Consider the following 56734-nt stretch of genomic DNA (forward strand, 5'->3'; position numbering starts at 1 on the left):
CCGAACGCAGCGTGGCCATGGAACGCAGCGCGCGCCAGTTCCTGGTGCTGGACGATCCAGCCTTCCGAGACCGCTACGCGGCAGCCTGGCGCGACGGCCAGGATGCGCTGTCGGCGCTGGCGGCCGGACTGCCCTCCGCGCCCAAAGCCAGTTTCGCCGCCTGGCGCGACCAGGGCGAGCAAGCCTGGCGCGCACTGGAGGCTCCCAACGCCAAGCGCGCCCAGCGCCAAAAGATGCTGAACACCGCGTTGGCGGGCCTGGCACCGGTCAACGAAGAACTGGCGGACGAAGTCAAACGCGAAGTCGACCAGCGCAACCAGCGCATCCTGCTTGGCCTGGAACATCGGCGCAGCGTGCTGGGCGGACAACTGCTGGCCTCCATCAGCCTGGCCGCCGCCCTGGCCCTTGGCTGCGGCATGTGGCTGTCACGCCCCCTGGCGCAAATCGAAAGCGCCATCGACCGCCTGGGCGGCAACCGCTACGACCAGCCAATCGAAGTCGAAGGACCCAACGACTTGCGCCGCCTTGGCCAGCAACTGAATTGGCTGCGCCAGCGCCTGGCCAGCCTGGAAGCTGATAAATCGCGCTTCCTGCGTCACATCTCTCACGAACTGAAAACCCCGCTGGCCGCGCTGGTGGAAGGCGTCGCCCTGCTGGAGGATGAAGTGGCCGGCACGCTGACGCCGAACCAGCGCGAAGTGGCCGGAATCCTGCGCCAGAACACAGCCTCGCTGCAAAACCAGATCGAAGACCTGCTGCGCTATAACACCGCCACCTTCGCCGCCCAGCATCTGCAGCGCCAGCCCACCGATATCGTGGCCCTGCTGCGCGACACCGTCGACGCCCAGCGCCTGCAGTGGCAGGCGCGCCGCCTCGATGTGACGGTGGACGGCAGCGCCCCGGCCATTTCGGTCGATCCCGGCAAGCTCGCCATTGCCAGCAGCAACCTGCTGACCAACGCGGTCCGCTATAGCCCCGAAGGCGGCACCGTGCGCTTCATCATCGGCGAGCAGGCCGGCACATTGGCCATCGACTGCATCGACCAGGGGCCTGGCGTGGCCCCGGAAGATGCTGCCCATATTTTCGAACCCTTTTACCAGGGGATGCGCCAGCCGCCAGGCGCACGGCGGGGCAATGGCGTCGGCCTCTCCATCGTGCTCGAATACATCAGCGCCCACGGCGGATCACTGCAATTGCTGCCGACCAGTAGCGGCGCACACTTCCGGATCGACCTGCCTTATGAACATTAAAACCCTGCCTTTGCTGCCGATCCTGCTGCTCGCCTCCTGCGCGCAGCGACAGCCAGTAGCGCCAACGCTGCCGCCCTTGCCGCCGCCTCCGGCGCCCGCGCCACTGACGCTGCTTGTCGCGCCGCAGGACGAAGTGGCGCCGCTGCTGGCCTACTACCAGTCGCTGCGCCGCATGACGCAAGGCGAGTTGCTGAAGGAACTGAGCGGCTTGTCGCTGCAGCAGAAAACACCAAAGGTGCTGCTGCAATCGGCCATGGTGCTGTCGCTCACGCGCGGCAGCGGCGACCTGGCAAAGGCGCAGGCGCAATTCGACGTCGTCGCCACCGCGCCGGAGCCGGAAGCGCAAGGCTTGCGGCAGCTGGCGCAACTCCTCTCTGCACAATGCGCCGACACGCGCCGGCTGGTCGACGAGAGCGACCGCCTGCGCATGCAGTTGAAGGACAACCAGCGCAAGAACGAACAATTGAACGAAACCCTGGAAGCGCTGAAAGAAATCGAGCGCGGCCTGCCTGCGAGAGCCAGTAAATGAATGCACTTGTTTCCCCACGCCTGCTGCTGGTCGACGATGACGCCGACCTGCTGCGCCTGCTGTCGATGCGGCTGAGCGCCAACGGCTACCAGGTCACCGCCGTCGGCAGTGCCGAAGCCGCGCTGGCCAACCTGTCGATTGCGCTGCCCTCGCTGGTGATCAGCGATGTGCGCCTGCCCGAGCGCGACGGCATGTCCCTGTTCCAGCAAATCCGCAACCAGCACCCGGCGCTGCCGGTGATCCTGCTCACCGCCCACGGCACCATTCCCGACGCGGTGGAAGCGACCTCGCTCGGGGCCTTCGCCTACCTGACCAAGCCCTTCGATGCGAAGGTGCTGCTTGACCGCATCGGCCAGGCCCTGAGCGTGGCCGCACCGGACGCCACACCGGAGGCCGGCAGCGGCGCCTGGCGCGCCGAGATCATCAGCCGCAGCCGCGCCATGGAAGAAGTGCTGCATGAAGCGCAGCTGGTTGCCGCCTCCGACGCCAGCGTACTGATACGCGGCGAAAGCGGCACCGGCAAGGAATTGCTGGCACGTGCCATTCACCGCGCCAGCCGCCGCGCCGCCGCGCCGTTCATCGCCGTGAATTGCGGCGCGATTCCCGAGCAATTGCTGGAGTCCGAGCTGTTCGGCCATGTAAAAGGCGCCTTTACCGGCGCCGTCGCCAGCCGCGAAGGCTTGCTGCAGGCAGCCGACGGCGGCACCCTGTTCCTCGACGAGATCGGCGATATGCCGCTGCTGCTGCAGGTAAAGCTGCTGCGCGTGCTGCAGGAGCGCGTGGTGCGCCAGGTCGGCTCCGACAACGGCCGCCCGGTCAACGTGCGTGTGCTCTCCGCCACCCACCGCGACCTGGAAGCGGCCATGCTGGAAGGACAGTTCCGCGAGGACCTCTACTATCGCCTGAACGTCATTACGCTCACCCTGCCCCCGCTGGCGGAACGTCGCGAAGATATCGGGCTGCTGGCCACGCGCTTCCTGCAAATGCTGGCCGCCAAATACGGCAAGACCGTCAACGGCTTTGCTCCGGAAGCGTTGGAAGCGCTGTCGCGCGCCTCCTGGCCCGGCAATGTGCGCCAGCTCTACAACGTGGTGGAACATGCCTGCGCCCTGGCTACGGCGCCGCTGGTGCCGCTATCGCTGGTGCAGCGCGCGTTGCGCGTGCCGTCGCTGGAAGTCCTCAGCTATACGGAAGCCAAGCTGCGCTTCGAGCGCAATTACCTGGTGCAGCTCCTCAAGCTCACCGACGGCAACGTGGCCGATGCCGCGCGCCTGGCAGAGCGCAACCGCACCGAGTTCTATCGCCTGCTGCAAAAGCATGAATTGAACGCCGCGCAGTTCCGCATTGAACCTGTCGCCGAGGGGCGACAGCCATAAAGCCCGCCAAATCAAGGCCTTGCGCATTGCAGCCCAGACCGTGTCGCCGTGTGGCGACAAATTCAATGTTGCCGCACAGCTAAGTCATTGATTTCTCTACATGGCACGCGCCTTGCAATACCAGGGACAACGCACAAGCGTTGACTGCCAACTTGAAAATGGAGAGATAGACCATGAAGGATTCCAAACTGATCGCAGGCCTGTTCGCCGCCGCAGCATTCGCCCTCGCCTCGCTGTCCGCACACGCACAGCAAGAAGGCGCCATGGCCGGTGCCGCCGTGGCCACCGCCGATTCCACGCTGCAGGCCAAAGTCAAGGCAGCCCTCTCGGACCAGAAAGAGATCATCGTGTCCGCCAACCAGGGCGTAGTGGTCCTGAGCGGCACGGTGTCAAGCTCCGATGCCGGCGCCAAAGCGATCCAGGCGGCATCTGCCGTGGCGGGAGTGAAGGAAGTGAAGAGTGAGCTGACTGTCGCCGGCAAATAATGCCTTCGCTGCAGTAGTACCTCCCTTATCGGGCGACCCTGGGTCGCCCGCTTTTTTTCTCACCGGGTGTCGGCAACGCAGGACTTGTACCTGGCCGTGCATTCGGCAAAGGCAGCCTTTCCGATCGCCGCCTGGCCAAGGAATCGCACGCGCGCTCCGGCCGGCTTGGCGTCTGTTGTTTCCGCCCCCAACGCGCACAGCAGCGCCGCAGAGGCGAGCCATCCCATCCTGTTCATCTTTGCAAATGCTTTGTATTGAAGTTCTTGGCTTGCGCCATCCGCAACAGCAGGCGATGCCCGATCCTGTCCGTCCAGTTGAAGTTATTTTGCAGCACGACCACGGCGGTACGCGTCTGTTCGTCAATGCCGATGTAAGCGGTGTAGCCCGCCACCAGGCCAATCTGGTGCGCGATCCTATGGCCATCGATTTCGTCGACAAACCAGGCGCTGGCCGCCGCCTCCCGATCACGCTCGAACTGCACCTTCAGGGTATCCCGCAGTCCCGCATCGAGCACGCCGCTGCCGGTCGAGGCCAAGTGGGCATTTGCGTAGGCAAGCAGATCGCTCGCGTTTGAGTACAGTGCCGCCGAACCACTCATGATGTCGGTGAACTGCCAATCGGGGACAAGCTCGCCGCGCCGGATGAATTTGGGCTGGTCACCCGCGTGGCCCAAGGCCCGCTCGCCGTAGCCAGGCAATTTCTCAGGCACATAGCCAGTGCTGTGCAGGCGCAGCGGATCAAGTACTTTCTCGTGCACCAGCGCATCGACCTTCTTGCCGGTTTTCAGTTCCAACACATAACCAAGCACGCCGTAGCCGATGTTTGAGTACTGAGGCACACCGCCATGATGCTTCTTGAATGTCGACAGGTACTCCAACAAATAAGCCCGGTCGAAGTGGCGATAGAAGCTCTTGCCGGTGAACAGATACTCCACAAAATAGAGCAATGTCCTCTCGGTCATCGGCTGACGTGGCAGGCCCGCGGTATGCGTGACAAGCTGGCGCAAGGTGATGCGTTTGGCATCCTCGCTAAGCGGCACACTCGCAGGCAACAGCGTCGCGAGGGTTTCGTCCCAACCCAGCACGCCCTCTTGCACCAGTACCGAAGTCGTCGCCGCCAGAAAGCCTTTGCTCAGCGACCCGACGGCAAACAGCGTTTGGCCATCGGGTTGGTGCCCGCCTTCCTGGTGCGTGGTCCCAAAGCCGAAGAACTGCCGCTTGCCATCGGGCGTCAGTACGCCAACCACCAGCCCCGTCGTTTCATTGGAATCGATCATCGGCTGCGCCAAGGCAGCAACCTCGGCCCCGATGTCGCCAGTTGCTGCCAGATGCTGTGCCGCGCGGGAGTCCGGATCCAGCTGCTTATCGGACAAGGTGCCGCATCCCGCCAGGACGGTCGAGATACAGGCCAGGCAAAAAATGCGAACCCAATTCTGCATAAAACTAAGATAACGACTGCTTTCGCCAGGCTTTATTCAAACTCGAAACGTACGTCTTTGACGATCTGGTGTTTGCCCCAATAGAAGTTGCAAACCCGGGCGGATTCGGCGCCATCCTTGCTCTCCGGGACACAACCACCCTTGATCGTGACTGTCTTCCCGCCTTGCAGCGACAAGGGGAACTCAAGCGCAGGGCCTTCAGGAACCTCGTGCTCCAGCCGGACGTTATCCGCGTAGTCATCCACCAGCGCGAAAATAAGAACTTTGTCGGCTTTCAGCGTGTAAATATCGTGCTGGAACGCCGCGCCCCTCACCAGGCACATTTCGATCAGGTATTTTTCGACAGTCTGTCGCTTGCACTCCGGCGCCTCTGCCGCCTGCACGCCAAAGGCCGCGCCCAAGGTGCAAACTAGTGTCGCGAAAGATTTCATGTTAAACAATTTTATATTCCAAAAGGAAACAATTATATCAAAACTTCATGCCATCGCAGCTTGGAACAAAATAAGAAAATGGCCCCAGCGGGGCCATTTGGATACCGGATGACGGGACGGTCAGGCGAGATTTTCCAGGCGGATCTTGGTGACGTTGCCGACAATGCTGGACAGCTTTTCGATCTTCTCGATGGCCGCCACCACGTTTTTCTCCTGCGTCTGGTGCGTCAGCAGGATGATGTCGGTGTGGGTCTCGCCTTCCGCCGGTTCCTTCTGCATCATCGCATCGATGGAGATGGTGGCGTCGGCCAGGATGCGGGTCAGCTCCGCCAGCACGCCCGGGCGGTCAGCCACCGTCATGCGCAGGTAGTAGCTGGTGGTGATCTCGGACATCGGCATGATCTTGATGTCGGTCATCGCATTCGGCTGGAAGGCCAGGTGCGGCACGCGGTGTTCAGGATCGGCCGTCGCCAGGCGGGTGATGTCGACCAGGTCCGCAATCACGGCGGAGGCAGTCGGCTCAGGACCGGCGCCTTTGCCGTAGTACATGGTGGCGCCAATCGCGTCGCCCTGCACCAGCACTGCATTCATCGCGCCTTCCACATTGGCGATCAGGCGCTTGGCAGGGATCAGGGTCGGGTGCACGCGCAACTCGATGCCCTCGCCGCCGTTCACTTGCGCACGGCGTGCGATGCCCAGCAGCTTGATGCGGTAGCCCAGTTGTTCGGCATACTTGATGTCGATCGCCTGCAGCTTGGTGATGCCTTCGATATGGGCCTTGTCGAACTGCACCGGGATGCCGAAGGCAATCGCGGACAGGATGGTCGCCTTGTGCGCCGCGTCGACGCCTTCGATGTCGAAGGTTGGATCGGCTTCCGCATAGCCCAGGCGCTGCGCCTCCTTCAGCACGGTGGCGAAGTCCAGGCCCTTGTCGCGCATCTCGGACAGGATAAAGTTGGTGGTGCCATTGATGATGCCGGCGATCCATTCGATGCGGTTGGCGGTCAGGCCTTCACGCAGCGCCTTGATGATCGGGATGCCGCCTGCAACGGCAGCCTCGAACGCCACCATCACGCCCTTGGCCTGGGCCGCGGCGAAGATTTCGGTGCCATGCATGGCCAGCAGCGCCTTGTTGGCGGTGACCACGTGCTTGCCGTTCGCGATGGCCTGCATCACCAGTTCCTTGGCGGTGTCATAGCCGCCAATCAGCTCCACGACGATATCGATTTCCGGATCGTTGACGATCGCGAACGGGTCTGCCACGACTTTGCACTGGCCTTCGGTGCGCTCTTTTGCGCGCTCCAGGTTGCGGGCCGATACGGCCACAATCTCAATGCCGCGGCCGGCGCGGCGGCGGATCTCTTCCTGGTTGCGTCGCAATACGCTGAACGTGCCGGCGCCCACATTACCTACGCCCAGCAAACCTACTTTAATCGATTTCATCTTCAAATTCCCTGGTGTTGTTAGCTGTGCCCGTGCCGCTTTCGGTAGCCTTCCATGAAGCGCGCGATGCGGCCGAATGCATCTTCCATATCGTCCGAATTCGACAGGAACACCACACGGAAGTGGTCCGGGCTATGCCAGTTGAAGCCCGTGCCCTGCACGATAAGGACCTTGGTTTCTTCCAGCAGTTCATACGCGAATTGCTGGTCATCCGCGATCGGGTAGATCTTCGGATCGAGGCGGGGGAACATATAGAGTGCAGCTTTTGGCTTGACCACGCTGACACCCGGAATGTCGGACAACAGCTTGTATGCCAGGTCGCGCTGCTTGAGCAGGCGCCCGCCAGGCGCCACCAGGTCGTTGATGCTCTGGTAGCCGCCGAGCGCAGTCTGGATCGCAAACTGCCCCGGCGCGTTGGCGCAAAGGCGCATCGAGGCCAGCATGTTCAGGCCCCAGATGTAATCCTTCGCATATTTCTTGTTTTCGCCCGAGAGCACCATCCAGCCGGCGCGGTAGCCGCAGGAACGGTAGCTCTTGGACAGGCCGTTAAAGGTCACGCAGAACACGTCGTCGCACAGCGCGGCGATCGAGGTGTGGGTGACGCCGTCATACAGCACCTTGTCGTAGATTTCGTCGGCGTAGATGATCAACTGGTGCTGGCGCGCCAGTTCAATAATCTGCAGCAGCACTTCGTCCGGGTACAGCGCGCCGGTCGGGTTGTTCGGGTTGATGACGACGATCGCCTTGGTGTTCGGCGTGATCTTCTTGCGCATGTCGTCGATGTCGGGGAACCAGTCCTGCTGCTCGTCGCAGACATAGTGCACCGGCTTGCCGCCGGACAGGCTGACCGCCGCGGTCCACAGCGGATAATCCGGCGCCGGCACCAGCACCTCGTCGCCGTTGTTCAGCAGCGCGTTCATCGACATCACGATCAGTTCGGACGCGCCGTTGCCCAGGTAGATGTCGTCCATGGTGACGTTGGCGACTTTCTTCTGCTGGGTATAGTGCATCACCGCCTTGCGCGGCGCGAACAGGCCCTTGGAATCGGTGTAACCGGCCGCATTGGGCAGGTTCATGATCATGTCGTGCACGATCTCGTCCGGCGGATCGAAGCCGAACGGCTGCATATTGCCGATGTTCAGCTTGATGATCTTGTGGCCCTCTTCTTCCATCAGGCGGGCCTTCTCCGGCACAGGGCCGCGGATCTCGTAACAAATCTCGTTAAGCTTGTTGGATTTCTGAACCGGACGCAAAATCAATCCCTTACGTATAAATGCTGCATTGCGAAAATACCCATTCTGCCGAATTAAATTGGTTTAATCAACCATCGATATGCGCAAAACGTTACAATAAGATCTCTATTGTATTTAAATATAGCGAAAAGTTATGAAGCTCCACTCCAGCACCACCGGCCAATACCAGACCGTTTCCGGCTATTTCGAAGGTGGAGTCGAGATCAACGGCAAGCCGTTCGACTACAGCCTGCTGGTGCTGCCGGAAAGCGCACCGCGCCCCTGGCCCGTGGCAAAGTTCGAGGAACTGACAGTCGAACATTTCGAACAACTGCTGGCCGAACAGCCCGACGTGGTCATCCTCGGCACCGGCGAGCGCCAGCGCTTCGTCCATCCGCGCCTGGCCGCGCCGCTGATCTCCAGGCAGATCGGCGTCGAATGCATGGACACCAATGCCGCCTGCCGCACCTACAACATCCTGATGGGCGAAGGCCGCAAAGCCCTGCTGGCATTGATCATTGAAAAATAACACTTTGCCCCCAACTAAACGCGCATGAGCCAAACCATCCCCGACTTCAGCGCCGCCATGACCGGCGGCCAAACCTTCCAGCTCTCCGGACGCCCCGCCAAAGCCACCGTACTGTTCTTCTACCCCAAGGACAACACCCCGGGCTGCACTACCGAGAACATGGCGTTCCGCGACCTGCACGACCAGTTCACCGCTGCCGGTGCTGAAATTTACGGCATCAGCCGCGACTCGCTGCGCTCGCACGAGAACTTCAAGACAAAACTGGGCTTGCCGTTCGAACTGATCTCCGATCCGGACGAAGCGGTGTGCCTGGCCTTCAATGTCATGAAGATGAAAAAAATGTACGGTAAAGATGTACGCGGCGTTGAGCGCAGCACGTTTGTGATTGACGCAAAAGGCCGATTGGTGAAAGAATGGAGAGGCGTGAAAGTACCAGGTCACGTCGATGAAGTGCTGGAATTCGTGGCAAACCTGGGCTGATGGCAAGGCCCTCGCCGCGAATGTGTTAGCTCAACGGGAGCTTTACATTTGAACGTGTCAGCCAGATTTTGAGTCGAGCAAGTCCTTCCACCCACTGTCCCCGGTGGCATGCCCACCGGCTTTCGGGCGACGCAGACGCCCGCCAGGCATCCTTTAGTTTTTCCGAACCACCCCATAGTTCATCCATGCCGGGCATTCGCCCTCGCGTGGATGCATCTTTTTTAGATTGAGATCCTGATGCCACTGCCAAAACTGCCTAGCAAGCCAGCCACCCTGCTGCTGGCTAAAGACTACCCGAAGGCGAGCGGAGCAAATCCGGTTCCCTTCCCTACTGAAGAAAAGGCAGCACCAGCGCCGAAGAAAGCGGCGCCCAAGACTGCTGCCAAAGCAGTAAAAGAACCGGTTGCGAAGAAAACCGAAGCGAAGAAGACGCCTGCACTGAAGGCCGTCAAGCTGCCGGACGACGTACCGGCGCCACCGCGCACCAAGGCTGCGCCGCAAGCGCGCTCCAAGGTCACGCCGATCAAGGCCGATGCGCCGCACCCGGCCAAACACAAGGAACACGAAGTGGTGCTCAAGTCCGCCTCCAGCCGCAAGGCCGACGTGGTGGGCAGCACCAAGCTGTTCGTGCTCGACACCAATGTGCTGATGCACGACCCGTCTTCGCTGTTCCGCTTTGAAGAACACGATGTCTTCCTGCCGATGATGACGCTGGAAGAATTGGACAACCACAAGAAAGGCATGTCCGAAGTCGCGCGTAATGCGCGCCAGGTATCGCGTACGCTGGATGCCCTGGTCAGCAACACCGACGACGACGACATGGAAACCGGCATCCCGCTGAACAAGCTGGGCAACAAGGATGCCAAGGGCCACCTGTACTTCCAGACCAGGGTGCAGGTAGCCGACTTGCCGGAAGGCCTGCCGCAAGGGAAGGCCGACAACCAGATCCTGGCCGTGGTGCGCTCGCTGGAAGCGGAGCAGCCCGGCCGCGCCGTGGTGCTGGTGTCGAAAGACATCAATATGCGCATCAAGGCGCGCGCCTTGGGCCTGCCGGCGGAAGACTACTTCAACGACCACGTGCTGGAAGACACCGACCTGCTGTATTCGGGCATTGTCCAGCTGCCGGACGACTTCTGGAACAAGCATGGCAAGGACATGGAGTCCTGGCAGGAGAACAAGCACGGCCAGTCGAGCACCTTTTACCGCGTGACCGGCCCGTTCATCCCATCCCTGCTGGTGAACCAGTTCGTGTACCTGGAACCAAACAACGGCGAGTCGCCGTTCTACGCGCAAGTGAAGCAGATCAACGGCAAGACCGCCGTCCTGCAAACCCTGCGCGACTACTCGCACAACAAGAACAGCGTATGGGGCGTCACTGCGCGCAACCGCGAGCAAAACTTCGCGCTGAACCTGTTGATGAATCCGGAGTGCGACTTCATCACCCTGCTGGGCCAGGCCGGCACCGGCAAGACCCTGCTCGCGCTGGCCGCCGGCCTGGCGCAGGTGCTGGAGACCAAGCTGTATAACGAGATCATCGTCACCCGCGTCACAGTGCCGGTGGGCGAGGATATCGGCTTCCTGCCGGGCACCGAGGAAGAGAAGATGGGCCCGTGGATGGGCGCCTTCGACGACAACCTGGAAGTGCTGAACAAGTCCGACGGCGAAGGCGGCGAATGGGGCCGTGCGGCGACGCAGGACCTGATCCGTTCGCGCATCAAGATCAAGTCGCTGAACTTCATGCGCGGCCGCACCTTCGTCAACAAGTTCCTGATCATCGACGAGGCGCAGAACCTGACGCCGAAGCAGATGAAGACCCTGGTGACGCGCGCCGGTCCTGGCACCAAGATCCTGTGCCTGGGTAATATCGCGCAGATCGACACGCCTTACCTGACCGAAGGCTCGTCCGGCCTGACCTACGTGGTCGACCGCTTCAAGGGCTGGGCACACAGCGGCCACGTCACGCTGGCCCGCGGCGAACGTTCCCGCCTGGCAGACCACGCGAGCGACGTGCTTTAAGCAACGCCGCCCGCAGTCCACAAGCCCCGCCAAGTGCGGGGCTTTTTTTCGCGCAGTCGGGGCACGGTGCCTGACCCTGCGGGTCAGGCACCGGTTTACCGGTTTACGCGCCGAGCAATATGATGGTCTGGATTCAATTGCAACAAGTCCCACAGGTTGCCGTACAAGTCCGCAAAGACCGCAACCATCCCGTAGTCCTGTTGCTTCGGCTCGCGCACAATGCGCACGCCCTTTGCCTTCAGCCGCTCAAAATCGCGCCAGAAATCGTCCGTGTTGAGGAACAGGAATACCCGGCCGCCGGCCTGGTTGCCGACAAATGCTTCCTGCTCCGGCTTCGACGCACGCGCCAGCAAGATGGTGGCGCCACTGCCGCCAGGCGGCGCCACGACGACCCAGCGCTTGTCCTGTTCCGGCTGGTGGGTATCATCGAGCAGCTCGAAGCCGAGCGTGTTGACGTAGAAATCGATCGCCTCGTCATAGTCGCGTACGACGAGGGCGATATGGACAATGGACTGCTTCATTAAGCCTTCTCCAGTACGAAATCGTGCACGGCATGGAAGATCTTCGCGACGTCTGCTGCATACATGCGCGACGCATTCCAGCAGTTGTATTCAACGATACGGATTCCTTCCGGTGTTTCGGCCAGGTCCATCGTGAATACCGAATGCGGCTGGTACACTTGTGCGAATTCGATCGCACTTCGCATCACGTTGGCAGGAATGTTTGCATTGAAATTCGCCTTGCCCACGAATCGGTAAAGTGATCCGGTGATGACCTGCCGGTCGACCACGAAGAAGCGGTATTCGGCGGTAATGGCCTTGCATGGCGCGATAACGGCCATTTCATCTTTCCAATTTCGCGCCTGCGGCTGGCCCGCGATAAACCCTTCGATCGTCTGCCCTGGCGCAAGAATTCCCGCATCGAATGCTTTCTCGTCCTTGCTCGGCTTGACAAACATCTCGCGATCAAAAGACTGCGCCAGGTTCGACGCAATCGGATACAGCGTGGCATCGCCGTTCAGCAACGGCAAGCCAAGGCCGGCGCAATAGGCCTGGTCGAACCTTTGCTCGTCGTAGAAAATCCCTTGCCTGAGCTGCTGCAGGTAGAGCGAACCATGTTCCACCTGCTCGGGAGTCAGCCGCTCACCCAGTTCGTCCAGGCTTTGGGCTGCATTCAATATGGCATGCAGGCGCGTCCCGCCGCGGACGATGTACTTCGACTCAGGATCCGACAGGATTTGCGCGAGATTCAAGACCTTCGTCCACGGCGGCGCAAGGCCAAAACTGTCGTGGTCGAATCCAAAACGCTCCAGTACTTCCATGGCTTCCATACGGTTTGCCATGGCGAAGCCTTCCTTTTGCACCAGCCATTTGACCTTGCCACTCATTTCCGCCGCATCCTCCGCCAGATCTTGCGCAGTACAAAGCCCGCAACAAACAGAATCAGCGACCAGGGCAGCAGGTAGGCCAGGCCAGTGATTGCGCTGGCGATGCCTTCTGACAGGTTGCTGCCAAAATCGCTGGAGGCGCGTCTGACTGGCGACCAGAAACCTCGCTGGGTGCGGGACTGGATGGAGACGTTCAGCAAGTCCATATTAACCCGCTCCATCAGGCGCGCTTCAACGCCGGTCGCCGATTCCAGTTCGCTTTGCACCGTCGCCAGTTCCTGCGACAGCTTGATCAAGGCTTCGGCGTTGTTGCCTACTTTGCTCTCCAGCGCCAGCAGCTTCTCGCGATATGAGCGCAGCATGTCGAGTCGCTTGGCGTTGTCGCGGATCGGACCTTCAAGGTCCTCCGCCGAGGTGTTACGTGAGGCAAGCTCGCCGCCTGTCGCCGCAAGTGCAATCAATTTCTCGATGCCGGGCCGCTTCACGCGAACACGGAAATGGGCGCTCGACTCCCTTCCGCCCTCCAATCCGGATGCCAACAACGTGCACTGGTTCGTCGCGTCGGCCTGGCAGGCCCCGACCAGTTTGTCGAGCAGTGGCTTGACGCCTCCTTCAGGCGAATCGACCGTGACCGAGTGTTCGTAGGCGAGATACTTGCCGCGTTGGACTCCGGCTGACGAACCATCCGTCGCCGGTCCCGCCATGCGTGCCTCCGCGACAGCGCCTGCCGCTCCTGGCGGCGGAGCATATTTCGCGGAACAGCCCTGCAGCAATAGCAGCGCAAACACGCTTGACTTTACAATGGTGGGAAGGATTAAAGTACGTTTACCCATATGACGAAAGGAACTCCAAATGTATGAACTGACTGTAGAAAACATGACATGCAGCCACTGCGTATCGGCCGTGACCGAAGCCGTGCATACAGTTGATCCGGCAGCCTTTGTCGAGGTCGACCTGAAGGGCAAGCACGTCAAGGTCAACTCGGCTTCGGCACTGGAGCCGATCAAGGCAGCCATTGTGGATGCCGGATATCCTGTTACCCGCGCGGTTTGACGCGGACGCCCTGCTCCAGTTCCGGGTAATGCCGGAATACGTCATCCTCGTTGTTGGCCAGGCGGCGTTTGGATGCCAGGTAGGCGGCGACGCGCGGACGGGCCGCCACGCGCCCGGCCAAGCGCTGCAGGCCGGGCCAACGCCCTTCATAGCCAGCCATCGCTTTCGGGAAGGCATAGCGCAAGCCGTCCAGCAACTGGAACAGCGACAAGTCGACATAACTCAGGCGGGAGCCGACAATCCAGCCGCCGCGCGACTGGTTGGCCCGCAGCACGGTCTCGAAATAGTCCAGGTACTTCGGGATGCGCTCAATCGCAAAATCCCGCGCCCGCGCCTTCGATTCCCGCGCCTGCTCCTCGTAGTACATATTGACCGAGATCGGGTGATGCGTATCGTGAGCCTCGCCAACAATGTCCGCAATGGTCAGCTGCAGCTGGTTGCACCACAGGCGCCCCGCTTCGGAGCGCGGCGCCAGCTTGTGCCGCGCCCCGAGGAACATCAGGATATTCGCCGTCTGACCGATCATGAGTTCACCGGCCTGCAGGATGGGCGGCGCGAAAGCGGCGCGCGGATCGCTGCCGCCGGCGATCAACTCCGTCATCGCCTTCATGCCGCCCTTGCCGCGCGCCACGTCAACGTAAGGAACGTCGGCCTCGACCAGCGCCAGCCGCACGAATTCTCCCCGGCCCTGGATCGTCGGCCAGTAGTAAAGCTTGTAAGGCTCCATCATTGCTCCTCCTGTGCCAGCAGCCATTCTGCGACGGCGCGCACCTCTTCGCGCGGAGCGTCGCCTTCAGGCCGCACAACATAAAAATCGAATCCGCCGAGCACCGGGCCAACCGGCGCTTCCAGCAGTCCCAACCTGATTTCCTCGCGCACCAAGGGCAAGGCAGTCAGCACAACACCTTGCCCTGCAATCGCCGCTTGCACCGCGTGCGACTCTTCCGAAAAACGCGCGCCTGTCGTGACATCCAGCTCTACGCCTGCCGCTTTCGACCATTTATCCCAGGTCAAGGCGCCCTTAAAGCCGCGCTGCCAGTCAAAGTGGATCAGCGGATGGCGTGCCACGTCGCCCGCCTTGCGCAGCTTCAGGCGCGGGCTGGCCACCGGCGCGAAGCCGGCATGCATCAGGCGTTGCGCTTGCAGCCCCGCGAAATGCCCGGCGCCACCGCGTACCGCAAGGTCGGCCGCGCCGCCGGCCAGGTCAACCGGCTTGTTGCTGGCCAGGACGTTGAGGGCAATGCCGGGATGGGCCGCGTTGAACGAAGCAAGCCGCGGCACCAGCCAGCGCGCCGCGAAGGATGGCGTGGTCGACAAGGTGACCGTGCGGCGCTGTTCTCGCCGCAGCCGTTCGACGCCGGCAGCGATGGCGTCGAACCCGCTGCCGGCTGCCTGCATCAGCGTGCGGCCCTCAGGTGTCAGCTCGACGGCCCGGGTCTTGCGCAGGAACAGCCTTACGTTCAGTGCCTCCTCCAGCGCACGCACCTGGTGGCTGATCGAAGTCGCGCTGACCGACAGCTCCTCGGCAGCGAGCTTGAAGCTTTGCAGCCGCGCCGCGGCCTCGAAGCTGCGCAGGGCGGACAGGGATGGAAGGCGGCGTTTCATGTGAAGGACTATACATGAATTCAGTTCATCCATCTGCTGCGAATTGATCGTTTGTCACCGTCTGCCGCGCAGCGCACAGTACACCCATAGCAACCAATTGGAGAGAACAATGACCACGATCCTGCATATCGATTCAAGCGCCCGGCCCGGGCGCTCCGGCGAACAGGCGCACGGTTCGCATACGCGGCGCCTGACTGCACGCTTCATCGCGCGCTACCGGCAGCTCGATAGCAGAACAGAAGTCATCTATCGCGATGTGGGAGCCGTGCCGCCATCCCCTGTGACCGGGGACTGGGTACATGCCGCGTTCACGCCGCCGGCGGCGCGCGAGCCATGGATGGTGGAAGCGCTGGCGCAAAGCGACGCGCTGGTCGACGAAGTGCTGGCCGCCGATATCATCGTGGCAGGAGTGCCGATGTATAACTTCGGGCCGCCGGCACAGTTCAAGGCCTGGTTGGATAACATCGTGCGTGTCGGCCGCACGTTCGGCTTCGACCGCTCACGTGCCGGTGAACCATATTTGCCACTGCTGGCAGATGCAGGCAAGCAGCTCGTCATCCTGTCCTCGCGCGGCGATTACGGCTACGGCCCAGGGCAACGGCTGGAGGGCATCAACCATGTCGAAGGATCGGTGCGCAGCGTGTTCCGCTACCTGGGCGTGACGCATGCATACGATGCAGCCGTCGAATACGACGAATTCGGCGACGAGCGCCTGCTGCGCTCCCTCGCCGACGCGGAAAGCGCTACCGACCGTATCGCACAAGTCATCGCCTCCGCCCGCACGCGACGCCACGCCGCATGATGAAAGTCGGGGTCAGGTCTGGCAATCCGCCATATTTTTCGCATTGCGAAAAATATGGCGGATTGCCAGACCTGACCCCGACTTTCAAATAGCTTGGCTATAATGGCCCGATGCCCGAACTCCACACCATCTTACTGCTCGCCGCAGCAGGACTTTTCGCCGGCACGCAGAATGCGTTGGCTGGCGGCGGCTCTTTCATCACCTTTCCCGCCCTGCTGTTGGCCGGGCTGAACCCGGTTGCGGCGAACATGACCTCCACGGTCGCCATGTTCCCGAGCCAGGCGACATCCGCCGTGGCTGGCCGCAAGTTCGCGGAAGGCGTGAGCGGCCTGACCTTCACGCAGCTTTTCACGATCAGTATTGTCGGCGGCATTTTCGGCGCGATCCTGCTGTGGATTACGCCCCCGACCTTCTTTGCCAGGCTGGTGCCCTGGCTGGTGCTGTTTGCCACCACCATGTTCGCCTGGGGTGCTTTCCGGCGCCAGCCGTTGCAGGCCGCTTCCAGCATGCCGAAGTGGATGCTGGCCGTTGTCCAGGCCTGCATTTCGATCTATGGCGGCTATTTTGGCGGCGGCATCGGTTTCCTGATGCTGGCCGCGCTGACCATCGCTGGCCAGCAGATCCGCGCTGCCACCGCCACCAAGAACATGCTGGCGATGGCGATGAACGCTTCCGCCACCCTGATCTTCGCCTTCTCCGGCATGATCAGCTGGGCTGCCGCCCTGGCCTTATGCGCGGGTGGTATTGCGGGCGGCCTTCTGGGTTCGTGGCTGATCTACCGCCTTCCCCCGCAACTGATGCGCATCTTTGTTGTGATCGTGGGCGCAGTGCTCACCGTGTACATGTTCCTGCGCTGATCCCAGCGTTTGCAGGATCGGGCAATCCGGCCGGTCGTCGCCGTGGCAGGTTTTAGCCAGGCTAGCCAGCGTGTCGCGCATTTCGGTCAATTCCACGATGCGCTGGTTCAGTTCATCGACGTGGCTCATCGCGATCGTCTTCACGTCCGCGCTGGCACGGCCTGTATCCTGCCATAGCGACAGCAGGTCGCCGATCTGCTCCAGCGAAAACCCGAGGTTGCGCGCGCGCTTGATGAAACGCAGAGTATGCAGGTCGTTTTCGCCGTAGATGCGGTATCCGCTGACGGTGCGCGCAGTTTCGCGCACCAGGCCAATGCTCTCGTAGTAGCGGATCATTTTGGCGCTGACGCCGGATGCGGCAGCGGCTTGTCCGATATTCATTTCCCTTACTCCTTCGAAGGCTGCCAGCGGCGCAGCAGCAAGGCATTGCTGATCACGCTGACCGAGCTGAATGCCATCGCGGCGCCGGCCAGCAGGGGATTCAGCATGCCGAGGGCCGCCAGCGGAATCCCTGCCACATTGTAGATGAAGGCCCAGAACAGGTTTTGGCGGATCTTGCTGAAGGTGCGGTGCGAGATGTCGATGGCGTCGGCCACCAGCAGCGGCTCGCCGCGCATCAGCGTGATGCCGGCAGCGTTCATGGCAACGTCGGTGCCGGTGGCCATCGCGATGCCGACGTGCGCCGCAGCCAGCGCCGGCGCGTCGTTGATGCCGTCGCCGACCATGGCAACGCGCCTTCCCTCGGCCTTGAGCCGCGCAATGGCCGTGGTTTTGTCGGCCGGCAGGAGGTTGGCTTCCACGCTGCCAATGCCGATCGCCTGCGCTACCGCTTGCGCGCTGCCCTGGTTGTCGCCGGTCAGCATCACCGTCGCGATGCCGCGTGCGTGCAGGCGCTCCACCGCGGCGCGCGCATGTTGCTTGGGCTGGTCGGCGAAGGCGAGCAGGCCAAGCAGCTTGCCCCTTCCCGCGCCGGCTTCGGCCAGCCAGGAAATCGTGTGCCCCTGCGCTTCCAGTTCGACGGCTTGCAGCTGCAGAGGCGCCAGTTCGACGCCGCGCTCCGCCATCAGGCGTCCGCTGCCAAGCAGAAGGTCGAGGCCATCGACCTGCGCAGCCAGGCCCCGCCCCGCCAAAGTCGTCACTGCGCTTGCCGTCAGCGGCGCCAGCACGTCCCCGCCCGGTGCGGCTTCCGCGTCGAGGACGGCGCGTGCCAGCGCATGTTCGCTGCCGCGCTGGATCGCCGCCGAAAGCTGCAGTGCACGGCCGGCAGGCACGCCATGCGGCAGCAATTGCGCCAGCACCGGTTTGCCTTGCGTGAGCGTGCCGGTCTTGTCGAACACCACGGTATCGACCTGGCGCGCCATTTCCAGTGCCTCCGCGTCCTTGATCAGGATGCCGTGCCGCGCCGCGACGCCGGTACCGGCCATGATGGCTGCCGGCGTGGCCAGGCCAAGCGCACAGGGGCAGGCAATCACCATCACCACCACCGCATTGAGCACGGCCTGCTCGACATCGCCCGTGGCCAGCCACCAGCCCGCAAGCGTCAACAGCGCCAGCACCAGCACCACAGGAACGAACACCGCGGCAACCTTATCGACCAGCTTCTGCACCGGCGCCTTGGCTGACTGCGCATCTTCCACCAGGCGGATGATCCGCGACAGCATGGTCTCGGCCCCTGTCGCGCTTGTGCGCACCAGCAGCAAGCCTTCGCCATTGATTGCGCCACCGGTCACGCGGTCGCCAACGTGCTTGGCAACTGGCAGGCTTTCGCCGGTAATCAGGGATTCGTCAACGTGGCTGGCGCCATCCATCACCTCGCCGTCCACCGCCACCCGCTCGCCGGCGCGGATCACCACGATATCGCCCACCCGCACCTGGTCGATCGGCAGGTCGGCGTCCGATCCGCCCTCGCGCCGCACGCGCGCCGTCACCGGCCGCAAGTCCTGCAGCGCGCGGATGGCGGAAGCGGTTTGCCTCTTGGCCCGCGCTTCCAGCCACTTGCCCAGCAAGACCAGTGTCAACACCACTGCCGACGCTTCGAAATAGAGATGCATGCCCTGCCCTCGCGCCAGCGCCAGGTACACACTCAGGCCATACGCCGCGGAAGTGCCGAGCGCCACCAGCAGGTCCATATTGCCCGCGCGCGCTTTCACAGCCTTCCAGCCGGCGCGATAGAAGCGCGCGCCGAACACGAATTGCACCGGCGTCGCCAGCAGCCATTGCAGCCACGCCGGCATCATCAGGTGCACGCCAAGCCATTCGGCGACCATCGGCACCACCAGCGGCAGCGACAGTGCGGCGGACAGGATCACGGCCACGCCTTCGGGTATGCGCGGCGCGGAATCGGCAGCCGGCGCCGCCAGCTCGCTGGCGGCATAGCCAGCCTTGCCGATGGCCTGCTGCAGGGCGGAAAAGGCCACCGGCGAATCGGAATCGACGCGCGCGGTCTCGGTGGCCAGGTTGACGGCGGCATGCGCCACGCCCGGCACGGTCGCCAGCGCCTTTTCGACGCGGCGCACGCAGGATGCGCAACTCATGCCCTCAATACGGACGGTTTGCTGGAACTGACTCATGGGATACTCCTCGCCTATGTTCTGGCGACCAGTATCAAGTATCCCACGATGGGAAGGTCAAGCGCTATTTTGCACGGACCATCGTCAGCGCACTTCGCAGTCGACGGCGCGTTGCGCCCGGTTATCGACAGCACGCGGGCCTGCCGTCTGGCTGCTAAAGACGGGCGGCGGGTTGAACTGCATGCCCGGATTTTGCGGTACTATCACGGGCGGCAGCGTCATGTTCGGCGTAAAGCCGAACTGGCCGGCATTGAAAACCTGGGTTCCCGCAGGGTTGTTCAGGTGGACCATGCCATCCAGCACCTGCACATACAGTCCCGGCGCCCGCACCGTTTCCGCCCCCGGCAACTTGCCCGCCACCGGCACGATTTCCGCCACGAACAGCGTACCGCGGATGCCGATGGTGGCCGCCGGCGTTTTCAGCTCAAATTTCTCCCTGCTGCGCTTGCCCAGCAGGCCCGATGCCGCCCGCAAGCCCCCTTTGACGAGGTTGAACTGCGCCCGGTCAGCATCCTGCTTGCCGCTGTCGAAGCTGAAATTCTCGATCGTCAGCGTGCTGCCTGGCCGCAGCGTAATTTCACTATTGTCAATAAAACGCAGCAAGGCATAGGTATTTTTCTCGGTCACCAGCGTATCGCCATTCTCGACCTCGGATTTGATGGCAAGCACCTTCACCGTGCCATCGGTCTTGCGGGCCATCAGCGGACCGCTCAACTGGACCACGGTCCCCGCTACCGGCGCCGCCAGCGCCAGCGCGGACAGCAGCCACAGTAACGCCAGCAGCAACCCCTTAGTTGCAGTACATTTTTGTAGCGGGTTCATTCTTTTTCGCTCCGGTGGTTTTGTCCTGGGCCAGCTTGTCGCCTTTATCGCCCTTCTTCGCCTGTTTGTCTTTGCCTTCGTCCGGCGAAACGGCTACCGACACCTCGCCCGGCGCTGCGGCGGTACTATTGATGACCTGGATGGTCTGGCTGATCGCTTGCTGCACGGGGTTGGTGGGTTGCGCTTCGGTGGGCGGCAGCACGAGCTGGCAGCCGGGCAGGCTGGGGTCCAACTGGCATTGATCGACCGAAGTCGGCGGCTGCACGGGCGGCGTCACGATGGTGCCATTGACGCCGATACTGCCGCCCGGCGCCTGCACCGTTCCAGCCACATAGTTGACGTCTGAACCGGCAGCCAGCTTGACATTGCCCGTGTTACTTTTCACCAGAGCGCCGCTGGCAATTGTCAGGTCGTCGGCATCGCTGCCTGTGCCCGCCGCTTCCAGCAGGATGTCACCGGAATTGGACAGCACGCTGCCGAAAATGCTGAGCGGGCTATGTGCCGTCAGCCGGATATTGCCGGTGTCGCTGCTCACGCCCCCGCCGGACGCCAAGGTCAGCGCGCCGTAGTTGTCGAGTACGATCTCGCCGCTGTTGCCGGAAGCGAGTTTCAGCTGCAACAGCGAAAGCGGGGCCGGTTTGCCGGCATTATTGCTGATGTAGATCGGCGCCGCGCCGCTGGTGGCAGTGCTTTCCGCATCCAGCTCCGCGACAAAGGTCTGCAGCGCTGCCGCCGCGGTCCCGATATTGGCGCCCGCTTTCGCCACCAGCTTGCTGGCCCGGATCGCCGCGCCGTCCGTGGCCAGGGCGCCATCGGAACGCAGCGTCGCCGTGCCGGCAACCTGGATGCCATTGATGTCGTAGCCGCTGCCCCCGGCACTATTGCCGCCCTGCAGGCGCACCACCGAGAGCGCCTGGTTGCTGCGGAAGTCAAGGTTGCCGCTGCTGACCACCGCGGCCAGGCGGGCCACCTGGTTGCCACTGTGGTCCAGCTGGACGCCGGCTCCGGCATCGATGCCAAGTTCCTGTACCTTCAGGGCCGCTGCCGCATTGGCGGTATCCTGCGTAATGCCGGCGGTGGTAATCAGGCCCAGGCGCATGGTCAGCGCATTCAGGTTGGCGGCGCCGCCGATTTGGATGGCGCCGGCGCCCCAACCCGGGTGCCCCCCTGTGCCGCTATCCGCGCCGGTGCCGCTGGTCGCGGTGCCAGGCTTGGTCCCGGGGATGGGCGCATCGCTGCCGTCGTCGCGATTGCCAATACCCAAGGTACCGGCGGCGATCCTGTTCAACTGGGTCAGCGACAAACAAGCCGTGCCGCAGGCGGCGCCGATGGTGATGCTGTAGCCGGGCGTGGCCGGCGTCAGCGAGGCCAGGCTGGCCGTCACATCGGCCGTGAAATCCATGGCATCGGCATTCAGGTGCACCACGTCCGCCTGCAACGGCGCTGCCACCTGGAGCGAGCCGGAACGCGCCTCCAGTTCCAGTTCCCTGCCGGGCAAGCTGACCGCCCCGCCAACTTTCATGCCGCTGGCAGCGGTGATGAACAGGCGCGGCGTCTTCAGCGACGCCAGGCCGGCGCCGCTCAGGTGCGTGTTGGGCGTGCCGCTTGGCCGGTCGCCGCCAAGTTCGACGGTGCCGGCACTGTCAATCCCGATCATCTCGGCTGCCATGCCAGTGCCGGCAGCCCCGCTCAGCACCACGGAGCCGCCGCGCAGCTTGATGCTCTGGGCGCTGACCATGGCAGTATTGCTCAAGGTACCGCCCGCCTCTGCCCCCAGGCCTGCGCCCGCCGGCAGCTTGACTGACCCGATCAGGTCGACATTGCCGCCGGTCTGCAGTACAAGCGACTTGAGCAGGCTGGAGCCGGACAGGTCCAATTGATTGGCCGTGATATGGCTGGCATTGGGGACCGGATTGCCGTTCGGATCGAGGAAGCCGCCGCCGACCAGCAGGTTGGGCGCCGACAACCGGCCCAGGTCGGCATTGCCCACCACCAGCCCGCCGCTATCCGATGTGGGCGTGCCTCCCACGGTGATGGTCCCGCCGCCCAGGCTGGAAACGCGGATGCTGTTGCTAGCGCTGGTCTGGCCCGCCAGGCTCATGGCGTTCGCCTCCAGGCCGACGTCGGTGGCATTCACCTGCGCACCAACTTCGCTGGCCAGGCTGCCGTTATTGGCGCGCAACAGCATCGGCCCACCGCTGACCATTGCGGTAGGCGCCAGCCGCAGCGAGCCGCCTTCCAGTTGCACCGGCTTGCCATTGCCATTCACCGCACCGCTGACTACCAGGGTGCCGAGGGCTGCCACGTGCAGGTTGCCAAAACCGCCAGTGCTGGCACTATCTGCCTGGCTCACCGCCTGGACCTCGAGCGAACCGCTGTCGAAGTAATTCAGGTTGCCAACGCCCTGGGCGCGCAGGATGTTGACCTGGTTGTTGCCGCCGGACAGGTTGACCTGCCCGCTCCCGTCCAGGGTCAGGCTGGCGGCACGCAAAGGCATGCCGTACTCTTGGTTCAGGCTGCTAGCCTTGAGGCTCAGGTTGCCGGACGTCTGCACCCCGGTCAGGCCATTCCCATACGTGAGGTTCAGGTTGCCCACGTTATTGAAGCTGATGTCGCCCGTCGCCATCGCGGCAAGCCCCATCACCTGGTTGGGGCCCGTCAGCGCCACCGACCCTGCGTTAACCAGCAGGACCGGCGCTGTGATGGAACCGTTGCCTGCAAGGGCGCCGCTGGTTTGCAGGGAAACGCCGGAGCGCGGCTTCAGCGCACCGTTGACCGCAATGGCGTTGCTGGCCAGGGTCAGCATCGCATTGCCGGCATTGCTGGCTGCCAGGTCCAGCAAGCCATCAATGCTGAGTGTGCCGTAATGCTGGCCGAAGCCGATATTCAGGTTTTGCGTATTGATGGCGGAAAGCTCCGCACCGTCCAGCGCCAGCACGCCAGGCGTACCGTCGCTCGCCTCGCCCACCTTGATGGCCGTGGTCAGGCTGTACGGATTTAACGACACGCTGTTGGCCGCTTGCACCTGGGCACCGCTGGCGATGCGCATGCTGTCGGCTTTCCAGCGCTGCTCCTGCCCCGCCACCAGGACACCCGGGCCGACGTCGATTTCAGCACCGCTCAATTCGATGGCGCCCATGCCGGTCTCAAGGCCCGCCGTCAGCTTGACGGCGCCGCTGCCGCTGGCCGTGCCCGATGCCGGGTCGTTTGCCTGCAAGCGCAGCATGCCGCCATTGGTCGCCAGCCGGCCCTTGACCATGATATGGTTGCCGGCCTGGGCCAGCAGGCCGACGCCCGGGGCGGCAATGGCAACCGGATCAACAAAGGTGATGTCATGTTTGGCCTGCAAGGTGACGTCGGCAGTCGCGCCATTCAGCAAGGCTGTGGCCAGTTCGGTGACGCCGCTGGGATTGCCCGCGTTGAAATTCGCCACGTCGGTCAGGGTGGCAGGCACGCCTGGCACCACCTTCACTTCGATATCATAGGGATCGAGCAGCCACTGGCCAAGCCGCCCCTGCACGGCGCCGGCGTCGACACGCAGGCCGCCCAGCTCCAGCTGGCGCGCCGATGTTTCCACCAGCCCGCCGTCGCCGCCTTGCCTGCCGCCGCGGGCGGAAATGCTGCCATGCACGCGCGCGGTCTCGTCGGCCCAGACCACCACCTTGCCGCCCCTTCCGCTGCTGCCGGCGTCGGCCGCCAGCACCGCATCCCTGCCCACGTAGACCTGGCGTGCATTCGGCACCTGCGGGTTGGCGCCACGGTAATCACCGCCGACCAGCACGCTGCCGCCGCCTTCCTCGCCGCTGGCATCGACCCGCGCATCGCCCGTCAGGCCGACTTGCTGCCCCAGTATGGCAATTTCGCCGCCGCGCGCCGTGGTGCGGCTGCCGCCTTCCAGCATCGTGCTGCCGCTGGCGCGCAGCAGCACCTGGCCCTGCGCGCCACGCACGGCGCTGTCGGCGCTGACGGTGCCGCGCTGCTTGACCAGCGCGCCGAAGATGCCGACACGGCCACCTTGCGCCACCAACTGGCCCAGGTTCAGCGCCTGGTCGGCAGGCGCCGATACCACCACCTGCAGCGCCGGGTTGGCGCTATCCACCAGTTGCACGCTATGGCCAGCGGCCAGCATGACCGCCCCTCCCGGCGACTGGATGATGCCGCTGTTCTCCACCTGCGGCGCCACCAGGTAGACCTGCCCACCATGCGGCGTGGCGATCTGGCCCTGGTTCTCCACCTTGCCGGCGCCCGCAGCACCCGTGAAACGCATGCGCCCGGCAAGGAAATCAGCATCGGACAAGGCCAGGCTCGACGCCACCAGCCCTTGCACGTCGATGCGCGCGCCCTGCCCGAACAACACGCCGTTCGGGTTGAGCAGGTAGACCTGGCCGTTCGACTGCAGACTGCCCAGGATGCGGCTGGGATCCTGTCCGCTGATCCGGTTCAGCACCTTGCTATCGGCGCCCTGCTGCAGGAAACGCGTCACCTCGTCGGCGCCGATCGAGAAGCTTTGCCAGTTGATGATGGTGTTCGGCGCATTGGCCACGGTGAAGACATTGCCCTGCTGGCTGAAGCTGGCTTGGCCCGCCACCACCCTGGGCGCCACTGGATTGGCTTGCGCGCTGCCGAAACAGGCGGCAATCGCCAGGCCCAGCAGCTTGCGCTGCAACGTGCTGTGCTTGCTGTGCTTCATGATGATGTCCTCAATAAGCAAGACCGATGCGCAGGTGCAGCCTGCTGCTGCCGTCGCGCCCGGTGGGGCCGCCTTGTACCACATGGCCATAATCGAGTTGCAGGTTGGCCTGGCTGCCCAGCAGCAGGCGCAGGCCGAGCCCCGTGCTGGCCACGCTGGCTGACGTCAGCTCGCCCGGCAACGCATCGTTGCGCCGCACGTGGGCACGGTCGTGGAAGGCCAGCAACCGGCATTGCCAGCGCTCGCCGCACAAGTTGGGTGTGTACAGTTCCAGGTTGACGCCTGCCCCCTTGTCGTTGGCAATTTCGCGCTCGGGCAGGCCGCGCACCGAAGCCGCGCCCCCGGCGCCGAATTGTTCGCCCGGCACCAGGGCGTCAGCGCTGTACTGGCCATTGAAGATGGCACGCCATTGCCAGTCCTGCGGCAGCAGGCGGCTGACGCTGGCGCCCAGCCGCACGATGGTGTAATCGTCGGGCGCCCCGGCGCGTGCCCGGTTGAAGTCGTCCTGGCCGCCGCGCTTGCCGCCTGGCACATTGCGCAGCAGGGTCAGCGACAGGCCGCTGTCGCCCTGCGCTGAACTCCAGTTGCCCAGGTAGCCAACGCTGAGCGGGCGCACAGTCACGTCGTTGCCCAGCTCCTGTCCCAGCAGCACCACGCTGTTGCGGAAGGCCTTCGACTCGGCACCGAACAATAGCCGCCCTTCGTAACCGGGCCTGCGCGCCAGGTAGCGGCTGTAGCGCAGGCCGAACACCGTGCCCTGCCCGCTTACCGCCACATTGAAGGCGCCCACGCCCACGGTGCCCGAGTCGACATTCGAATAGCTGGCGTACAGGTCCAGCGTATCGCCCAGCTGATACAGCGGAATGTGGTAGCCCAGGCCATAGACCTTGACCCGCCCCGGCTCTTCCGCCGAAGTGGTGTACTGCAGGCTGGCCACATGGTCGAGCCCGAATAGGTTGGCATGCTGCAGCCCCACGCCGATGCGCGCGCGGCCGGTCTGCTCCGTACCGCTATTGTCGGCATTCAGCAAAACCTTCCATGGCCGCTCGTCGGCGACTTCCAGCATGGCGTCCACTTCGTCATCGCGCCCCCCGCTTTGCAGCTTCATGGTGACCTGGCGCGCCGGATGCTCGTTGGCCAGCTTCAATGCCGCCGAGATCGCCTCCATATCCGGTACCTGGCCTTCGCGCAACGGCGGCAGCGCACGCCGCACATTGGCCTCGTCGACATAACGCTGGCCGTGCACCCGGACCTGGCCGATGCGCGTCTGAACCACGTCCAGCCGCACCACGCCGCGCGCCAGTTCCTGCTCGGGCAGCGTAACCGCGACCAGCGCGTAACCGGCAGCATGGTAGGCGGCAGTCAGGGCTTCCAGCGCCTGTTGCACATCGCCGAAATCGCGCCCGCGGCCGGTGAATGGCGCCAGCACGCGCGCCACCTGCTCCGGCGGCAGCAGTGTATTGCCGCGCACATCGTACCGCTCGATATCGAATCGAACGATGCCGGGGTCGGGGACAGGATCAGGCGCGGGAGCAGAAGAAGCCGCAGTGCAAAGGGTGACAGCAAACAGGAACGCGAGGCGTCGTTTCATATTTTCTGTTCAGGGTAAAGGTGGGCAGCAGCCATTGTCGCGCGTTGCGGCGCGAAAATCGCTGCTTGCAAATGGCGAGGAAGTCGGAACGCGGGGGACTGATGTTTTTTCGCAAATGGACAGGCTGGCGCCAGCTCACCATGCATAGCCGTAGCGCAGCGTCACGCGGCTGCGCGCATCGTCAGGCATGATGTCGGAACGCACCACCCGCCCCAGGTCCAGCTGCATGCTGGAATGCCTGTCCAGTTTCATGCGTACGCCGATGCCGGCGCTGCCCACGTTGCGGCTGCGCAGCTGGCCGTTCGACGCCCGGTTGTAGCGCAGCGCATTGCGGTCGTAATACAGCAGTGCGCGGCAATGGCGTCCGGCGCCCAGGCACAGGTCCGGGGAATACAGTTCGACATTGCTGCCCAGGCCGCCATCGCGGATGGTGTCCCGGTTTGCCATCAGGCGCAGCGCGGTCATCGGCGCCGGCGCCAGGCTGTCCAGCAGCGCGACGTCGCCGGGGCTGTACTGGGTGTTGACGCTGGCTCGCACCAGGAAGTCGCGCGGCAGCGCCTGGGTCAGCGAAGCAGCCAGGCGCATGGTCGGCATGCTGCCAGGCAGGCCGGGCAAATTCGACTGCGGATAGCTGGTGGCGGAGAAATCAAAGGCAGGCGCGTTGCGGTCGCGGTCGCGTTCGGTGCTGGGCGGTGCGGCCAGCGCACCGGTGCAGGCGGCCAGGGCCAGGATCGACACAAGGCAAGGCTTCATGATGGTTCTCCCGGCATGCAATTGCCTGGCAAACGAGCAACTCTTGTTACCTTCAGTTTAGGACATAAAGGCCTTAACCACAGCCTCATTGTACGCCTGGCGGTGCGCACGCACAGTTGAGTGTTGCTTATTTGCTGTCGAAATTTGTGACGCCATCCCAGCCTGGTCCGGGCGGCTGCAAGCGGTAGTGCGCGATGCGTTCAAGGTAGAGGGAATACAAGGTGGCATGCGGGGCTGCCGCAGCCAGCGGCGCCAGCGCGTCGTGGGCCGCCTGCCACTGCTGGGCGCGCACCAGGGCCAGCACTTCATGCCAACGTTCCAGTTCGGCGCGCACCGCGGCGCCCTGCCCGCCTTCCAGCCCGAGCGGCTCGAAGATGGCCACAGGCTCCAGCTTGCCCTTCACCCGCACCAGGTCCAGTTCGCGCCAGGCGAATCCGGGCGCCGCCGCACGCGTTGCGGCGCCGACGACAATTCCCGCCCCGTACACCTTGGTGATGCCCTCCAGCCGCGATGCCAGGTTGACCGCATCGCCCATCACCGTATAGGCGCGGCGGATGCGCGACCCCATGTCGCCCACGTGCATCGGCCCGGTATTGATGCCGATGCCGATGCGCAACGCCGGCCAGCCGCGCTGCTCGAATTCCACGCTCAGGCGCCGGGCGCTGGCCTGCATCTCGAGGGCCGTTGCCACCGCCCGCGCGGCGTGGTCGGCGCAAGCCAGCGGCGCCCCCCAGAACGCCATCACCGCATCGCCAATATATTTGTCGAGGGTGCCGCGGTGGCGGTCGCGGATCTCTTCCGACATGGCCGTCAGGTAGCGGTTGATGTATTCGCGCAGTTCCTGCGGCGACAGGCTCTCGGCAATAGTGGTGAAGCCGCGCACGTCGACGAACATCACGCTCAGTTCGCGGCTGGCCCCTTCCATGCTGTAGGCCGCCGGGTTTTCCGCCATTTCCGCCACCAGTTCCGGCGCGACATATTCGCCAAAGCGCGACACCAGGGCACGCCCGCGGCGCACCTCGAAGAAATAGCCCCAAGCCAGGTTCAGCACGAACAGCCCGATCCCCAGCAGCAGCAAGGTGGCCATATTGAGCACGGCGTCGTAGCGGCGGTACAGCAGGAAGTTCAGCGCCACCGTCCCGGCCAGCGCCGCCAGCGACAGCAGGATGCCCCAGGCCGGCGCCAGCACCGGCAAGGCCAGCGCCAGCAGCCCGCCCAGCACCAGGGCTTGCAGGACTTCGATCTGGGTGGCCACGTCGGGCCGCTGCTTGAAACTGTCATCCAGGATCGACTTGACCAGGTTGGCATGGATTTCCACCCCCGGGTACTCGGCATTCACCGGCGTTGCGCGCAAGTCGTTCAAGCCCGGTGCGCTGGTCCCGACCAGCACGATGGCCCCGGCCAGCAGGTCCGGCCTGGCGCGCCCGGCCAGCACGTCGGCTGCCGGCACATAGCGGAAGGCGCCGCCGGCCGGCCCGCCGCGCCCGCGGAATTGCACGGTGTTGGCCAGGGCCTCCCCGACCGGGATGCGCAATTGTCCTTCGCGGTGGAACAGGGCGATGGCATCCAGGCCGCCGGCCTGGCGCTCGGCGGCACTGAGCGTATCGACCGTGCCCTGCCACAGCGGCGCAATGGCGCGCCCGCCCAGTGCGGCCGACACCGTGGCCAGCGCCAAGGTCGGGTAATAGCCGTCGCCGATGCGCTGCAGCAGCGCCGAGGAGCGCACCAGGCCGTCGCTGTCGACCAGAGCGGTGAAGATGCCGGCGCCCTGCGCCGCCTCCTGCAGCCGCGCGATATTGGCTTCGTAGCCCTGGGCCGTGTAAGCATCCAGCGTACGCCCGTTCAGGCTCTCGACCGTGAAAGCCGGCGCCGGCAGCACGCCCTTGCGCTGGCTGCCCGACAGGCTGTAGCCCAGCACCACCGGCTGGCCGCGCATGGCTGCCGCCAGCCGGCCGTCGTAATCGAGCTGCGGCTGCAAGCCCGCCAGTGCGCGCGCCAGCCCCGGCACCGCGTGCAATTCACCTTGCGCCAGCTGCTCCAGCACGCCATAGCCGGAACTGGTATCGGGCTCAGGGAAGGAAATATCAAAGCCCACCGCTGCCGCCTGATAAGGACCGGTCAATTGTTCGACCAGGCGCGCGATCTTGTCGCGGCTCCAGGGAAAGCGCCCCACTTCGGCCAGGCTGCGCTCGTCGATATCGACGATCACGATGCGCGGGTCCAGTTCAGGCTTTTCCAGCCGCATGCGCAGCCCGGCAAAGAAGCTGTCCATGCGCGCCAGCGATTCCGACGGCAGCACCTGCACCAGTTGCAGCACCGCCAGCGCCGTGAGCAGTAGCCCCAGCAGCCAGCGCGCGCCGTAGCGCTGCAACAGCTTGCGCATCACGGGCGGTACCCTGGGATGCGCGTTTCATCGACCGCGTCAACCTGGCGCGGGTCCATGTATTGCCTTGCAAATTCCAGGTAAACCTTGCGGCGGATGAAGATGTCGAACAGGTCGGGATCGATATGCCCGTTCAGGCTGAACTTGCCGAGGATCTCCAGCGATTCGGACAGCATCTTGCCTTTCTTGTAGGGCCGGTCGCGCGCGGTCAGCGCCTCGAAAATATCGGCGATCGCCATCACCCGCGCCGGCACCGACATCTGCTCGCGCACCAGCCCGCGCGGATAGCCCTTGCCGTCCATCCGTTCGTGGTGGCCGCCCGCATATTCCGGCACCTGCTGCAGGTGGTGCGGCCAGGGCAGCGATTCCAGCATGCGCACCGTGACCACGATGTGGTTGTTGATCACCTTGCGCTCGGCTTCGGTCAGGGTGCCGAAGCGGATGGTCAGGTTTTCCACCTCGTCTTCGCTGAGCAGGGCATGCTCCTGTCCGTCCGGCCCCATCCAGCGCCGCTGCGCGATCTCACGCACGCGCTGCTGCTCCTGCGGCGCCATGCCCTCTCCGCCGATATTGGCAAGGCGCAGGAAGTCCCGTTCGGCGCGCAAGCCGGCCTGCTCCGCCGCCAGCGCCGCCTGCAACGCAGAGCGCTCGCCGCCGGCCAGCTCGGCGCGCAGCGCACGCAGTTCTGCGTCGCGCAGCAGCACCTCAAAGCGGGTGTCGAGCAGGCCGATGCGGTCGTAAATGGTTTGCAGCTTGGTGGCCTTGTCCACCACGTGCACCGGGGTCGTGATCTTGCCGCAATCGTGCAGCAGGCCGGCCAGCCAAAGCTGCTTGCGCTCGCCCTCGGACAGGCGGAAGCCGGCCAGCGGGCCGCTATCGGCGGCGTGCGCGGCGTCGGCCAGCATCATGGTCAATACCGGCACCAGCTGGCAATGGCGCCCGGTGTACGGCGACTTTTCGTCGATGCCGATGTTGATCAGGTTGACCAGTGCTTCCAGCAGTTGCTCCAGCTGGGCCACCAATTGTTGCTTGGTCAGCGCTACGGCCGCCTGCGCCGCCAGCGCCTCGATGAAGCGCTGGTCGGTGGCGCTGAACACGCCGTCGGCGTTGCGCGCGTTGACCAGTTGCAGCACGCCCAGCAACTGGCCTTCATGATTGCGCATCGGCACCGTCAGGATCGAGCGGGTGCGGTAGGCAAAGCGCTGGTCGAACTGGCGCATGCCGGAAAAATTGAATTCGCTGGCCTGGTAGACATCGTCGATATTCACCGCGCAACCCTGGTTGGCGGCGTAGGCCGCCACCGAATCGAGCTTGGGCGCTCCCTGCGCATCGACCAACGGCACTGGCGCGATATCGATGGCAGCGCCGCTGCTGCCGCCCAGGTGCAGGCCCAGCGTGTCGTTGACGGTGATATGGAAATGCAGCTTGCTGCGGCTGGCGTCGGGACGGTACAGGGTGCCGCCGTCGGCATGGGTCAGGTGCTTGGCCGCCAGCAGGATGCGCTCGAGCAGCACGCCGGTATCCTGCCCGTCGCCAAGGGCGACGCTCAGTTCGGTCAGCTGCTCCAGCCGAGCCGCTATCTGGGTCGGGGTCAAGTCTTCCATGAGGCAAGTGTATCCCTGCCGCGCCGGCGCACACAAGAAACTGCCGATGCCGGGCAAAAAAACGCTATCATCCCCTTGTCAATTCGACCATGGGACCCGTGATGAAATTCAAGTTCTGGGGCGTGCGCGGCTCCATCCCGGCGCCCGGGCCTCGTACGGTGCGCTACGGCGGCAACACCACTTGCATTGAAGTACGCAGCGACGACGGCACCCTGATCGTGCTGGACGCCGGCACCGGCCTGTTTCCGCTGGCGCAATCCCTGCTGGCCGATGCCAGGCGCCCGATCGAAGCCAACCTGTTCATCAGCCATAGCCACTGGGACCACATCCACGGACTGCCCTTCTTCTCTCCCTTGTTCCTGAAAGACAGCCGGGTGCGCCTGCACGGCGCCGGCGACCCGGCCAGCGGCAAGGGCATCGAGCACGTGATGGGGGTCCAGCTGCAGTACAGCTACTTCCCGGTCGGCGAAGCGCAGATGGGCGCAACCATCGAGTACCGCACGCTGGAGCCGGGCGATGCGGTCGAGGTAGGCGATGCCCGCGTGCGCCACGCGCTGATGAACCACCCGGTGACGGACCTTGGCTACCGCATCGAGTGCAACGGCAAGTCGCTGTTCTTCACCGGCGACCACGAGCCGCCCGGCAGCGCCGAACACGTAGCCGCCATCGATGCCATGGTGCAGGGCGTCGATGCGCTGATTGCCGACTGCTCCTACACGCGCGAGGAATATCCGTCCAAAGTAGGCTGGGGCCACGGCACTTTCGACAGCGCCCTGGCGCTGGCCCTGCGCTGCGGCGTGCGCCGCCTGTACTGCACCCACCACGAACCGACCCGCAGCGACGACGAGTTGGAAGCCGTTTTCGCCGACGCCATGGCGCGCCACGCCGGGCAACTGGACGGCCTGCAAGTGTTCCTCGCCTACGAGGGACTGGAAGTCAACCTTTGAGCCCGCAAGCATGAGCGAAACCGACCAACTGCCTGATACCAGTTCCAGCGCCGAAACCGAACGCCGCCTGGCCTTCTTCCGCAAGCTGCAAGCCGTCACCACCAAGATCCACGCCACCAGCAACCTGGACGAAATCATGCTCGACCTGGGCATGGAGTTCTGCGACCTGTTCGAATGCGACCGCTTCACCCTGTATGCGATGAACGACGAGAAGAACTATATCGTCTCCAAGGTGAAGACCGGCATGACCAGCTTCCGCGACCTCAAGCTGGCCATCAACGCTTCCAGCATTGCCGGCTACGTCGCCATGACGCGCCAGACGCTGAACATCCGCGACGTCTATGACGCCGACGAATTGCGCCGCATTTCGCCCGAATTGCACTTCCAGCAGGGCGTCGACCAGCGCACCGGCTACCGCACGCGCCAGATGCTGGTGGCGCCGCTGGTAGCGATGGCCCATGACCGCCTGCTGGGCGTGGTCCAGTTCATCAATACGCGCAACGGCCAGCCCTTCTCCTCCATCGCGCTGGAAGGCGTGCGCCAATTGGGCGACACCCTGGCCGTGGCCTTCAGCCAGCGCCTGAAACCGGCCCCGCTGCCGCGCACCCGCTACGATGCGCTGGTGGCCGACAGCGTGCTGTCGGCGCAGGAACTGGAGCAAGCCCTGCGCACCGCGCGCGAGAAGGAAGCCGATGTGGAAGCGGTGCTGGTGCAGGACTTCCACGTCAAGCCCGCAGTCCTCGGCGCGGCACTGTCCAAGTACTACACCATCCCGTACGAGCCGGCGCGGCCCGACCGCGTGCGGCCGGTCGACTTGCTGAAAAAGCTTCCGCTGCAATACCTCGAGGAGTCGGGCTGGCTGCCACTGGAGGAGAACCGCGACGGCCTGCTGGTGCTGACCATCGACCCAGACCGCGTGATGCAGTCGCACATCGTCAACCAGGTGTTCCCGCGCGTGCACGTCAACTACCGCGTCACCACGCGCGCCGAATTCGCCCAGACCCTGGGGCAGTTCTTCGGCACCGGCGATGCCACCAGCGTGGGCGAACTGCTGTCCGGCATGGGCGAGGATGGCGACAGCGACGTCGAGGCGCCGCAGGAGGTATCGGAAGCGGTCGAGAACGAGCTGGTCAAGCTGCTCAACAAGATCATCGTCGACGCGCACCGCCAGGGCGTGTCGGACATCCATATCGAACCGCTGCCGGGCAAGGGCAAGACCGGCATCCGCTTCCGCAAGGACGGGGTGCTGGTGCCCTACATCGAAATCCCAGCCTCCTACCGGGCCGCCATGGTGGCGCGCATCAAGATCATGTGCGACCTCGATATTTCCGAGCGCCGCAAGCCGCAGGATGGCAAGATCAAATTCAAGAAATACGGCCCGCTCGACATCGAATTGCGGGTGGCCACCATCCCTTCGGCCGGCGGCGTCGAAGACGTGGTGATGCGTATCTTGGCGGCGGGCGAGCCGATCCCGCTCGACAAGCTGGGCGTGCTGCCGGCCAACCTGGACCGCCTGCGCGCCACGGTGGAAAAGCCCTACGGCCTGTTCTTCGTATGCGGCCCGACCGGTTCCGGCAAGACCACCACCCTGCACTCGGTGCTGAACTACCTGAACACGCCCGAAACCAAGATCTGGACCGCGGAAGACCCGGTGGAGATCACGCAGAAAGGCTTGCGCCAGGTGCAGGTCAACCGCAAGGCCGGCCTGGAATTTTCCACCGTGATGCGCGCCTTCCTGCGCGCCGACCCGGACATCATTATGGTCGGCGAGATGCGCGACAAGGAAACCGTCAGCATGGGCATCGAAGCTTCGCTGACCGGCCACCTGGTGTTCTCCACCCTGCACACCAACAGCGCGCCGGAATCGGTGGTGCGCCTGCTCGACATGGGCATGGACCCGTTCAATTTCGCCGATGCGCTGCTCGGCATCCTGGCGCAGCGCCTGGCCAAGCGCTTGTGCGGCAATTGCAAGGAGGCTTACCAGCCGGGCGAAGCGGAACTCGACCTGCTGCTGTCTGAATACTGCGAAGAACTGCAGAACACTTCCGCGTTCCAGCGTGACGCGCTGGCCGCGCGCCAGCAGGTAGTGGCAGGCTGGCGCGAGCGCTATGCCGACGCCGAAGGCCGCTTCACGCTATACCGGCCGGTCGGCTGCGAACAGTGCAACAAGGGCTACCGCGGCCGCGTCGGCCTGCACGAATTGATGATCGGCACCGACCGCGTGAAAAAGCTGCTGCAGGAGCATGCGCGCGTCGCGCAGTTGCTGGCGGCCGCGCTGGAAGACGGCATGCTGACTTTGAAAATGGACGGGATCGAAAAGGTCCTGCTGGGTATTACCGATATCAAGGCCGTGCGCCAGGTGTGCATCAAATGATCTCCCACATCTTCCTGGGTGCCGCCGATTTCGAGGCAGCCTTCCGCTTCCATGGCGCCGTGATGGCGGCCTTGGGCCACAAGCTGCGCTTCCGCGACGATACGCGGCCCTGGGCCGGCTGGCAGCCGGCAGAAGGCGGCCGTCCGCTATTCCTGGTCGGCCGCCCGTTCGACGGCCAAGCGGCAGGCGCCGGCAACGGCCAGATGGTGGCCCTGGCGGCGCCATCGCGAGCGGTCGTCGACGCCGCCTACGCCGCGGCGCTGGCCCATGGCGGCAGCTGCGAAGGGCCGCCCGGCCTGCGACCGCACTACCATCCCGACTATTACGGCGCCTACTTCCGCGACCCGCACGGCAACAAGCTGTGCGTGGTCTGCCACGACCCGGCCTAAAGCGTGCGGCCGCGGTCGCCGGTGATCGCCTGCAGCGTGCCATCCAGTTTCGCTGTCAACACCAGCGCATCCGCCTCGCCCGGCAGCAGCTTGTACATGAAAGTCGTCGCGCCAAGGCGCCCGTCCGGCATGGTAGCGAATTGCGGGATCTCGCCGCAGCGCTCATAGCCAAGCTTCAGGTACATGCCTTCCGCCGGTTCACCGCTGCAGGTGTCGAGCACGATCAGCGTGCGGCCCAGGGCACGCGCTGTCGCCTCCGCGTGACGCACCAACGCCTGCGCCACGCCTTGGCGGCGGGCGCGCGGGTGCACCAGCATCTTGGACAGTTCTGCGCGGTGGCGGCTGTTCGGCATGGCGGCCAGCACCAGTTGCAGCGTACCGTCGATCCGCCCGTCCGCGCCGCGCACGATGAACAGCCGGCGCTCGCCGCGCCCCACGGCGTCATGCAGGCCAAGCCAGAACGCCCGCGCCTCCTCGCGCGGGCATGGCAGTTCGAATCCTACGCTGGCGCCGGCCAGCACGCAGGCACGCAGCACTTCCGCCAATTGATCGGCGTGCGCCAGCACTCCGGCGCCATCCAGTTGTTCTATGGTTCGCATATCGCAATCAGGTAATGGGCCTGGTCCGGCCCGGGACAGGAAAAACGCGTCGCACCATGCAGGTGGAAGCGCAGGCAATCGCCCGGCTGCAGCCGGTGCAGGCTGCCGTCGATGGTGTAGTCCAGCACCCCCGACAGCATCCACATATGCTGCTCCAGGCCATTCACCGGCGGCTGCGCGTATTCGATCACGGCGCCGGGCGGCAGCCGTCCTTCGATCATCTCCGCCCGGAAGCCGCGCGCCGGCGGCGACACCATGCGGCGCACGAATCCGGTGGCCGGATCGTGCCACTCGGCCTGCTCGGCGCGGCGGATCAACTGCACCGGCGCCTGCTCCACTTCCGCGATCAGGCGCGACATCGGCATGCCGTAAACAGCGCACAGCTTGCCCAGCATTTCCGCCGTCGGGCTGGTTTCGCCGCGCTCCAGGCGCGACAAGGTAGCGCGGCTGATGCCGCTCTGCGCAGCCAGTTCCTCCAGCGACAGCATGCGCTCTTCGCGCAAGCCGGCCAGGCGCCGCACCAGGCGGTCTTCGAATGAATTTCCCATAATTGAGAATATATCCCAATTTTGAGAATTTGTGAGCAAAATAAAAGGGCGCCGCAGCGCCCCTTCGGGAATTACATGATGTGCTTGCCGACCCACCATGCCACCGCCGCCACGAAGGCGGAAGCAGGAATGGTAAAGATCCAGGCCCACACGATATTTCCTGCCACGCCCCAGCGCACGGCCGACATCTTCTGCGCCGAACCCACGCCGACGATCGCGCCGGTGATGGTGTGGGTGGTGGAGACGGGAACGCCCCAGAAGGACGCCATCAGCAGGGTGATCGCACCGCCGGTTTCGGCGCAGAAGCCGCCCACCGGTTTCAGCTTGGTGATCTTCTGGCCCATGGTCTTGACGATACGCCAGCCGCCGAACAGCGTGCCGAACGAGATCGCGCCGTAGCAGGCCACGATGACCCACACCGGCGGCGCCGCGTCGCCGGCAGCCACATGGCCGGAAGCGATCAGCAGCATCCAGATGATGCCCATGGTCTTCTGCGCGTCGTTGCCGCCGTGGCCCAGCGAGTAGCCGGCCGCGGACAGCAGCTGCAGCCGGCGGAACCAGCCGTCAACTTTGCGCGGGGTCGATTTCACAAAGACCCACGACACGATCAGCATGATCAGCGAACCAAGCACGAAGCCCAGCAGCGGCGCCACGACGATGAACACCACGGTCTTGATCAAGCCGCCGGAGATCAGCGCGCCGGTACCGGACTTGGCCACCGCTGCGCCCACCAGGCCGCCGATCAGGGCGTGCGAGGACGAGGATGGAATGCCGTAGTACCAGGTGATCACGTTCCAGACGATCGCCCCTATCAGCGCGCCGAAGATGACGTAATGGTCGATCACCGAGGGTTCGATGGTTCCCTTGCCGATGGTGGTCGCCACTTTCAGGCCGACCACGAATATCGCGATGAAGTTGAAAAAGGCAGCCATCATCACGGCGGTCTGCGGTTTCAGCACGCCGGTGGACACCACCGTGGCGATCGCATTCGCGGCGTCGTGGAAGCCGTTCATGAAGTCGAACACCAGTGCGAGGAAGACCAGTGCCCCCAGCGCCCAGATGCTAATTTCGAGGTTGCTCATGAAATGATCTTTTTAATTATGCGTTTTCGACGATGATGCCTTCGATGATGTTGGCAACATCTTCGCAGCGGTCGGTGACGGTTTCCAGGATCTCGTAGATAGCCTTCATCTTGATCAGGTTGCGCACGTCCGGTTCGTCGCGGAACAGCTTGGACATGGCAGCGCGCATCACGTGGTCGGCGTCCGATTCCAGGCGGTCGATCTCTTCGCAGATGCCGACGATCCGGGACGCATTGTCCATGTTCGACAGCAGGGCCACGGCATCCTTCACCTTTTCGGTGCAGGCCAGGACCAGTTCGGCCAGGCGCTTGGCTTCCGGGGTGACGGAGTGCAGGTCGTACAGCGACACGGTCTGGGCGGCGTCTTCCATCAGGTCCAGGATGTCGTCCATCTTGGTGATCAGCTTGTGGATGTCGTCGCGGTCCAGCGGGGTGATGAAAGTTTTGTGCAGCAGGTCCACCGCCTGGTAGGTGATCTTGTCAGCCTGCTTTTCGATGCTTTCGATGGCGTGGACACGGTTTTCCAGGTCGTCGAAATTGGCCATCAGGCCCAGCATCTCTTTGGCGCCCTTCACGCAAAGTTCGGCATGCTGGTTAAACATGTCAAAGAATTTGCCCTCCGAGGGCATCAAGCGTCCAAACATTTTTGTTCTCCGTTGGTTGATTCGTAGATACTGCAGCATGGCCACCCAGCGTGGCCCGCCTGGTAATCAGTCGCCTTGGTAGATCGACAGGTTACCGGTGTAATTGCCAAACTTGGTGTACGCACCGATCCAGGTCAGGCGCACCGCACCGATTGGACCGTTACGCTGCTTGCCGATAATGATCTCGGCGGTACCTTTATCCGGCGAGTCCGGGTTATAGACTTCGTCGCGATACAGGAAAATGATCACGTCCGCGTCCTGCTCGATAGCGCCGGATTCGCGCAGGTCGGACATGACGGGACGTTTATTGGGACGTTGTTCCAGCGAGCGGTTCAGCTGGGATAGCGCAATGACGGGGCAATGCAGCTCTTTGGCCAGTCCCTTCAGGGAACGCGAGATCTCGGAGATCTCGGCCGAGCGGTTGTCGCCCGGCTGGCTGCCCTGCATCAGTTGCAGGTAGTCGACCACGATCAGGCCCAGCTTGCCGCATTGGCGGGCCAGGCGGCGCGCACGGGCGCGCATCTCGATCGGGTTCAGTGCCGGGGTCTCGTCGATGTAGACCTGGGCTTCATTCATTTTCTGGATGGCGTGCGTCAGGCGCGGCCAATCCTCGTCGATCAGTTTGCCGGTACGCAGGCGGTGCTGGTCCAGCAGGCCGACCGAGCCAAGCATACGCATGGCCAGCTGCACGCCGCCCATCTCCATCGAGAACACGGCGACCGGCAGGCCCGCCTCCACCGCCACGTTTTCGGCGATGTTCATGGAAAATGCGGTCTTGCCCATTGATGGCCTGCCAGCAACAACCACCATGTCGCCAGGCTGCAGGCCGGAAGTCATTTTATCCAGGTCGGTCCAGCCGGTCGGCACGCCGGTGATTTCGGAGCTGGAGTCGCGCGAATACAGTTCGTCGATACGCTCCACCACCTGGGTCAGCAGCGGCTGCACCGGCAGCCAACCGGCGGCGCCGCGCGAACCGGCTTCGGCGATGGCGAAAATCTTTGCTTCCGCCTCGTCCAGGATCTGCTTCACGTCCTTGCCCTGCGGGCTGAAGGCGTTGCCCGACACTTCGTCGGCCACGGTAATCAGCTTGCGCAGCACGCCGCGGTCACGCACGATTTCCGCATAGCGGCGGATATTGGCGGCCGAAGGGGTGTTCTGCGCCATGGCGTTCAGGTAGGCCATGCCGCCCACCTCTTCCGCCTTGCCCAGCATGCTGAGGGCCTCGAACACGGTCACCACGTCGGCCGGCTTGCCCGAGTTAATCAGGCGAATCATCTGCTCGAAGATGATGCGGTGGTCGTAGCGGTAGAAGTCTTCCGCATTCATGAAGTCCGCAATACGGTCCCACGCCGCGTTGTCACGCAACAAACCACCGATGACAGATTGCTCTGCCTCGATCGAGTGCGGCGGGATGCGGAGGGAATCGACTTGTGGGTCGGACTGGGGTGCGGCGTTCATGGCGCGCATTATACCTGCTTCGGCAACGCCGTAATAATCCCTGAAAATAAAAAAAGCCGGGCGAACCCGGCTTTCTTGCTGTATTTACGACGCTGATTAAGCAGCTTCGCCAACAACAGCCACGGTCACTTCTGCGACCACGTCGGTGTGCAGGGCAACAGCCACTGGGAACTCGCCGGTGGTTTTCAGAGGACCGGTTGGCAGGCGCACAGCGGACTTTTCCACTGCGAAGCCAGCTTTGGTCAGGGCTTCAGCGATGTCGAAGTTGGTCACGGAACCGAACAGGCGGCCGTCAACGCCGGCTTTCTGCGACACGGTCACGGTCATGCCGTTCAGCTTCTCGCCTTGGGCTTGGGCAGCAGCCAGCTTGGCGGCAGCAGCTTTTTCCAGTTCGGCGCGCTTGGCTTCGAATTCAGCAACAGCAGCAGCGGTAGCGCGGCGTGCCAGTTTCTGAGGGATCAGGAAGTTACGGGCGTAGCCGTCTTTCACTTTCACCACGTCGCCCAGGTTGCCGACGTTAACAACTTTTTCCAGCAGGATGATTTGCATATTAATTCTCCAGGATCTCTGATCTGATCGCTAATTAAGCGTGGTGCAGATCGGTGTATGGCAGCAGGGCCAGGTAGCGGGCGCGCTTGATCGCGGTGTCAACTTGGCGCTGGTAGTGCGCCTTGGTGCCGGTCAGGCGTGCTGGCATGATCTTGCCGTTTTCCTGGATGAAATCTTTCAGGGTGTCTACGTCTTTGTAGTCCACTTGCTCAACGCCAGCGGCGGTGAAGCGGCAGAACTTCTTGCGCTTGAACAGTGGGTTTTGTTGCTTGCGCTTTTCTTTCAGCTTGAGCTTGTTTTTGTCGAACTTTTTACCGAATGCCATTTTAGGCTCCTGTATTTAAAAATTGCGCTGTTTAGACAGCACGAAAATCAATGATGTGAAACACCAGGGTTCTGCTATTGCGGTTCTTCTTGGCCAGGAAACCGGTGAACTCGTACAAGCCTCCAAGGGGCGCCTGACTGAATCGTTTTGACAACTCACCTGCCGCAACGGCAGGGACTTCAAACTCGGTCAGTCGGGCAATGCCTGCCTCTGTCTGCTGCGAACTGTGCTGCAAGCTTGCATTCACAATCGGCAGGCCGGCCGGGGTGTATCGAATCTCATCCCGTTCGGCGATCAGGGCGGTAACCCGGAGCTGGTTGTACAGACCGTCTCCTGTCAGGAATTAGGCCGCTGCAGGAGCTGCTGGGGCTTCGGCGCGATGGCTCTTGGCCGCGTCTTCACGCTGGACCGACTTCATCATCGGGGAAGGAGCGGTTTCCGCTTTCTTCATCTTGACGGTCAGGTGACGCAGCACGGCATCATTGAATTTGAATGCGGTTTCCAGCTCAACCAGGGTCTCGTTGTCGCATTCGATGTTCAGGCAGATGTAGTGTGCCTTGGCCAGTTTCTGGATCGAGTACGCCATTTGACGGCGGCCCCAATCTTCAACACGGTGCACGTTACCGCCGCGCGAGGTCACGCTGGTCTTGTAACGTTCGATCATCGCGGGCACTTGCTCGCTTTGGTCCGGGTGGACGATAAATACGATTTCGTAGTGACGCATTAATAACTCCCTTAAGGACTGTGAATATAGCCCACCCCGGCGTCAAGACGGGTGTGGGAAGAGGTAAGCCCGCAAGCATAGCAGACTTTGCCGGCCGGCTCAAGGTTTACTGATGGCGCGCAAAGCCCCCTGCCCGCTGGGCTGGCATGCCGGGGCATGGACCAGTCGACGCCGCCTGGAAGCTGCGCCCTTGCATTGCTCCAGGTAAGAACCCTGGATGACGCGCTGCTTGCCTGCGGCTTAATCGCCTGAGGCTTCGCCCCTCGCCGCCATGGCAGGCTGCGTCGCCTCAGACGATTGCAAGATCCCGGCGAGGAACCCGAGCCCGGCCGCCAGCCAGACCAGGGAGGCGACCACATCAAACGTCCACACACGATCGGGGAATTTGTACAAGTAAGGCACCACCAGCAGCCCGCGCAGCAGGCAAATCGCAGCAATCGTGCCCTGCGCCATTTGCGCAAATGGCAACCAGCGCAAGCGCCCTGCGCCAGCCAGCGCATACAAGGAGCAGATCAACATCAAGGCCCCTATGACTACCGCGCCAGCCGGCGCGAACCACGTCCCGGCGCGGGCTGATGCAACGACCTTGGGCGGCGCCTGCAGGAAGGCATACCACTCCGGCCCCAGCCAAGGCGCCGCGAAATGAATCACGGCACCGAACAAGGAAATCCCCGCCGCCAGCAAGAAAGCAAACCGTCCCATCCTGCCCTCCAATGGTTGTCGAAACATTATTAAGCCGAATATTTTCTGTCATTGCAACAAATTTGCTTGCAATTCCTTTCATACTGTACAAAAATACAGACTGTCTATATCCACAGTTCACCATAGCGCCATGATCAAGCTCACAGCACGACAAGAACAGATCCTCAACCTGATCAAGGATGCGATCGACAGCACCGGCTTCCCGCCTACCCGCGCCGAAATCGCGGCGGAGCTTGGCTTCAAGTCCGCCAATGCTGCAGAAGAACACTTGAAAGCCCTGCAACGCAAGGGCGCCATCGAAATTACCGCCGGCACCTCGCGCGGCATTCGCCTGACCGGCAACTTCGGCGGCCCGGCGACCGGTGCAGCAGCGCCGCGCCCGGCCGCTCGTGCCAATGTCGAATTCGACGACATGCCAGCCGTCCCGGCCGGCATGCTGGTTTCCCTGCCGCTGATCGGCCGCGTCGCCGCCGGCTCGCCCATCCTGGCCCAGGAAAACCTGGAGACCACCTACAGCGTCGACCCCAAGCTGTTCTCGGCCAAGCCGGACTTCCTGCTGAAGGTGCGCGGTGAATCGATGCGCGACATCGGCATCATGGACGGCGACCTGCTGGCCGTGAAAAAGACCGACAGCGCCCGCAATGGCCAGGTCGTGGTGGCCCGCATCGGCAACGATGTCACCGTCAAGACCTACCGCAAAACCGGCAGCAAGATCGAACTGCTGCCGGAAAATCCGGACTTCAAGGTGATCACAGTGACCGAAGAAGACGACTTCGCCCTGGAAGGCCTGGCCGTTGGCCTGATGCGAACCTGGCACTAAGACCGTCCTGCGCTCGGGGTGCGACGTGCGCCCTGGGCCTTTCTCCCGCGCTGGCCCGGCTGGCGCAATCCCTGCCCCTCCGCTGGCCAGCATGCCGTTTTAAGCCAGCCTGCGCCCCCATTTCTGCATTCTGTCGCACTCGGGTTCCATGACAAGGGCCGCTCGAGTTATCCTTCTTGCATCGAAAAAAGGAGAGGAGATCACATGCACGTCCGCCGTATCAGCTCGATCCTGTGCGCCTTGGCGCTGTCCATTTCCACCGCATACGCCGCCGCCCCGCAACAGCAGTTCGCCAACATGGGCGACCTGCAGCTTGAAAACAAAGCCACCATCAACGATTGCTCGATCGGCTACCGTACTTTCGGCACCCTCAACGCTGACAAATCAAACGTCATCCTGTTCACGACCTGGCACACCGGCACCAGCCGCGATGCGGCAGGGATGCTGCAAAGCGGCGCCCTGTTCGATCCGGCGCCATGGTACGTGATCGTGGTCGATGCACTGGGCAATGGCGTATCCTGCTCCCCTTCAAACAGCAAGACCCAACCAGGCCCCTCCTTTCCGCAGTTCTCGGTACGCGACATGGTCGCCAGCCAGCACAAGCTCCTGACCGAAAAACTGGGCATCAAGCACCTTCACGCCGTCATGGGCTACTCGATGGGCGGCATGCAGGCCTTCCAATGGGCCGCCAGCTACCCGGGCTTCATGGACGTAGCCATTCCCATCGCCGGCACACCGCGACTGACATCGTCCGACATGCTGTTCCTGCGCATCGTTGAAAAGTCGGTACTTGACGAGCCAGCCTACGCAGGCGGCCGCTATGCCCAGAACCCGCCGCTGCCGATGTATAACCTGCTGTTCGCAATGAACTTCGACAGCCCGGCGCATCGCAGCGCACGCACCGCGCCGAAGGACTTTGAAAAATTCTTCCGCGAGAGCCAGGCCTCCGATCCTGACGGCACTGACGCCAACAATTCCCTCTGGCAGATCCGCGCTGTACTGGGCCACGATATCGCCCAGGGCGGCAAGCTGGAAGACGCGGCGCCGCGCATCAAGGCGCGACTGGTCCCGATCAATGCAGCCCAAGACCATTTGGTCAACCCTGGGCCGGCAATCGCCTTCTCCAAGCTGCGCAAGGAAGAAGCCACCGTGCTTGACACCGACTGTGGCCACGCAGCGCTGCGCTGCGCCATGCCTGCCATGAAGGCCATTGTGGAAAAAGCGCTACGCTAAACCTGCAGCCTGTCTAGCCAATCCTGCATTTCGTCGCAGCCACGCTCCCCGGGTGGCTGCGCTCACTTACAGTCACAAAAAGCACACCACAACCGGGGAGATTTGATGTTCAAGCCTTTCTGCATCGCAGCTGCGATGCTGGCGGCGCAATCCGCGTTCGCCTTCGACAACCAGGCCAACCACTACCGCCTCAGCATCGACAAGGATGCCAAACGCGCCCACGTCGAAGCCGACGTCTGGGTCGAGGGCCGCGACCTCGCGCTGTTCAACTGCATGCCGATACCGCAGCTCAAAAACGGCCAAGCCGACCTGATCGAAAAACTGCAAGTGCACGACATGGCCGGCAATGCCGTCGTCCTGAAAGACAAGGGCGAAGGCGAATACGACGTGGACGGCGACCGCCGCCTGCGCCTGTCTTACGACATCCGGCTGGAGCACGACAAATACCAATGGCCGGGCGGGAACGAAGAAGTGTCCTATCACACCGACGAAGGCTTGATGTCGGTCGGCTATCCATTGTTCATCGTCCCCGGCGAGAAAATGCTCGGGCAAACCGAAGTCACATTCGACCTGCCGATAGGATGGAAAGCCAATACGCCTTGGCGCAGCACCGGCAAGCCGGGCACCTTTTTGGTCGAGTCGCGGCGTGAACTGGTGAACAACGCCTTCTTCTTCGGCACGGCTCACGCGGAAACCTTCAAGGCGGGCGGTGTTGAAATGACGCTGGTGATGGGCAAGCAGTACTGGAAGCGTCGCGACGCCTTCATCTCCATGATCGACAAGCAGATGAACAGCTACCAGAAGCTGTATGGCCGCGGACCGGTCGCCGACCGCTTCCTGATCGTGATCAACCAGGGCGATAGCGGCGACGGCGGTGCGTTTGCCGGCTCCTTCAGCCAATACCTGAAAGACGACGGCAGCGAAGTCGCCCGTCCGATCTGGGGCAAGGTAATGGCGCACGAACTGGCCCATTTCTGGGATGGCCACTCGCTGGTGCCGAAGAACGAAAGCGAGGAATGGTTCAAGGAAGGGGTGAACGACTACGTCACCGTGATCACCATGGCGCGCAACAAGCTGATGGACCGCAGCATGCTGATCCAGCAGCTGGAAAATCTCGCACGCGGCCAGAACGTCGCGCGCAACGTGCAAGGCTTGACCGTCACCGTACGCGAAGCGGTGAAGGACAAGCACCGCAACTGGCTGCTGGTCTACGGCGGCGGCACGATCGCCGGCCTGGCGATGGACGTCGAACTGCGCAAGGCCAGCAAGGGCAAGGTCAGCCTCGACACGCTGCTGAACGAGATGTACAAGGAGTTCGGGCACAAGGGCAAGCAATACGACCAGGCCGATATTGTCCGCATCGGCAAGGCGATCAGCGGCGTCGACCTCGACCCGCTGCTGAACAACATCGTCGCCACCAGCAAGGCGCCGGATCTGAGCCCGCTATTCAAGGAGATCGGCCTGCGCCTTGAGCAATTCGGCATGCTGGAAACCTACCTGCTGCGCGACCCGGCCGCGACAGTGGAGCAGAAAGCCCGCTTCAGCGCCATCTTCGGCGTCCCGTACTAAATAAAAGTCGGGGTCAGGTCTGGCAATCCGCCACGTTTTTCGCATGGCGAAAAACGTGGCGGATTGCCAGACCTGACCCCGACTTTCGTCTCTTAATCCAATGCGTTCTTGAAGTCGGCGATCAGGTCGGCGGTATCTTCGATGCCGACGGAGACGCGAATCAGGCTCTCGGCGATACCCATCGAAGCGCGGCGTTCGGGGCCCATCTCGTAGAAGATGGTGTGCGAGACCGGGATCACCAGCGTACGCGTGTCGCCGAGGTTGGAAGTCGGGATCGCGAGCTTCAGCTTGTTGAGGTAGTCGAAGCAGTCGATGCCCTCCTTCAGCTCGAAGCTCAGCAACGAGCCGAAGTCCTTGAACAGCTCCGCTGCGATGCCATGCTGCGGGTGCGATTTGAGCCCCGGGTAGTACACGGCTGCCACGCGCTCGTCGGTTTCCAGCATTTCGGCCAGGGCGCGCGCGTTGGCCGATGTGCGGTCCATGCGCAGTGCCAGCGTTTCGGCGCCGACGGCGATATGGTGTGCAGCTTCCGGCGCCAGCGAGGCGCCGAAATCGCGCAGCGCCTTGGCGCGGATTTGCACCAGGCCCCACTGCACCGCTGGATTTTTCTTGTAGTTCTCGAAGATATTCGGGAACCTGGTCCAGTCGTAAGCGCCGGTGTCGGTCAGCGCGCCGCCCAGCGCGTTGCCATGGCCGCCGATGGATTTGGTCAGCGCATTCACCACCAGGCCCGCGCCCACGTCCTTCGGCCGGAACAGGTAGGGCGACGTCATCGTGTTGTCGACGATGTACAGGATACCGCGCGCGGCACACAGTTCACCGATGCGTTTGAGGTCGGCGATCTGGGTGCGCGGGTTGGCGATGGTCTCCACGAACACCATGCGGGTTTCTGGCTTCAGCGCCGCGGCTACGTTTGCCACGTCGGTGGCGTCGACAAAGTCCACGCCCACGCCCTGCCCCGCCACGGTCTGCCACAGCGAGTTGGTATTCCCGAACAGGAACGACGACGACACGACATGGTCGCCGGCACGCAGCAGCGCCTGGAACACGGCGCCGATGGCGCCCATGCCCGTGGCAAAGCAGATCGTGCCCACGCCCTGCTCCATCTTGCTGACCTTGTCCTCCAGCGCGGCAACCGTCGGGTTGCCCTGGCGGCCGTAGCGGAAGCCCGGCTCCTTGCCCTGGAACACCGACGCCAGCTGGCGCGCGTCGGCGTAGCCGAACGTCACCGAGGTATGGATCGGCTTATGCAGGGAGCCGTGTTCGATGCCTTTCTGGCGGTCGTTGTGCAGGATGGTCGTCGTGAAGCCGTAGTTCTTCATCAGGATTCCGTCGTAGCAGTGTTCAGGTTCAGTTGCGTGCGTGCCGCGTCTTCGGCAACCTTGGCCTTGGTCGGGTTGTGGCGCGCCTGTTCGATGCGGTCCAGGTACTCGGCCGACACGTCGCCGGTGATGTACTTGCCGTCGAAGCAGGAGGCCTCGAACTCGGTCAACGCCGGGTTCACGTCGGCGATCGATTTCTTCAGGTCTTCCAGGTCCTGATAGACCAGCGCGTCGGCGGTGATTTCCTTGCAGATTTCGTCCAGCGTGCGGCCGTGGGCGATCAGTTCGTCGCGGGTCGGCATGTCGATGCCGTACACGTTCGGGTACAGCACTGGCGGTGCGGCGGAGGCGAAGATCACTTTCTTGGCGCCGGCTTCGCGCGCCATTTGCACGATCTCGCGCGAGGTGGTGCCACGCACGATCGAATCGTCCACCAGCAGCACGACCTTGTCCTTGAATTCGTCGCCGATGGCGTTCAGCTTCTGGCGCACGGATTTCTTGCGCATTGCCTGGCCCGGCATGATGAAGGTGCGGCCGATGTAGCGGTTCTTGATGAAGCCTTCGCGGTAATCCACACCCAGGCGCATCGCCAGCTGGATCGCGGCAGGACGCGAAGAGTCAGGGATAGGCATCACGACGTCCACGCCTTCGGCCAGGCCTTCGCGCTTGATCTTGTCGGCCAGGTATTCGCCCATCTTCAGGCGGGTGTTGTAGACCGAGGCGCCGTCAATCACCGAGTCGGGACGCGCCAGGTAGACATATTCGAACACGCATGGATTCAGTTTTGGCGCAGCGGCGCAGATCTGCGCATGCAGCTGGTTGTCGTTGTCGATGAAGATCGCTTCACCCGGCAACACGTCGCGCACGAAGCGGAAGCCCATGCCTTCCAGCGCGACGGATTCGGATGCGATCATGTATTCGGTGCCGTCGGCGGTTTCGTTCGCCCCCAGGCACAGCGGGCGGATGCCGTTCGGGTCGCGGAAGGCCAGCATGCCGCTGCCTGCGATCTGCGCCACCGCGGCATAGCCGCCGCGCACGCGCTTGATCAGCACCGTCACCGCCTGGAAGATGTTGGCCGGGGTCAGGGTGACGTCCGTGGAGGCTTTCTGGATCTCGTGCGCCAGCACGTTCAACAGCACTTCCGAATCGGAATCGGTGTTGATGTGGCGGCGGTCGTTCTTGAACATCTCGTCCTTGAGCTGTTCCCAGTTGGTCAGGTTGCCGTTGTGCGCCAGCGTGATGCCGAACGGCGCGTTGACGTAGAACGGCTGCGCTTCTTCTTCGCTGGAGGAACCGGCGGTCGGGTAGCGGCAGTGGCCGATACCGGAATTGCCGTTCAGCGAACGCATATTACGGGTACGGAACACGTCGCGCACCAGGCCATTGGCCTTGTGCATCGAGAACGTGTTGCTTTGGTTGGTTGCGATGCCTGCCGCATCCTGGCCGCGGTGCTGCAACAGCAGCAGCGCGTCATACAGCATCTGGTTGACTGGTTGGTGGGATACGACGCCGACGATGCCACACATGGTGTGCTCCTAAACTTGGTGCTGCGGATTTAAAGAATTCTAAAAATGGACATGCTCCGCCATCGCGGCGGGCAGGAATGGTTTCACGGTACGCACGCCGGATTCCGCCACGGGACTCAACAGCGCGCCTTTCCAGAATTCCTGCTTGGGCATGGAGGTCATCCCACACAATATGACGCCGGCCAGCACAATCACAATGCCCCGGCCGAGCCCGAACAGGGCTCCCAGGCCGCGGTCGGCGAACGACAGGCCGCCGGCTTCGATCAGCGCATTGATTGCCATGGTCAACAAGGCCATGAGGATGAGCACTCCGATAAACAGCGCAATGAAGGCAACGATCAGGCGCACCACCTCGCCCGGCAGGGCTTCCGGCAGCATGGGCGCGAGCCATGGACCGTAAGCGTTGGCGATGACGAAGGCAACGATCCAGCCAGCCAGCGACAATACTTCCTTGACCAGGCCGCGCATGGTACTGATGACGATGGATGCGATCAGCACGAAAATAACCAGGTAATCGAAAATCGTCACGTCAGCGCAGCCTCAAATCATCAGTCAGGCCGGGGTCACGTTGCCGCTAAGGCCCAGTTTGCCCAGCTTGGCTTTGACCTTTTCGGCCTCTTCCTTGTTCGGGAATGGACCGACTCGCACGCTGGTCAATTCGCCGTTGGCGGTGTTGACTTTCTGCGCATAGGACTTGATGCCGGCTTCGCCAAGCTTGCGCTGCAGCTCGTCCACTTTGTCTTTGGTCGCGAAGGCGGCGACCTTGACCACGTATTTGGTCGAAGGCGCTGCTTCGGCTGGCTTGCCTTCCAGGATAGCCATGGCGCGCGCATCGTCAGTGTGGGCAGGCTTGGCTTCCTGTTTAGGTTCCGGTTTCTTTGGTTCAGGCTTCGGTTCGGGATGCTTCACCTCGGCCTTGGCGACTTTCTGCTCGGTCGCTTTCGGTTCGGCCGCTTTTGGCGGCTTCGGAGTTTCGGTCACGGCCGGCTTGGTCGGCACGTGGACAATCTCTTCGCCTTTATCCAGCGACGCGCCCGCTGCGGCAACAGGAGCCACGGTACGCGTCGATGGCGACGCGGAGACTGGCTTGTTGGCCGCCGGAGCTGGCGCCTGGGCAGGCTGCTCGAGCGCAGGCGCCACGGCAGGGCCGCCATTCAGCGGTTCGCCCGGCTTGTCCTTCGACGGCATGCTGATGGCGATATCGGACACCGATGATTTCGGCTCCGAGTCGAGCAGCATCGGCAGGCCGATGGCAACGGCCAGCGCCAGCGCGATCGCGCCTACCAGGCGACGGCGGGCGCGTTTCTTCTCCGGCAGGACCGGATCGGGGGAATTTTTGCTGGAATTGCGGCGCGGCGCCGCGTCGGCGCCAGCGCTGGATGCGCGCTTGGAACGGGCCTTTTCGTCCAGGGCCCTGTCGTCCTGCGCGCGGTAGTAGCCGCTGTCTTCACCAGCAGCATCTTGCTTGTTTTTGCCAAATTTCGATAACAAGCCCATGCGGAATGTTCTCAGTGGAGTGAGGATTTTTTCGCCGCCATGACGCCGGCGACAGTCAGGAATGATCCAAAGACCACAATTCTATCATTCTCGCCTGCCCTGCTCATCGCATTTGCGAATGCCTGGCCTGGATCATCGAAAATATTGACGGTTTTTTCGTCCATTTTCGGCTCAATTAGCTGCACCTTGGCAGCCAGCTCGGAAGCGGTGGCTGCGCGCGGCGATGGCAAATTGGTAAGGCACCAATGGTCCACGCATGGCGCCATGGCCTTGATGACGCCATCGATATCCTTGTCGTGCATGGAACCGAACACCGCGAAGGTAAATGGGCTGAAGCCCATATTGCCTACGTTCTGCGCCAGCGCCGCCGCCGCGTGCGGGTTGTGCGCCACGTCGTAGATCACCGTCGGACGGCCTGGCAGCACCTGGAAGCGGCCCGGCAGCTCTACCATCACCAGCCCGGTACGCACCTCCTGCGCGCCAACCGGCAGTTCCATCTTCAGCGCCTCCAGGGCCGCCAGCGCCGCGCAGGCGTTCAGCAACTGGTTGGCGCCGCGCAGGCCGGGATAGGCCAGCGAATTGCGGCGCTGCGACCGGCCGCCGTAGTTCCACTGCTGCTTGTCGCCCGCATAATTGAAATCGCGGCCCATCAGCCAGAGGTCAGCGCCGATTTCCATGGCGTGGTCGATCAGGGACTGCGGCGGCACCGGGTCGCTGCAGATCGCTGCCTTGCCGGTGCGGAAGATGCCGGCCTTTTCAAAGCCGATCTGTTCGCGCGTACCGCCCAGGTAATCGACGTGGTCGATATCGACGCTGGTCACGATCGACACGTCGGCATCGATCACATTGACCGCATCCAGGCGGCCGCCCAGGCCAACTTCCAGGATGACCACGTCCAGCGTCGCCTGCGACATCAGGTGCATGATGGCCAGTGTGGTGAACTCGAAATAGGTCAGCGAAATATCGCCGCGCGCCCGTTCCACGAAATTGAAGCTCTCCACCAGTTGCTCATCGCTGGCCATGTCGCCGTTCAGGCGCGCACGCTCATTGAAGTGCAGGAAGTGCGGCTTGATGTACAGGCCGACACGGTAGCCGCCTTGCAGCAGGATCGATTCCAGCATGGCGCAGGTCGAGCCCTTGCCGTTGGTGCCGGCCACCATGATGACCGGGCACTTGAAGGCAAGCGCCATGCGTTCCTTGACGGCGCGCACGCGGTCCAGGCCCATGTTGATGACGGTTTCGGCATGGCGCGACTCGATCAGCGCAAGCCATTCAGGGAGGGTATTCGGGAGATTGGACATTATCGCCAGGGAGGGATTTTTGGGCGCGCAGCGCAGGAGGCTGCGCGCGCCGGTGATACTTAAAACTCGACGTAAAGCTTAGGCCAGCACTTCCGCGGCCTGGTTCTGCATCAGCGCCAGCAGGCGTGCGATTTCTTCGCGCATCTGGCGGCGGTCCACGATCATGTCGATCGCGCCCTTGGTCAGCAGGAACTCGGAACGCTGGAAGCCTTCCGGCAGCTTTTCACGCACGGTATTCTCGATCACGCGCGGGCCGGCAAAGCCGATCAGCGCCTTCGGCTCGGCCATCACCACGTCGCCCATGAAGGCGAACGATGCCGACACGCCGCCCATGGTCGGGTCGGTCAGCACGGAGATGAACGGCAGCTTCTTCTCGGCCAGCTTGGTCAGCATGGCAGTGGTTTTTGCCATCTGCATCAGCGACAGCAGGCCTTCCTGCATACGTGCGCCGCCGGTGGCGGTCACGCAGATGAACGGCACCTTCTGCTCCAGCGCCACCTGGGCCGCGCGGGCAAAGCGTTCGCCCACCACGGAACCCATGGAGCCGCCCATGAATTCGAATTCGAAGCAAGCCACCACAACCGGCAGGCTCATGATCGAGCCGCCCATCGCGATCAGGGCGTCGGTTTCACCGGTGGCTTCCATCGCCTGCTTCAGGCGATCAGGGTATTTCTTGCTGTCCTTGAACTTCAGCGTATCGACCGGCAGGGTCTCCTGGCCGATTTCATAACGGCCGCCGGCGTCCAGCAGTGCATCCAGGCGCTCGCGGGCGCGGATACGCATGTGGTGGTCGCACTTGGGGCAGACGTGCAGGTTCGACTCGAGGTCGGTACGGTACAGCACTGCCTCGCAGGATGGGCATTTCACCCACAGGCCTTCAGGCATTGTCTTGCGAGCGGCAGCTTCCGAGCGCTGGATGCGCGGTGGCAGCAATTTTTCCAACCAGCTCATAAATTTCTCCTCTTGCACTAACTTAGGCCGGAAGTGTAGCCGGTTCTGCCTGTCCTGTCGAACAAAACAGGCAGAACATTGCTCTCAAATCAACGGTTTTCGTCGAGTGCCTGGCGAATGCCGGAAACGAACGATCGTACTGATTTTGCAGCATTTTCCGGGCCGGCCGCTTCGATTTCCTGGATGATGCGGCTGCCGATCACCACCGCATCGGCCACCGAAGCCACAGCCTTGGCCGTGGCGCCGTCGCGGATGCCGAAACCGACGCCCAACGGCAGCTGGACGTGCTTGCGGATCATGTCCAGCCGGCGCGCCACGTCTTCGGTATCGATATGGCCGGCGCCGGTGACGCCCTTCAGCGACACATAGTACGTGAAACCGCTGCCGACGCGCGCCACTTGCTGCACGCGCTGCTCGGTCGACGTCGGGGCCAGCAGGAAGATCAGGTCCTGCCCGGCCGCGCGCATCTTGGCGGCGAATTCCTCGCACTCTTCCGGGGGGTAGTCGACCACGATCGCGCCATCGGCACCGGCGGCGCGGCTGGCGTCGATGCAGGCGTCGGCGCCGAGGCGCTCGATCGGGTTGGCGTAGCCCATCAGGACGACTGGGGTGGTCGTGTTGGTTTTGCGGAATTCGCGCACGAAGTCGAAGCAGTCGCGGATGCCGACGCCGTTGGCCAGCGCACGCTCGCAGGCGCGCTGGATCACGGGACCTTCGGCCATCGGGTCGGAGAATGGGATGCCGAGTTCGAGAATGTCGGCGCCGCCCTCGACCAGGGCGTGCATCAGTTCCACGGTTTTGCCGGGCTGCGGGTCGCCTGCGGTGATGAAGGTGACCAGGGCTTTCTTGTTTTGCGCTTTCAGGGCGGCGAAGGTTTGTGCGATACGAGTCATGTTTTTTCCTTTCAAACCGGTAAGGCAGTGTCTGACCCACGGGGTCAGACACTGGTACGCGGCGGTCGCTGGCCAGGTGCCTGACCCTGCGGGTCAGGCACCGGTTTACCGGTTTTAGAACTGCAGGCCGGCGCGCTGGGCGACGGTGTGCATATCCTTGTCCCCCCGGCCCGACAGGTTGGCCAGGATGATCTTGTCCTTCGTCAGTGTCGCCGCCAGCTTGGCCGCATAGGCCAGCGCATGCGAAGACTCCAGCGCAGGAATGATCCCCTCGATATGGCAGCAATCATGGAAAGCCTGCAGCGCCTCATCATCGGTGATCGACACATACTGCGCACGTCCCGAATCCTTCAGGTAGGAGTGCTCAGGGCCCACGCCCGGATAATCCAGGCCCGCCGACACCGAGTGCGTCTCGATAATCTGCCCGCCCTCGTCCTGCAGCAGGTAAGTGCGGTTGCCGTGCAAAACGCCCGGATAGCCGGCCGTCAGCGAAGCAGCGTGCTTGCCGGTGTCCAGCCCCTCGCCTGCCGCCTCCACGCCCACCAGCGCCGTCGCAGCCTGGTCGATATAAGGATAGAAAATACCCATCGCATTCGAACCGCCGCCGATGCAGGCCACCACATAGTCCGGCTGGCGCCCGGTCATCTCGGGCATCTGCTGCAGGCATTCCTCGCCGATCACGGACTGGAAATCGCGCACCATCATCGGATACGGATGCGGACCCGCCACCGTGCCGATGATGTAGAAAGTGTTTTCAATATTGGTGACCCAGTCGCGCATCGCCTCGTTTAGCGCATCTTTCAGGGTCTTGGAGCCGGATTCCACCGGCACCACGGTCGCGCCCAGGAGCTTCATGCGATACACGTTCTGCGCCTGGCGTTTCACGTCCTCGCTGCCCATGTACACCACGCATTCCAGGCCGAAGCGCGCGCAGATGGTGGCAGTGGCAACGCCGTGCTGGCCGGCGCCGGTTTCGGCGATGATGCGCGGCTTGCCCATGCGCTTGGCCAACAAGGCCTGGCCGATCACGTTGTTGATCTTGTGCGCGCCGGTGTGGTTCAGGTCTTCGCGCTTGAAGAAGATTTGCGCGCCGCCCAGTTGCTCGGACCAGCGCTTGGCGTGATACACAGGCGATGGACGGCCGACGAAGTGCTTCAGCTCATAGCGGAACTCTTCAAGGAACAGTTCGTCCTTGCTGTAGCGGTCATAGGCTTCGCGCAGCTCGGCCAGCGCGTAGCTCAGGGTTTCGGCAACGAAGGAGCCGCCGTAAGGGCCGAAATGGCCGGTGGCATCAGGCAGGTGGTAAGACGAGGCGTGGAACAGGTGCGCAGGAGGCGCATCAACCGGGGTTTTCATGGTGCGGATCTTTCTCAATAGTGGCATCTGCTGCCCGCACGCCGCGGATGAAGTCCGCGATCAGGCGAGCATCTTTGATACCCTTGGCGCGCTCGACGCCACTTGAGACGTCAACCGCGTAAGGGCGAACGCTGGCCACTGCGCCAGTCACATTTTGCACGCTCAAGCCACCACTCAAAACGGCCCGATGCGCGAGATCTTTTGGGATTAGGGACCAATCGAAAACCTTTCCTGCGCCGCCATATGCATCCACGAAGGTGTCGAGCAGGAGGCCCGAGAACAAGCCACTGGATGCGCGGCAAAGTCGCTCATATTCTAGCAGCTCAGCGCCGCTTGTGTCGGGTTTGACGCGGAAGACACGCACAAATGCCCTGCCCGCCGCACGCGCCGCTTGCGCGCATTGCTCCGCGGTTTCGTCGCCATGGAATTGCAAAAGTGACACTGGCGCGACTGCCACCGTGTCGGCCACCTGCTGCGCCGTGTGATTGACGAACAGGCCGACCGGCGTCACGAAGGGCGGCAGCAGCGTAATCAACTCGGCCGCGCGGGCCGGCGCCACGTAGCGCGGGCTCTTCTCGTAAAACACAAAACCCACCGCATCGGCGCCTGCAGCGACGGCTGCCTGGACGTCTTCTTCGCGGGTCAGGCCGCAGATCTTGATGCGCGTGCGTGGCATGGATGAATTTCCTCAGAAAGCAGGCAGGATGCTGGGCTCCTCGTACGGCAAGCCCCATTTTGCGTCGTATTCGATCCGGGACAGGTACAGGCCGTCCGGCATGAAGGTCGGCGCCGCCTTGGTGCGGTCCTTCCCTTCCAGCAGTTCTCCCATCCAGTCGGTATTTTCCCGTCCCTGGCCAACGTAGACCAGCGAGCCGACCAGGTTGCGCACCATATGGTGCAGGAAGGCGTTGGCGCGCAGCGTGAACAGGATCATGTCGCCGTGGCGCTCGATCTCGATCATCTGCATTTCCTTGACCGGCGTTTTGGCCTGGCACATGGAGGCGCGGAAGGCCGTGAAGTCGTGGGTGCCGATCAGCGGCTTGACGGCTTCGCGCATGCGCTCCACGTCCAGCTTCCAGTGGGTGAAGCCGGCGCGGCCTGCCAGCAGCGGCGAACGCACCTGGTGGTTGTACAGCAGGTAATGATAAGTACGGGACCGGGCGCTGAAGCGCGAATGGAATTCCTGCTCCGGCGTCGGCGCTTCCGGCAGGTAGCGCGCCCAGCGCACGCCGATCGATTCGGGCAGGAAGGCATTGATGCCGCGCACCCAGGCGTGTTCGGCGCGATCGAGTTCGGTGTCGAAATGCACCACCTGGTTCAAGGCGTGCACGCCGGCGTCGGTGCGGCCGGCGCAGGTTGTGCCCAGCCTGACGCAGGCGAAACGCTCGATGGCTTCCTCCAGCTTGTTCTGCACGGTCTGGCCGTGCGGCTGGATCTGGTAGCCAAGCCAGTCGGCGCCGTTGTACTGAACCCCTAATGCAATGCGTTTCAAAATAAAAAATGCCCGGTCAGATTGATCTGTGACCGGGCATTATACGGCGAATCAGGGATTAGCCGAGCTGGGCGCGCATTGCCGAAGCACGGGAGACCTGGTCGTCGCTGCCGCCGCGGATCACTTCATCCAGCAGCTCGCGGGCGCCTTCCTTGTCGCCGATTTCCTGGTAAGCCACAGCCAGGTCCAGCTTGGTGTCCATTTCCATGTGGAGGGCGGACATTTCTTCCTCGTTCTTCGGTGCCTCGGCCACTTGGGCCGCGCCGCCGAGATCAAGGTCGATGCCGGACAGGTCGAAGTCCGCTGCTGCCGGCGCCGGTGCCGCGGCAGGTGCGGCTTCCATTGGCAGGTCCAGCGCAAAGTCGGCCACCGACAGCGGTGCTTCTTCCACCGGCGCTGCTGCTGGCGCGCTTGCCGCAGGCAGCGAAAAGTCCATGCTGCTCAGGTCTGCCAGCGGATCGGCTGCCGGTGCCGCCGGCTTGGACTCGCTTGGCAGGTCCAGGTTGAAGTCCATGCCGATATCGGCCATCGCATCAGGCACTGGGGCTGCTTCCACCGTTTCCACCTTGGCAGCCGGGGTATCCAGGCCCAGGTCGAAAGACAGGTCCTGTACTTCTTCCGCAGCCGGGACAGGCGCCGGCGCAGCTTCAGCCACGACTGGCGCCGCAGGTGCAGGCTCGTCGAAGCTCAGGCCACCGAGGTCGAAGTCCAGGGTGTTGCTGTCGGCAGCTTTCGGGCTTGGTTTGGATTCTTCAGCCAGGGACGGCAGCGCACCTGCGTCGCGGTCCAGGTCAAAGTCCATCACGCTGGCAGCAGCCGGTGCGGCGTCCTGGCTCAGGTCCAGGTCCAGGCCATCGGCAGCAGCTTTGGCTGGTGCAGCGGGCTCAGCAAACATCGCAGCGAAGTCGTTGAGCTCATTCGACTCGCTGGCTACGAAAGGGGCTGCACCGGCGGCAGCGGCGGCGCCGCCCATGCCGGCAGCGGCCTTGGCTTGCGCTGCACTGACGTACAGTGGATTGTCAGGATCGATGCTGACACCCAGCGCAGCAGCTTGCGCCCACTCATCGCCCACGCCCTTGGTCATCGAGTACAGCTCGCTGGCCTGGGT

At 63.2% G+C, this 56734-nt stretch carries 54 protein-coding genes and 1 pseudogene (2 of these 55 cut by a window edge); 16 read left to right on the forward strand and 39 right to left on the reverse strand.

Going from position 1 to position 56734, the window contains the following annotated elements:
• The 4 genes from ACN9MY_RS23720 to ACN9MY_RS23735 all read left to right on the forward strand — a co-directional run.
• Positions 1-1250 carry the 3' portion of a HAMP domain-containing sensor histidine kinase gene (locus ACN9MY_RS23720; protein WP_426163310.1) on the forward strand. The gene continues 172 nt to the left of window position 1, outside the view, so the window shows 1250 of its 1422 coding nt (coding positions 173-1422); its start codon lies beyond the left edge, outside the window; its stop codon occupies positions 1248-1250.
• On the forward strand, positions 1240-1779 hold the full coding sequence (locus tag ACN9MY_RS23725; RefSeq protein WP_426163312.1) for a hypothetical protein: 540 nt from the start codon (positions 1240-1242) through the stop codon (positions 1777-1779). Before ACN9MY_RS23720 ends, ACN9MY_RS23725 begins: the two co-directional genes overlap by 11 nt.
• Complete coding sequence (locus ACN9MY_RS23730; protein WP_426163314.1) at positions 1776-3155, forward strand: sigma 54-interacting transcriptional regulator; 1380 nt, start codon at positions 1776-1778, stop codon at positions 3153-3155. Before ACN9MY_RS23725 ends, ACN9MY_RS23730 begins: the two co-directional genes overlap by 4 nt.
• Positions 3156-3328: 173 nt before the next feature.
• Complete coding sequence (locus tag ACN9MY_RS23735; protein ID WP_426163316.1) at positions 3329-3640, forward strand: BON domain-containing protein; 312 nt, start codon at positions 3329-3331, stop codon at positions 3638-3640.
• 59 nt (positions 3641-3699) lie between these two features.
• Here ACN9MY_RS23735 and ACN9MY_RS23740 read toward each other — a convergent pair whose 3' ends face one another.
• The 5 genes from ACN9MY_RS23740 to ACN9MY_RS23760 form a co-directional block, all read right to left on the reverse strand.
• On the reverse strand, positions 3700-3867 hold the full coding sequence (locus ACN9MY_RS23740; RefSeq protein ID WP_426318801.1) for a hypothetical protein: 168 nt from the start codon (positions 3865-3867) through the stop codon (positions 3700-3702).
• 5 nt (positions 3868-3872) lie between these two features.
• A complete protein-coding gene (locus ACN9MY_RS23745) occupies positions 3873-5012 on the reverse strand; it encodes a serine hydrolase domain-containing protein (RefSeq protein ID WP_426336224.1) in 1140 nt (379 codons plus the stop codon).
• A gap of 98 nt (positions 5013-5110) precedes the next feature.
• Positions 5111-5509, reverse strand: coding sequence for a hypothetical protein (locus tag ACN9MY_RS23750; RefSeq protein WP_426337659.1), 399 nt, complete (start codon positions 5507-5509; stop codon positions 5111-5113).
• Positions 5510-5629: 120 nt separating this feature from the next.
• Positions 5630-6952, reverse strand: a complete 1323-nt coding sequence (locus tag ACN9MY_RS23755) for a homoserine dehydrogenase (RefSeq protein WP_426163322.1) — start codon at positions 6950-6952, stop codon at positions 5630-5632.
• A gap of 20 nt (positions 6953-6972) precedes the next feature.
• Positions 6973-8205: a pyridoxal phosphate-dependent aminotransferase gene (locus tag ACN9MY_RS23760; protein WP_426163325.1), complete on the reverse strand. Its 1233-nt coding sequence runs from the start codon at positions 8203-8205 to the stop codon at positions 6973-6975.
• Positions 8206-8338: 133 nt separating this feature from the next.
• On the opposite strand from ACN9MY_RS23760, the gene ACN9MY_RS23765 reads away from it, so the two are divergent.
• The 3 genes from ACN9MY_RS23765 (at position 8339) to ACN9MY_RS23775 (ending at position 11209) form a co-directional block, all read left to right on the forward strand.
• The gene (locus ACN9MY_RS23765) at positions 8339-8713 is read left to right on the forward strand and encodes an Mth938-like domain-containing protein (RefSeq protein WP_426163327.1); all 375 of its coding nucleotides are present in this window, start codon (positions 8339-8341) and stop codon (positions 8711-8713) included.
• Between the two features lie 24 nt (positions 8714-8737).
• Complete coding sequence (locus ACN9MY_RS23770) at positions 8738-9193, forward strand: peroxiredoxin (protein ID WP_426163329.1); 456 nt, start codon at positions 8738-8740, stop codon at positions 9191-9193.
• Positions 9194-9430: 237 nt separating this feature from the next.
• Positions 9431-11209 carry a PhoH family protein gene (locus ACN9MY_RS23775; protein WP_426318804.1) on the forward strand — a complete coding sequence of 593 codons (1779 nt, stop codon included), beginning with the start codon at positions 9431-9433 and terminating at the stop codon, positions 11207-11209.
• A 95-nt stretch (positions 11210-11304) separates the two neighbouring features.
• Here ACN9MY_RS23775 and ACN9MY_RS23780 read toward each other — a convergent pair whose 3' ends face one another.
• Genes ACN9MY_RS23780 through ACN9MY_RS23790 form a run of 3 tightly spaced genes read right to left on the reverse strand, consistent with a single transcriptional unit; the run spans position 11305 to position 13429 of the window.
• Positions 11305-11730 (reverse strand): VOC family protein, encoded by a 426-nt coding sequence (locus ACN9MY_RS23780; protein ID WP_426318805.1) that lies wholly within the window; start codon positions 11728-11730, stop codon positions 11305-11307.
• Complete coding sequence (locus ACN9MY_RS23785) at positions 11730-12596, reverse strand: ATP-grasp domain-containing protein (RefSeq protein ID WP_426336225.1); 867 nt, start codon at positions 12594-12596, stop codon at positions 11730-11732. The genes ACN9MY_RS23780 and ACN9MY_RS23785 overlap by 1 nt, the downstream gene beginning before the upstream one ends.
• Positions 12593-13429, reverse strand: coding sequence for a DUF4349 domain-containing protein (locus ACN9MY_RS23790; RefSeq protein WP_426318807.1), 837 nt, complete (start codon positions 13427-13429; stop codon positions 12593-12595). Before ACN9MY_RS23790 ends, ACN9MY_RS23785 begins: the two co-directional genes overlap by 4 nt.
• Before the next feature lie 19 nt (positions 13430-13448).
• Between ACN9MY_RS23790 and ACN9MY_RS23795 the strand changes: the two genes are divergently transcribed.
• Positions 13449-13649 carry a heavy-metal-associated domain-containing protein gene (locus ACN9MY_RS23795; protein WP_426318808.1) on the forward strand — a complete coding sequence of 67 codons (201 nt, stop codon included), beginning with the start codon at positions 13449-13451 and terminating at the stop codon, positions 13647-13649.
• Here the strand turns inward: ACN9MY_RS23795 and ACN9MY_RS23800 are convergent.
• Complete coding sequence (locus ACN9MY_RS23800; RefSeq protein WP_426163339.1) at positions 13633-14379, reverse strand: glutathione S-transferase; 747 nt, start codon at positions 14377-14379, stop codon at positions 13633-13635. The genes ACN9MY_RS23795 and ACN9MY_RS23800 overlap by 17 nt on opposite strands.
• The gene (locus tag ACN9MY_RS23805; RefSeq protein WP_426163341.1) at positions 14376-15254 is read right to left on the reverse strand and encodes a LysR substrate-binding domain-containing protein; all 879 of its coding nucleotides are present in this window, start codon (positions 15252-15254) and stop codon (positions 14376-14378) included. The genes ACN9MY_RS23800 and ACN9MY_RS23805 overlap by 4 nt, the downstream gene beginning before the upstream one ends.
• Before the next feature lie 109 nt (positions 15255-15363).
• Here ACN9MY_RS23805 and ACN9MY_RS23810 point away from each other — a divergent pair, with 109 nt between their 5' ends.
• Both ACN9MY_RS23810 and ACN9MY_RS23815 read left to right on the forward strand, forming a co-directional pair.
• Positions 15364-16056: an FMN-dependent NADH-azoreductase gene (locus ACN9MY_RS23810; RefSeq protein ID WP_426318809.1), complete on the forward strand. Its 693-nt coding sequence runs from the start codon at positions 15364-15366 to the stop codon at positions 16054-16056.
• 110 nt (positions 16057-16166) lie between these two features.
• Positions 16167-16913, forward strand: coding sequence for a sulfite exporter TauE/SafE family protein (locus tag ACN9MY_RS23815; RefSeq protein ID WP_426163346.1), 747 nt, complete (start codon positions 16167-16169; stop codon positions 16911-16913).
• 15 nt (positions 16914-16928) lie between these two features.
• On the opposite strand, the pseudogene cueR reads toward ACN9MY_RS23815, so the two are convergent.
• The 8 genes and pseudogenes from cueR to ACN9MY_RS23855 form a co-directional block, all read right to left on the reverse strand.
• Positions 16929-17294 (reverse strand): annotated as a pseudogene (cueR, locus tag ACN9MY_RS23820) (Cu(I)-responsive transcriptional regulator); the annotation flags it as partial.
• Positions 17295-17299: 5 nt separating this feature from the next.
• Positions 17300-19483: a heavy metal translocating P-type ATPase gene (locus tag ACN9MY_RS23825; RefSeq protein WP_426163348.1), complete on the reverse strand. Its 2184-nt coding sequence runs from the start codon at positions 19481-19483 to the stop codon at positions 17300-17302.
• Between the two features lie 84 nt (positions 19484-19567).
• Positions 19568-20269 (reverse strand): FecR family protein, encoded by a 702-nt coding sequence (locus tag ACN9MY_RS23830; RefSeq protein WP_426336226.1) that lies wholly within the window; start codon positions 20267-20269, stop codon positions 19568-19570.
• Positions 20270-20273: 4 nt separating this feature from the next.
• Positions 20274-24995, reverse strand: coding sequence for a filamentous hemagglutinin N-terminal domain-containing protein (locus ACN9MY_RS23835; RefSeq protein ID WP_426336227.1), 4722 nt, complete (start codon positions 24993-24995; stop codon positions 20274-20276).
• A 10-nt stretch (positions 24996-25005) separates the two neighbouring features.
• The gene (locus ACN9MY_RS23840) at positions 25006-26586 is read right to left on the reverse strand and encodes a ShlB/FhaC/HecB family hemolysin secretion/activation protein (protein WP_426318813.1); all 1581 of its coding nucleotides are present in this window, start codon (positions 26584-26586) and stop codon (positions 25006-25008) included.
• Positions 26587-26721: 135 nt separating this feature from the next.
• The gene (locus ACN9MY_RS23845) at positions 26722-27339 is read right to left on the reverse strand and encodes a hypothetical protein (RefSeq protein ID WP_426163356.1); all 618 of its coding nucleotides are present in this window, start codon (positions 27337-27339) and stop codon (positions 26722-26724) included.
• A gap of 127 nt (positions 27340-27466) precedes the next feature.
• Positions 27467-29722 carry a CHASE2 domain-containing protein gene (locus ACN9MY_RS23850; protein ID WP_426337660.1) on the reverse strand — a complete coding sequence of 752 codons (2256 nt, stop codon included), beginning with the start codon at positions 29720-29722 and terminating at the stop codon, positions 27467-27469.
• Positions 29722-31326, reverse strand: a complete 1605-nt coding sequence (locus ACN9MY_RS23855; RefSeq protein ID WP_426318814.1) for a GAF and HD-GYP domain-containing protein — start codon at positions 31324-31326, stop codon at positions 29722-29724. Before ACN9MY_RS23855 ends, ACN9MY_RS23850 begins: the two co-directional genes overlap by 1 nt.
• Positions 31327-31427: 101 nt before the next feature.
• On the opposite strand from ACN9MY_RS23855, the gene ACN9MY_RS23860 reads away from it, so the two are divergent.
• The 3 genes from ACN9MY_RS23860 to ACN9MY_RS23870 are packed head-to-tail and all read left to right on the forward strand — an operon-like array spanning position 31428 to position 35036.
• On the forward strand, positions 31428-32273 hold the full coding sequence (locus ACN9MY_RS23860) for an MBL fold metallo-hydrolase (protein WP_426163360.1): 846 nt from the start codon (positions 31428-31430) through the stop codon (positions 32271-32273).
• Between the two features lie 10 nt (positions 32274-32283).
• Positions 32284-34647, forward strand: a complete 2364-nt coding sequence (locus ACN9MY_RS23865) for a GspE/PulE family protein (protein ID WP_426318815.1) — start codon at positions 32284-32286, stop codon at positions 34645-34647.
• Entirely contained in the window at positions 34644-35036 is a 393-nt protein-coding gene (locus tag ACN9MY_RS23870; RefSeq protein ID WP_426318816.1) for a VOC family protein, read from the forward strand. The genes ACN9MY_RS23865 and ACN9MY_RS23870 overlap by 4 nt, the downstream gene beginning before the upstream one ends.
• Here ACN9MY_RS23870 and ACN9MY_RS23875 read toward each other — a convergent pair.
• From ACN9MY_RS23875 to ACN9MY_RS23920, 10 genes are all read right to left on the reverse strand, one after another.
• Entirely contained in the window at positions 35033-35635 is a 603-nt protein-coding gene (locus tag ACN9MY_RS23875) for a GNAT family N-acetyltransferase (RefSeq protein ID WP_426318817.1), read from the reverse strand. The two genes, ACN9MY_RS23870 and ACN9MY_RS23875, sit on opposite strands and share 4 nt — an antisense overlap.
• A complete protein-coding gene (locus ACN9MY_RS23880; protein ID WP_426163369.1) occupies positions 35623-36183 on the reverse strand; it encodes a helix-turn-helix domain-containing protein in 561 nt (186 codons plus the stop codon). The genes ACN9MY_RS23875 and ACN9MY_RS23880 overlap by 13 nt, the downstream gene beginning before the upstream one ends.
• 71 nt (positions 36184-36254) lie before the next feature.
• On the reverse strand, positions 36255-37265 hold the full coding sequence (locus ACN9MY_RS23885; protein ID WP_426163371.1) for an anion permease: 1011 nt from the start codon (positions 37263-37265) through the stop codon (positions 36255-36257).
• 16 nt (positions 37266-37281) lie between these two features.
• A complete protein-coding gene (locus tag ACN9MY_RS23890) occupies positions 37282-37908 on the reverse strand; it encodes a DUF47 domain-containing protein (RefSeq protein ID WP_426163373.1) in 627 nt (208 codons plus the stop codon).
• Between the two features lie 66 nt (positions 37909-37974).
• Positions 37975-39366, reverse strand: coding sequence for a replicative DNA helicase (locus ACN9MY_RS23895; RefSeq protein ID WP_130312785.1), 1392 nt, complete (start codon positions 39364-39366; stop codon positions 37975-37977).
• Between the two features lie 96 nt (positions 39367-39462).
• A complete protein-coding gene (rplI, locus tag ACN9MY_RS23900; protein WP_055931250.1) occupies positions 39463-39915 on the reverse strand; it encodes a 50S ribosomal protein L9 in 453 nt (150 codons plus the stop codon).
• A 34-nt stretch (positions 39916-39949) separates the two neighbouring features.
• A complete protein-coding gene (rpsR, locus tag ACN9MY_RS23905; protein WP_057259638.1) occupies positions 39950-40240 on the reverse strand; it encodes a 30S ribosomal protein S18 in 291 nt (96 codons plus the stop codon).
• Between the two features lie 31 nt (positions 40241-40271).
• Positions 40272-40565 carry a primosomal replication protein N gene (priB, locus tag ACN9MY_RS23910; protein ID WP_028104934.1) on the reverse strand — a complete coding sequence of 98 codons (294 nt, stop codon included), beginning with the start codon at positions 40563-40565 and terminating at the stop codon, positions 40272-40274.
• A gap of 18 nt (positions 40566-40583) precedes the next feature.
• Positions 40584-40964 carry a 30S ribosomal protein S6 gene (gene rpsF, locus ACN9MY_RS23915; protein WP_090438998.1) on the reverse strand — a complete coding sequence of 127 codons (381 nt, stop codon included), beginning with the start codon at positions 40962-40964 and terminating at the stop codon, positions 40584-40586.
• A 240-nt stretch (positions 40965-41204) separates the two neighbouring features.
• The gene (locus ACN9MY_RS23920; protein WP_426163379.1) at positions 41205-41666 is read right to left on the reverse strand and encodes a hypothetical protein; all 462 of its coding nucleotides are present in this window, start codon (positions 41664-41666) and stop codon (positions 41205-41207) included.
• Positions 41667-41796: 130 nt separating this feature from the next.
• Here ACN9MY_RS23920 and lexA point away from each other — a divergent pair, with 130 nt between their 5' ends.
• From lexA to ACN9MY_RS23935, 3 genes are all read left to right on the forward strand, one after another.
• Positions 41797-42486, forward strand: coding sequence for a transcriptional repressor LexA (gene lexA / locus ACN9MY_RS23925; RefSeq protein ID WP_426163381.1), 690 nt, complete (start codon positions 41797-41799; stop codon positions 42484-42486).
• A gap of 204 nt (positions 42487-42690) precedes the next feature.
• Positions 42691-43719: an alpha/beta fold hydrolase gene (locus ACN9MY_RS23930; protein WP_426336228.1), complete on the forward strand. Its 1029-nt coding sequence runs from the start codon at positions 42691-42693 to the stop codon at positions 43717-43719.
• A gap of 105 nt (positions 43720-43824) precedes the next feature.
• Positions 43825-45288 (forward strand): hypothetical protein, encoded by a 1464-nt coding sequence (locus ACN9MY_RS23935; protein ID WP_426318819.1) that lies wholly within the window; start codon positions 43825-43827, stop codon positions 45286-45288.
• Between the two features lie 92 nt (positions 45289-45380).
• Here ACN9MY_RS23935 and ACN9MY_RS23940 read toward each other — a convergent pair whose 3' ends face one another.
• The 11 genes from ACN9MY_RS23940 to ACN9MY_RS23990 form a co-directional block, all read right to left on the reverse strand.
• The gene (locus tag ACN9MY_RS23940; RefSeq protein WP_426336229.1) at positions 45381-46610 is read right to left on the reverse strand and encodes a cystathionine gamma-synthase family protein; all 1230 of its coding nucleotides are present in this window, start codon (positions 46608-46610) and stop codon (positions 45381-45383) included.
• A complete protein-coding gene (purF, locus tag ACN9MY_RS23945) occupies positions 46610-48136 on the reverse strand; it encodes an amidophosphoribosyltransferase (RefSeq protein ID WP_426163389.1) in 1527 nt (508 codons plus the stop codon). Before purF ends, ACN9MY_RS23940 begins: the two co-directional genes overlap by 1 nt.
• Positions 48137-48175: 39 nt before the next feature.
• Complete coding sequence (locus ACN9MY_RS23950) at positions 48176-48664, reverse strand: CvpA family protein (protein ID WP_426336230.1); 489 nt, start codon at positions 48662-48664, stop codon at positions 48176-48178.
• Between the two features lie 24 nt (positions 48665-48688).
• Positions 48689-49633 (reverse strand): SPOR domain-containing protein, encoded by a 945-nt coding sequence (locus ACN9MY_RS23955; protein WP_426318822.1) that lies wholly within the window; start codon positions 49631-49633, stop codon positions 48689-48691.
• Between the two features lie 11 nt (positions 49634-49644).
• The gene (folC, locus tag ACN9MY_RS23960; RefSeq protein ID WP_426336231.1) at positions 49645-50934 is read right to left on the reverse strand and encodes a bifunctional tetrahydrofolate synthase/dihydrofolate synthase; all 1290 of its coding nucleotides are present in this window, start codon (positions 50932-50934) and stop codon (positions 49645-49647) included.
• A 78-nt stretch (positions 50935-51012) separates the two neighbouring features.
• Positions 51013-51885 carry an acetyl-CoA carboxylase, carboxyltransferase subunit beta gene (accD, locus tag ACN9MY_RS23965; protein WP_090439030.1) on the reverse strand — a complete coding sequence of 291 codons (873 nt, stop codon included), beginning with the start codon at positions 51883-51885 and terminating at the stop codon, positions 51013-51015.
• A gap of 89 nt (positions 51886-51974) precedes the next feature.
• Complete coding sequence (gene trpA / locus ACN9MY_RS23970) at positions 51975-52778, reverse strand: tryptophan synthase subunit alpha (RefSeq protein WP_426336232.1); 804 nt, start codon at positions 52776-52778, stop codon at positions 51975-51977.
• Between the two features lie 114 nt (positions 52779-52892).
• Positions 52893-54134 carry a tryptophan synthase subunit beta gene (gene trpB, locus ACN9MY_RS23975; protein WP_426163401.1) on the reverse strand — a complete coding sequence of 414 codons (1242 nt, stop codon included), beginning with the start codon at positions 54132-54134 and terminating at the stop codon, positions 52893-52895.
• A complete protein-coding gene (locus ACN9MY_RS23980; protein ID WP_426318824.1) occupies positions 54118-54810 on the reverse strand; it encodes a phosphoribosylanthranilate isomerase in 693 nt (230 codons plus the stop codon). The genes trpB and ACN9MY_RS23980 overlap by 17 nt, the downstream gene beginning before the upstream one ends.
• Before the next feature lie 12 nt (positions 54811-54822).
• On the reverse strand, positions 54823-55626 hold the full coding sequence (gene truA / locus ACN9MY_RS23985) for a tRNA pseudouridine(38-40) synthase TruA (protein WP_426163405.1): 804 nt from the start codon (positions 55624-55626) through the stop codon (positions 54823-54825).
• Between the two features lie 58 nt (positions 55627-55684).
• On the reverse strand, positions 55685-56734 hold the 3' portion of the coding sequence (locus tag ACN9MY_RS23990) for a FimV/HubP family polar landmark protein (protein ID WP_426336233.1). Its footprint extends 1878 nt past the window's final position; the window shows 1050 of its 2928 coding nt (coding positions 1879-2928); the start codon falls outside the window, past its right edge; it ends in the stop codon at positions 55685-55687.

The organism is Pseudoduganella sp. R-31, from assembly GCF_049913235.1.
Taxonomy (GTDB): Bacteria; Pseudomonadota; Gammaproteobacteria; order Burkholderiales; family Burkholderiaceae_D; genus Rugamonas.

Coding starts and splice junctions, on each gene's coding strand:
- ACN9MY_RS23725 (WP_426163312.1), top strand. CDS start 1,240: ATGAACATTAAAACCCTGCCTTTGCTGCCGATCCTGCTGCTCGCCTCC.
- ACN9MY_RS23730 (WP_426163314.1), top strand. CDS start 1,776: ATGAATGCACTTGTTTCCCCACGCCTGCTGCTGGTCGACGATGACGCC.
- ACN9MY_RS23735 (WP_426163316.1), top strand. CDS start 3,329: ATGAAGGATTCCAAACTGATCGCAGGCCTGTTCGCCGCCGCAGCATTC.
- ACN9MY_RS23740 (WP_426318801.1), bottom strand. CDS start 3,867: ATGGGATGGCTCGCCTCTGCGGCGCTGCTGTGCGCGTTGGGGGCGGAA.
- ACN9MY_RS23750 (WP_426337659.1), bottom strand. CDS start 5,509: ATGAAATCTTTCGCGACACTAGTTTGCACCTTGGGCGCGGCCTTTGGC.
- ACN9MY_RS23755 (WP_426163322.1), bottom strand. CDS start 6,952: ATGAAATCGATTAAAGTAGGTTTGCTGGGCGTAGGTAATGTGGGCGCC.
- ACN9MY_RS23765 (WP_426163327.1), top strand. CDS start 8,339: ATGAAGCTCCACTCCAGCACCACCGGCCAATACCAGACCGTTTCCGGC.
- ACN9MY_RS23770 (WP_426163329.1), top strand. CDS start 8,738: ATGAGCCAAACCATCCCCGACTTCAGCGCCGCCATGACCGGCGGCCAA.
- ACN9MY_RS23775 (WP_426318804.1), top strand. CDS start 9,431: ATGCCACTGCCAAAACTGCCTAGCAAGCCAGCCACCCTGCTGCTGGCT.
- ACN9MY_RS23780 (WP_426318805.1), bottom strand. CDS start 11,730: ATGAAGCAGTCCATTGTCCATATCGCCCTCGTCGTACGCGACTATGAC.
- ACN9MY_RS23785 (WP_426336225.1), bottom strand. CDS start 12,596: ATGAGTGGCAAGGTCAAATGGCTGGTGCAAAAGGAAGGCTTCGCCATG.
- ACN9MY_RS23790 (WP_426318807.1), bottom strand. CDS start 13,429: ATGGGTAAACGTACTTTAATCCTTCCCACCATTGTAAAGTCAAGCGTG.
- ACN9MY_RS23795 (WP_426318808.1), top strand. CDS start 13,449: ATGTATGAACTGACTGTAGAAAACATGACATGCAGCCACTGCGTATCG.
- ACN9MY_RS23800 (WP_426163339.1), bottom strand. CDS start 14,379: ATGATGGAGCCTTACAAGCTTTACTACTGGCCGACGATCCAGGGCCGG.
- ACN9MY_RS23805 (WP_426163341.1), bottom strand. CDS start 15,254: ATGAAACGCCGCCTTCCATCCCTGTCCGCCCTGCGCAGCTTCGAGGCC.
- ACN9MY_RS23810 (WP_426318809.1), top strand. CDS start 15,364: ATGACCACGATCCTGCATATCGATTCAAGCGCCCGGCCCGGGCGCTCC.
- ACN9MY_RS23815 (WP_426163346.1), top strand. CDS start 16,167: ATGCCCGAACTCCACACCATCTTACTGCTCGCCGCAGCAGGACTTTTC.
- ACN9MY_RS23825 (WP_426163348.1), bottom strand. CDS start 19,483: ATGAGTCAGTTCCAGCAAACCGTCCGTATTGAGGGCATGAGTTGCGCA.
- ACN9MY_RS23835 (WP_426336227.1), bottom strand. CDS start 24,995: ATGAAGCACAGCAAGCACAGCACGTTGCAGCGCAAGCTGCTGGGCCTG.
- ACN9MY_RS23840 (WP_426318813.1), bottom strand. CDS start 26,586: ATGAAACGACGCCTCGCGTTCCTGTTTGCTGTCACCCTTTGCACTGCG.
- ACN9MY_RS23845 (WP_426163356.1), bottom strand. CDS start 27,339: ATGAAGCCTTGCCTTGTGTCGATCCTGGCCCTGGCCGCCTGCACCGGT.
- ACN9MY_RS23850 (WP_426337660.1), bottom strand. CDS start 29,722: ATGCGCAAGCTGTTGCAGCGCTACGGCGCGCGCTGGCTGCTGGGGCTA.
- ACN9MY_RS23855 (WP_426318814.1), bottom strand. CDS start 31,326: ATGGAAGACTTGACCCCGACCCAGATAGCGGCTCGGCTGGAGCAGCTG.
- ACN9MY_RS23860 (WP_426163360.1), top strand. CDS start 31,428: ATGAAATTCAAGTTCTGGGGCGTGCGCGGCTCCATCCCGGCGCCCGGG.
- ACN9MY_RS23865 (WP_426318815.1), top strand. CDS start 32,284: ATGAGCGAAACCGACCAACTGCCTGATACCAGTTCCAGCGCCGAAACC.
- ACN9MY_RS23870 (WP_426318816.1), top strand. CDS start 34,644: ATGATCTCCCACATCTTCCTGGGTGCCGCCGATTTCGAGGCAGCCTTC.
- ACN9MY_RS23875 (WP_426318817.1), bottom strand. CDS start 35,635: ATGCGAACCATAGAACAACTGGATGGCGCCGGAGTGCTGGCGCACGCC.
- ACN9MY_RS23880 (WP_426163369.1), bottom strand. CDS start 36,183: ATGGGAAATTCATTCGAAGACCGCCTGGTGCGGCGCCTGGCCGGCTTG.
- ACN9MY_RS23885 (WP_426163371.1), bottom strand. CDS start 37,265: ATGAGCAACCTCGAAATTAGCATCTGGGCGCTGGGGGCACTGGTCTTC.
- ACN9MY_RS23890 (WP_426163373.1), bottom strand. CDS start 37,908: ATGTTTGGACGCTTGATGCCCTCGGAGGGCAAATTCTTTGACATGTTT.
- ACN9MY_RS23895 (WP_130312785.1), bottom strand. CDS start 39,366: ATGAACGCCGCACCCCAGTCCGACCCACAAGTCGATTCCCTCCGCATC.
- rplI (WP_055931250.1), bottom strand. CDS start 39,915: ATGCAAATCATCCTGCTGGAAAAAGTTGTTAACGTCGGCAACCTGGGC.
- rpsR (WP_057259638.1), bottom strand. CDS start 40,240: ATGGCATTCGGTAAAAAGTTCGACAAAAACAAGCTCAAGCTGAAAGAA.
- rpsF (WP_090438998.1), bottom strand. CDS start 40,964: ATGCGTCACTACGAAATCGTATTTATCGTCCACCCGGACCAAAGCGAG.
- ACN9MY_RS23920 (WP_426163379.1), bottom strand. CDS start 41,666: ATGGGACGGTTTGCTTTCTTGCTGGCGGCGGGGATTTCCTTGTTCGGT.
- lexA (WP_426163381.1), top strand. CDS start 41,797: ATGATCAAGCTCACAGCACGACAAGAACAGATCCTCAACCTGATCAAG.
- ACN9MY_RS23930 (WP_426336228.1), top strand. CDS start 42,691: ATGCACGTCCGCCGTATCAGCTCGATCCTGTGCGCCTTGGCGCTGTCC.
- ACN9MY_RS23935 (WP_426318819.1), top strand. CDS start 43,825: ATGTTCAAGCCTTTCTGCATCGCAGCTGCGATGCTGGCGGCGCAATCC.
- ACN9MY_RS23940 (WP_426336229.1), bottom strand. CDS start 46,610: ATGAAGAACTACGGCTTCACGACGACCATCCTGCACAACGACCGCCAG.
- purF (WP_426163389.1), bottom strand. CDS start 48,136: ATGTGTGGCATCGTCGGCGTCGTATCCCACCAACCAGTCAACCAGATG.
- ACN9MY_RS23955 (WP_426318822.1), bottom strand. CDS start 49,633: ATGGGCTTGTTATCGAAATTTGGCAAAAACAAGCAAGATGCTGCTGGT.
- folC (WP_426336231.1), bottom strand. CDS start 50,934: ATGTCCAATCTCCCGAATACCCTCCCTGAATGGCTTGCGCTGATCGAG.
- accD (WP_090439030.1), bottom strand. CDS start 51,885: ATGAGCTGGTTGGAAAAATTGCTGCCACCGCGCATCCAGCGCTCGGAA.
- trpA (WP_426336232.1), bottom strand. CDS start 52,778: ATGACTCGTATCGCACAAACCTTCGCCGCCCTGAAAGCGCAAAACAAG.
- trpB (WP_426163401.1), bottom strand. CDS start 54,134: ATGAAAACCCCGGTTGATGCGCCTCCTGCGCACCTGTTCCACGCCTCG.
- ACN9MY_RS23980 (WP_426318824.1), bottom strand. CDS start 54,810: ATGCCACGCACGCGCATCAAGATCTGCGGCCTGACCCGCGAAGAAGAC.